Origin of the sequence: Paraburkholderia sp. MM5477-R1 (assembly GCF_050436385.1) — a bacterium.
Classification (GTDB): domain Bacteria; phylum Pseudomonadota; class Gammaproteobacteria; order Burkholderiales; family Burkholderiaceae; genus Paraburkholderia; species Paraburkholderia tuberum.
Window position 1 is genome coordinate 1,267,102 of the sequence record NZ_JBNDMC010000005.1, and the last position, 43,118, is coordinate 1,310,219.

At 63.6% G+C, this 43,118-nt stretch carries 33 protein-coding genes and 2 pseudogenes; 19 read left to right on the forward strand and 16 right to left on the reverse strand.

The annotated features are described in order from the left end of the window. Positions 1–228 precede the first annotated feature (228 nt). The 5 genes from benA (at position 229) to OKW35_RS18170 (ending at position 4,784) form a co-directional block, all read left to right on the forward strand. Complete coding sequence (gene benA, locus OKW35_RS18150) at positions 229–1,596, forward strand: benzoate 1,2-dioxygenase large subunit (protein WP_429552753.1); 1,368 nt, start codon at positions 229–231, stop codon at positions 1,594–1,596. Continuing rightward, positions 1,593–2,084, forward strand: a complete 492-nt coding sequence (gene benB / locus OKW35_RS18155; RefSeq protein ID WP_184061809.1) for a benzoate 1,2-dioxygenase small subunit — start codon at positions 1,593–1,595, stop codon at positions 2,082–2,084. The genes benA and benB overlap by 4 nt, the downstream gene beginning before the upstream one ends. 25 nt (positions 2,085–2,109) lie before the next feature. After that, entirely contained in the window at positions 2,110–3,132 is a 1,023-nt protein-coding gene (gene benC / locus OKW35_RS18160; RefSeq protein WP_429552754.1) for a benzoate 1,2-dioxygenase electron transfer component BenC, read from the forward strand. Continuing rightward, complete coding sequence (locus tag OKW35_RS18165; RefSeq protein ID WP_429552755.1) at positions 3,129–3,920, forward strand: 1,6-dihydroxycyclohexa-2,4-diene-1-carboxylate dehydrogenase; 792 nt, start codon at positions 3,129–3,131, stop codon at positions 3,918–3,920. Before benC ends, OKW35_RS18165 begins: the two co-directional genes overlap by 4 nt. A gap of 132 nt (positions 3,921–4,052) precedes the next feature. Then, on the forward strand, positions 4,053–4,784 hold the full coding sequence (locus OKW35_RS18170) for an IS6 family transposase (RefSeq protein ID WP_429552806.1): 732 nt from the start codon (positions 4,053–4,055) through the stop codon (positions 4,782–4,784). An 88-nt stretch (positions 4,785–4,872) separates the two neighbouring features. Here the strand turns inward: OKW35_RS18170 and OKW35_RS18175 are convergent, their stop codons facing one another. The 4 genes from OKW35_RS18175 to OKW35_RS18190 all read right to left on the reverse strand — a co-directional run bounded on the left by OKW35_RS18175 (position 4,873) and on the right by OKW35_RS18190 (position 11,494). Continuing rightward, the gene (locus tag OKW35_RS18175; RefSeq protein ID WP_429552756.1) at positions 4,873–7,986 is read right to left on the reverse strand and encodes an efflux RND transporter permease subunit; all 3,114 of its coding nucleotides are present in this window, start codon (positions 7,984–7,986) and stop codon (positions 4,873–4,875) included. Next, entirely contained in the window at positions 7,983–9,194 is a 1,212-nt protein-coding gene (locus OKW35_RS18180) for an efflux RND transporter periplasmic adaptor subunit (protein WP_429552757.1), read from the reverse strand. The genes OKW35_RS18175 and OKW35_RS18180 overlap by 4 nt, the downstream gene beginning before the upstream one ends. Next, entirely contained in the window at positions 9,191–10,669 is a 1,479-nt protein-coding gene (locus OKW35_RS18185; protein WP_429552758.1) for an efflux transporter outer membrane subunit, read from the reverse strand. Before OKW35_RS18185 ends, OKW35_RS18180 begins: the two co-directional genes overlap by 4 nt. 147 nt (positions 10,670–10,816) lie before the next feature. Beyond that, positions 10,817–11,494, reverse strand: a complete 678-nt coding sequence (locus OKW35_RS18190; RefSeq protein WP_429552759.1) for a response regulator transcription factor — start codon at positions 11,492–11,494, stop codon at positions 10,817–10,819. A gap of 148 nt (positions 11,495–11,642) precedes the next feature. Here OKW35_RS18190 and OKW35_RS18195 point away from each other — a divergent pair, with 148 nt between their 5' ends. Together OKW35_RS18195 and OKW35_RS18200 are read left to right on the forward strand one after the other, a co-directional pair. Beyond that, the gene (locus OKW35_RS18195) at positions 11,643–12,326 is read left to right on the forward strand and encodes a response regulator transcription factor (RefSeq protein ID WP_429552760.1); all 684 of its coding nucleotides are present in this window, start codon (positions 11,643–11,645) and stop codon (positions 12,324–12,326) included. Next, positions 12,313–13,698 carry a sensor histidine kinase gene (locus tag OKW35_RS18200; RefSeq protein ID WP_429552761.1) on the forward strand — a complete coding sequence of 462 codons (1,386 nt, stop codon included), beginning with the start codon at positions 12,313–12,315 and terminating at the stop codon, positions 13,696–13,698. The genes OKW35_RS18195 and OKW35_RS18200 overlap by 14 nt, the downstream gene beginning before the upstream one ends. Positions 13,699–14,122: 424 nt before the next feature. Here OKW35_RS18200 and OKW35_RS18205 read toward each other — a convergent pair whose 3' ends face one another. Further along, positions 14,123–14,734 (reverse strand): tyrosine-type recombinase/integrase, encoded by a 612-nt coding sequence (locus OKW35_RS18205; protein WP_429552762.1) that lies wholly within the window; start codon positions 14,732–14,734, stop codon positions 14,123–14,125. A gap of 58 nt (positions 14,735–14,792) precedes the next feature. Then, complete coding sequence (locus OKW35_RS18210) at positions 14,793–15,224, reverse strand: site-specific integrase (protein ID WP_429552763.1); 432 nt, start codon at positions 15,222–15,224, stop codon at positions 14,793–14,795. 272 nt (positions 15,225–15,496) lie between these two features. On the opposite strand from OKW35_RS18210, the pseudogene OKW35_RS18215 reads away from it, so the two are divergent. Continuing rightward, positions 15,497–15,690, forward strand: a pseudogene (locus OKW35_RS18215) (helix-turn-helix domain-containing protein); the annotation flags it as partial. An 87-nt stretch (positions 15,691–15,777) separates the two neighbouring features. Here OKW35_RS18215 and OKW35_RS18220 read toward each other — a convergent pair. The 8 genes and pseudogenes from OKW35_RS18220 to OKW35_RS18255 all read right to left on the reverse strand — a co-directional run bounded on the left by OKW35_RS18220 (position 15,778) and on the right by OKW35_RS18255 (position 25,413). Next, positions 15,778–18,477: a CoA-binding protein gene (locus OKW35_RS18220; protein ID WP_429552764.1), complete on the reverse strand. Its 2,700-nt coding sequence runs from the start codon at positions 18,475–18,477 to the stop codon at positions 15,778–15,780. Between the two features lie 10 nt (positions 18,478–18,487). Beyond that, a complete protein-coding gene (locus OKW35_RS18225; RefSeq protein WP_429552765.1) occupies positions 18,488–19,786 on the reverse strand; it encodes an ATP citrate lyase citrate-binding domain-containing protein in 1,299 nt (432 codons plus the stop codon). Between the two features lie 223 nt (positions 19,787–20,009). Further along, positions 20,010–20,315: pseudogene (locus OKW35_RS18230) on the reverse strand (citrate-proton symporter); the annotation flags it as partial. 122 nt (positions 20,316–20,437) lie between these two features. Continuing rightward, positions 20,438–21,535, reverse strand: a complete 1,098-nt coding sequence (locus tag OKW35_RS18235) for a YncE family protein (RefSeq protein ID WP_184061729.1) — start codon at positions 21,533–21,535, stop codon at positions 20,438–20,440. 98 nt (positions 21,536–21,633) lie between these two features. Further along, entirely contained in the window at positions 21,634–22,179 is a 546-nt protein-coding gene (locus tag OKW35_RS18240; RefSeq protein WP_184061728.1) for a hypothetical protein, read from the reverse strand. 181 nt (positions 22,180–22,360) lie between these two features. Continuing rightward, positions 22,361–23,461, reverse strand: a complete 1,101-nt coding sequence (locus OKW35_RS18245; RefSeq protein ID WP_429552766.1) for a PstS family phosphate ABC transporter substrate-binding protein — start codon at positions 23,459–23,461, stop codon at positions 22,361–22,363. Positions 23,462–23,659: 198 nt separating this feature from the next. Next, complete coding sequence (locus tag OKW35_RS18250) at positions 23,660–24,088, reverse strand: hypothetical protein (RefSeq protein WP_429552767.1); 429 nt, start codon at positions 24,086–24,088, stop codon at positions 23,660–23,662. A 128-nt stretch (positions 24,089–24,216) separates the two neighbouring features. Beyond that, the gene (locus OKW35_RS18255) at positions 24,217–25,413 is read right to left on the reverse strand and encodes a PstS family phosphate ABC transporter substrate-binding protein (RefSeq protein WP_311734791.1); all 1,197 of its coding nucleotides are present in this window, start codon (positions 25,411–25,413) and stop codon (positions 24,217–24,219) included. A 518-nt stretch (positions 25,414–25,931) separates the two neighbouring features. Here OKW35_RS18255 and OKW35_RS18260 point away from each other — a divergent pair. From OKW35_RS18260 to OKW35_RS18280, 5 genes are all read left to right on the forward strand, one after another. Next, positions 25,932–27,359: a substrate-binding domain-containing protein gene (locus OKW35_RS18260; RefSeq protein ID WP_429552768.1), complete on the forward strand. Its 1,428-nt coding sequence runs from the start codon at positions 25,932–25,934 to the stop codon at positions 27,357–27,359. A gap of 206 nt (positions 27,360–27,565) precedes the next feature. Next, positions 27,566–28,573 (forward strand): ABC transporter substrate-binding protein, encoded by a 1,008-nt coding sequence (locus tag OKW35_RS18265; RefSeq protein WP_184061724.1) that lies wholly within the window; start codon positions 27,566–27,568, stop codon positions 28,571–28,573. Between the two features lie 77 nt (positions 28,574–28,650). Further along, positions 28,651–29,472, forward strand: coding sequence for an ABC transporter ATP-binding protein (locus OKW35_RS18270; RefSeq protein ID WP_429552769.1), 822 nt, complete (start codon positions 28,651–28,653; stop codon positions 29,470–29,472). A 27-nt stretch (positions 29,473–29,499) separates the two neighbouring features. Beyond that, positions 29,500–30,369 carry an ABC transporter permease gene (locus tag OKW35_RS18275; RefSeq protein ID WP_429552770.1) on the forward strand — a complete coding sequence of 290 codons (870 nt, stop codon included), beginning with the start codon at positions 29,500–29,502 and terminating at the stop codon, positions 30,367–30,369. 132 nt (positions 30,370–30,501) lie between these two features. Further along, entirely contained in the window at positions 30,502–31,302 is an 801-nt protein-coding gene (locus tag OKW35_RS18280) for a hypothetical protein (protein WP_429552771.1), read from the forward strand. Between the two features lie 18 nt (positions 31,303–31,320). Here OKW35_RS18280 and OKW35_RS18285 read toward each other — a convergent pair whose 3' ends face one another. Together OKW35_RS18285 and OKW35_RS18290 are read right to left on the reverse strand one after the other, a co-directional pair. Further along, positions 31,321–32,523, reverse strand: coding sequence for an ATP-binding protein (locus OKW35_RS18285; protein ID WP_429552772.1), 1,203 nt, complete (start codon positions 32,521–32,523; stop codon positions 31,321–31,323). A 212-nt stretch (positions 32,524–32,735) separates the two neighbouring features. Beyond that, positions 32,736–33,401, reverse strand: coding sequence for a response regulator transcription factor (locus tag OKW35_RS18290; RefSeq protein ID WP_184061721.1), 666 nt, complete (start codon positions 33,399–33,401; stop codon positions 32,736–32,738). Between the two features lie 273 nt (positions 33,402–33,674). Here OKW35_RS18290 and OKW35_RS18295 point away from each other — a divergent pair, with 273 nt between their 5' ends. From OKW35_RS18295 to OKW35_RS18320, 6 genes are all read left to right on the forward strand, one after another. Continuing rightward, complete coding sequence (locus tag OKW35_RS18295; RefSeq protein ID WP_184061720.1) at positions 33,675–35,735, forward strand: PepSY domain-containing protein; 2,061 nt, start codon at positions 33,675–33,677, stop codon at positions 35,733–35,735. Positions 35,736–35,833: 98 nt separating this feature from the next. After that, positions 35,834–38,740 carry a TonB-dependent siderophore receptor gene (locus OKW35_RS18300; protein WP_429552773.1) on the forward strand — a complete coding sequence of 969 codons (2,907 nt, stop codon included), beginning with the start codon at positions 35,834–35,836 and terminating at the stop codon, positions 38,738–38,740. Between the two features lie 44 nt (positions 38,741–38,784). Continuing rightward, the gene (locus tag OKW35_RS18305; RefSeq protein ID WP_429552774.1) at positions 38,785–39,579 is read left to right on the forward strand and encodes a hypothetical protein; all 795 of its coding nucleotides are present in this window, start codon (positions 38,785–38,787) and stop codon (positions 39,577–39,579) included. Positions 39,580–39,604: 25 nt separating this feature from the next. Then, complete coding sequence (locus OKW35_RS18310) at positions 39,605–40,633, forward strand: ABC transporter substrate-binding protein (RefSeq protein ID WP_429552775.1); 1,029 nt, start codon at positions 39,605–39,607, stop codon at positions 40,631–40,633. Positions 40,634–41,155: 522 nt separating this feature from the next. After that, the gene (locus tag OKW35_RS18315; RefSeq protein WP_121317629.1) at positions 41,156–41,428 is read left to right on the forward strand and encodes a hypothetical protein; all 273 of its coding nucleotides are present in this window, start codon (positions 41,156–41,158) and stop codon (positions 41,426–41,428) included. A gap of 1,425 nt (positions 41,429–42,853) precedes the next feature. Next, positions 42,854–42,988, forward strand: a complete 135-nt coding sequence (locus tag OKW35_RS18320; protein ID WP_260321229.1) for a hypothetical protein — start codon at positions 42,854–42,856, stop codon at positions 42,986–42,988. The last annotated feature ends 130 nt before the right edge of the window (positions 42,989–43,118 follow it).

Here is a 43,118-nt window from a genome sequence, read left to right on the forward strand (position 1 = left end):
TATCGCAACCCCGATGCAAGGGTTGTCCACCGATTCCCTCAGGCACCAGGTCCCGCCTCCCGTGCCGAAGGTCGAGCGCTTGCGCGCCACGGCCTGACGCCATACGGAGGCGCACCGCCTCCGCTCCCCGACGTGAAAGACCAACCGGCCGCCGGCCTCCCGGCAGGCAGGCCGCTCCCTATACGCGTGCGTCGCACGCATACCAACAGTCCGAATCAGGAGACAGGCATGATTCCGATCTACCCGGATCACACTCCGCAACTGAAGAACATCGACAACTTTCTCGTGGAAGACCGCGAGCGCGGCGATTACCGCCTGCATCGCAGCGCGTTTACCGACGAGCGTCTGTTCGAACTCGAACTGCAGCACATTTTCGAGGGCAATTGGATTTACCTGGCCCACGAAAGCCAGATTCCGAACAACAACGATTACTTCACGACCTACATGGGCCGTCAGCCGGTCGTGATCGCACGCAATCGTCAGGGCGAGCTGAATGCGTTCATCAACTCGTGCACGCATCGCGGCGCGATGCTGTGCCGCCACAAGCGCGGCAACAAGGCGACCTATACGTGCCCGTTTCACGGCTGGACCTTCAACAACAGCGGCAAGCTGCTGAAGGTCAAGGACCCCGCGGAGGCCGGCTATCCCGACTGCTTCAACAAGGAAGGCTCGCACGACCTGAAGAAGCTCGCGCGCTTCGGCAACTATCGCGGCTTCCTGTTCGGCAGCCTCAGCGATGACGTGCCGCCGCTCGAAACGTTCCTCGGCGAGGCCGCGCGCATCATCGACATGATCGTCGACCAGTCGGAAGACGGTCTCGAAGTGCTGCGCGGCTCGTCGACCTATACGTACGAAGGCAACTGGAAGCTGACCGCCGAAAACGGCGCGGACGGTTATCACGTGTCGGCCGTGCACTGGAACTATGCGGCAACGACCAATCATCGCAAGGAAGAGAACGCGCGCGAAGACAAGATCCGCGCGATGGATGCCGGCAGCTGGGGCCGTCAGGGCGGCGGCTTCTACGCGTTCGAGCACGGTCACATGCTGCTGTGGACGCGCTGGGCGAATCCAGAAGACCGTCCGAATTTCAGCCGTCGCGAGGAATTCGCCGCGCGCTGCGGCACCGAGCGCGCGGACTGGATGATCCAGAACTCGCGCAACCTGTGCCTCTACCCGAACGTGTATCTGATGGACCAGTTCGGCTCGCAGATTCGCGTGCTGCGGCCGCTGTCGGTCAACAAGACCGAGGTGACGATCTACTGCATCGCGCCGAAGGGCGAGTCCGACGAAGCGCGCTCGCGCCGCATCCGTCAATACGAGGACTTTTTCAACGTGAGCGGCATGGCCACCCCCGACGACCTCGAGGAATTCCGCGCCTGCCAGCTGGGCTACGCGGGCCGCGCGGTCGAATGGAACGACATGTGCCGCGGTTCGAAGCACTGGATCGACGGCGCGGACGAAGCCGCGCAAAAGATCGGCCTCAACCCGGTGATGAGCGGTGTGAAGACCGAGGACGAGGGCCTCTACACGGTGCAGCACCGCTACTGGATCGACACGATGAAAAAGGCGCTGAATGCGCCGGGGAGCCGTGCATGAGCAACATCGCCATCACCGATATTCAGGCTTTCCTGTTTCGCGAAAGCCGTCTGCTCGACGACGAGCAATGGGACGAGTGGCTCGCCTGCTATCACCCGGACGCGTCGTTCTGGATGCCGTCGTGGGACGACGAGGACAAGCTCGTCACCGATCCGCAGCGCGAGATTTCGCTGATCTACTATCCGAACCGCCAGGGCCTCGAAGACCGCGTGTTCCGCATCAAGACCGAGCGTTCGAGCGCGACGATGCCCGACACGCGCACGAGCCACAACGTGGCCAACGTCGAAGTGGAGAGCGCGGACAACGGCGTGTACACGGTGCGCTTCAACTGGCACACGCTGAGCCATCGCTACAGGACGAACTACAGCTACTTCGGCATGTCGCGCTACGTGATCGACTTCAACGGCGCGCAGCCGCAAATCCTGAGCAAGTACGTCGTGCTGAAGAACGACTACATCAATCAGGTCATCGACATCTACCACATCTAGCCGGTGCGGTTGCAGGAGACAGGTCATGGAACACACTATTGCACTTCAGTTCGAAGACGGCGTCACGCGCTTCATCAGCTGCCGTGAGAACGAAACGCTGTCGGACTCCGCTTACCGGCAGAAGATCAACATTCCGCTCGATTGCCGTGAAGGCGCGTGCGGCACCTGTCGGGGGCTGTGCGAATCGGGTGCGTACGACATGCCCGAGTCGAGCTACGTCGAAGATGCGTTGACCCCCGAGGAAGCGAGCCAGGGCTATATCCTCGCGTGCCAAACGCGGCCGCGCTCGGATCTGGTGATTCGCGTGCAGGCGTCGTCGGCGGCGTGCAAGACCGGGGTGTCGCGTTTCGAAGGCACGCTCGCGGCGGTCGAACGGCTGTCGGATTCGACGATCCATTTCTCGATCGATATCGACGGCGCGAGCGCGCCGAGCTTTCTCGCGGGTCAATACGTGAACGTCGAGATTCCGGGCGCGAGCGGCGAGAGCCGGTCGTACTCGTTCAGCTCGGCGCCGGGCGCGACGCGCGCGGCGTTCGTCGTGCGCAACGTGCCGGACGGCAAGATGAGCGGCTTTCTGAGCAACGATGCCCAGCCTGGTCAGCAGATCGGCTTCACGGGTCCGTATGGCAGCTTCTATCTGCGCGATCCGCAGCGTCCGGTGCTGTTCCTCGCGGGCGGCACCGGCATCGCACCGTTTCTGTCGATGCTCGACGTGCTGAAGGCGAGCGGCAACCTGCAGCCGGTGCGCCTCGTGTACGGCGTGACCAACGACATCGATCTGGTCGCGCTCGAACAGATCGAAGAGGCACAGCGCTCGCTGCCGAATTTCAGCTATCGCACCTGTGTCGTCGATTCCGCGAGCAGCCACGAGCGCAAGGGCTACGTGACGGCGCATGTGGATAGCGAATGGCTGAACGACGGCGACGTCGACGTCTACCTGTGCGGCCCGGTCGCGATGGTCGAAGCGGTGCAGGGCTGGCTGCGCGACAGCAGCGTCGAGCCCGCGAACTTCTACTACGAAAAATTCTCGGCGAGCAACGTAGCATGACTTCGACCTTTACCAATCGCTTCAAGGGCAAGGTGCTCGTCGTGACCGGCGCGGGCCAGGGCATCGGCCGTGGCGTCGCGTTGCGCGCGGCGCGCGAGGGCGCGGCTTTGGTGCTGGTCGACCGTTCGCCGATCGTGCACGAGGTGGCCGAAGAGATCACGTGCGCAGGCGGCGATGCGCGCGCGTTCATCGCCGACCTCGAAACCTATGCGGGCGCGGCCGCGATGACGGCCTTCGCGATCGAGGCGTTCGGCCGCATCGATGCGCTCGTCAACAACGTCGGCGGCACGATCTGGGCGAAGCCGTACGAGGAATATGAAGCAGAGCAGATCGAGGCCGAGGTGCGGCGTTCGCTGTTCCCGACGCTGTGGTGCTGCCACGCGGTGTTGCCCGCGATGCTGAAGCGCGCGAGCGGCGCGATCGTCAATGTGTCGTCGATTGCGACGCGCAGCATTTATCGCGTGCCGTATGCGGCTTCTAAGGGCGGCGTCAACGCGCTGACCGCGAGCCTCGCGTTCGAGCATGCCGAACACGGCATCCGCATCAACGCGGTCGCCACCGGCGGCACCGAAGCGCCGCCGCGCCGCGTGCCGCGCAATACGGCACCGCAAAGCGAGCAGGAAGCGACGTGGTATCAGGGCATCGTCGATCAGACGATCGCGTCGAGCCTGATGCATCGCTACGGCACGATCGACGAACAGGTCGGCGCGATCCTGTTCCTCGCTTCCGATGACGCGTCGTATATCACCGGCACCGTGCTGCCGGTCGGCGGCGGCGATCAGGGCTAGCGAGCGGCTGCGGCTGAACAATGCCGATAGGCCGCGCGGCGATCGTCCTTCATACTGCTGCCGAAGGAGTTTGTGGCGATTCTGGGTTTTGTCGCATTAACGCGGTCAAGTAAAATCCGTGGACCGCAACGCATGATAAGCATCATGGCAAAGACGCAAACGCCGCGCAAGACGCTGCCCGCTGGCATTGGCAAGGTACTGAAGCGGCTGCACTACCCGTTGGACGTGATCCTGCTGTGCGTGCGGTGGTACGTGGCGTACTCACTGAGCCTACGTAACCTCGAGGAAATGATGGCCGAGCGGGGTATCGAGGTGGATCATTCGAGCGTGCACCGGTGGGTTATTAAGCTGCTGCCGGTGCTTGAAAAAGCATTCCGCAAACGCAAACGGCCTGTGGGCAAGAGCTGGCGGGTCGATGAGACCTACGTCAAGGTCAAAGGCCAATGGAAATACTTGTACCGTGCCGTCGACAAGACAGGTAATACGGTGGATTTCCTGCTGCGCGCCCATCGGGACAAGGCCGCGGCGCGCGGCTACTTCGAGAAGGCGATTGAACAGAACGGCGAGCCCGAGACAATCACCGTGGACAGGAGTGGCGCGAATCTGGCTGCGCTTGAAGCGCTCAATGCCGAGCGTTTAACACCGATCAAGGTCCGTCAAAACAAATACCTGAACAACGTCGTCGAGCAGGATCACCGTGCCATCAAACGCATCATCAAACCGATGCTGGGGTTCAAGGATTTCCGCTGTGCGCGCATCATCCTGTCTGGCATAGAAATCGCACACATGATCCGCAAGGGGCAGATGTGTGACGATGGCGTCGCCCCGACTGCAGCCGAACAATTCTACTCGTTGGTAGCGTGAGTAGTACTACCGATATCACGCTTTGCTCAAGCTGTAATCGTTAGCGCGACAGAACCACAAAGAAGCCCCCCGGGCAGGCTGAAGGCCGTCAAGCGACGGTATGCTGCTCGACCACACTGTCCTTCGTACGCCAATCAGCGAGCCAATGCGACAGACGGTCAAACCACAGGTGCACGACCGGCGTCGTGAACAACGTCAGCATTTGCGAAACAATCAGTCCCCCGACAATCGCTATGCCGAGCGGCACGCGCAATTCGGCACCCGCGCCGTGCCCGAGCGCGAGCGGCAGCGCGCCGAATAGCGCGGCGAGCGTCGTCATCATGATTGGACGGAAGCGCAGCACACAGGCCTGGCGGATCGCTTCGCGCGGCGACAGGCCTTGCTCGCGCTCGGCCACCAGCGCGAAGTCGATCATCATGATCGCGTTCTTCTTGACGATACCAATCAGCAGGATGATGCCAATCATGCCCATGATCGACAGAGCCTGACCGCACAGCATCAATGCGAGCAACGCACCCACACCCGCCGAGGGCAGCGTCGAAATGATGGTGAGCGGATGAATCGCGCTTTCGTACAGGATGCCGAGAATCAGATAGACCACCACGAGCGCCGCGGCGATCAGATACGGCTCACTCGCGAGCGACGCCTGGAACGCTTGCGCCGTGCCCTGAAACGAGCCCGTCAGACTATCGGGGGTGCCTGCTGAGACTTCGGCCTGTTGAATCGCCGCCACCGCGTTGCCAAGCGACTGACCCGCCGCCAGATTGAACGAGATCGTCACGGCCGGGAACAGGCCCTGGTGATTCACCGAGATCGGTGACACATTGTTTTCGATCCGGGCGAGCGTGTTGAGCGGCACCAATTCGTTCGTGAGCGGCGAACGCACGTAGAGATGCGCGAGTGCATCCGTCGTCAATTGAAACCGTGGATCGACTTCTTCGACGACGTGGTACTGATTCAACTGCGTGAAAAGCGTCGCAATCTGCCGCTGGCCGAATGCATCGTAGAGCGTGTCGTCGATGGCTTGGGCCGTGATGCCGAAACGCGAAGCCGTGCTGCGGTCGATCACGAGTGTTGCGCTGGTAGCGGCGGCTTGCTGGTCGGACGTGACGTCGGCGAGTTGCGGCAGCTTCGACAGGCGATCGGTCAGCACGCCCGCCCAGTGATTCAGTTCGCTGATGTCGGGGTCCTGCAACGTGTACTGATACTGCGCAGCGCTGATGCGGCCACCCACCTGGATATCCTGGCGAACCTGCATCGACAATGAAATGCCCATCACCTTCGCCAGTTGCGGCTTCAAACGATTGATAACCTGTGCGGCACTGTCCTTGCGCTGCCCAAAGGGCTTCAGGTTGATCATGACGCGCCCCTGGCTCACTGTCGGATTGGCGCCCATCCAGAAGTAGACGTTGTCGACGGCAGGATCGGCTTCGATCAGATGGCCAAGCCGCTGCATCTTCTGCGACATCGAGCGCGGTGAGATATCCGGCGCGGCTTGTGCGACGCCCATGATCAGCCCGGAGTCCTCCTGCGGAAAAAATCCCTTCGGGATTACGACGAACAACGCGCCGGTCGCGACAACCGTCGCCACCGTGACGGCCAGCATCAGCTTCTGGCGGTCCAGTACCCAATCGAGGCCGCGCTCGTAGCGATGCTCCACGGCGGTGAAGACCGCTTCAAGCCCTCCTTCGAGCCTGCGCATCCAGCCGCCGCCATCCGGCTCGGGCAAACGGATCAGCCAGCCACACAGCATCGGCGTGACGGTCAACGATACCAGCGCCGACATCACGATGGCCGCGCTCACCGTCACCGCGAATTCGCGGAACAGCCGGCCGACGATGCCGCCCATCAACAGGATAGGAATGAACACCGCGATCAGCGAGATCGTCATCGAGATGATGGTGAAGCGCACTTCCATCGCGCCGAGCAGCGCGGCCTTCATTCTGGGCACACCTTCTTCGATATGCCGCATCACGTTCTCGATCACCACGATCGCATCGTCCACCACGAAGCCCACCGCAATGGTCAGCCCCATCAGCGACAGATTGTCGAGGCTATAGCCCAGCAGATACATCATGCCGAAGGTGGCGACCAGCGAAAGCGGAATCGTCAGGCTGGGAATGATGGTCGCCCATACGTTGCGCAGGAAGGAGAAGATCACCATGACGACGAGCGCGACCGTCAGCATCAGCGTGAACTGCACGTCGTGCACCGACGCATTGATGGTCTGCGTGCGATCGCCCACCACATGCAGATGCGCCGCCGCGGGCAGCGTCGCTTCGAGTGCGGGCAACTTCGCCTTGATGTTGGCGATCGTCTGCACGACGTTGTAGCCCGGCTGCTTGTGAACATCGAGAATGATCGCGCGTTCGTGCCGGAGCCACGCGGCTTGCTGATTGTCTTCGGCGGCGTTTATCACCGTGCCGAGATCGGAGAGGCGAATCGGCGCGCCGTTCTTGTACGCGACCACCAGATCGCGATACTGCGACGCGGTGGTAATCTGGTCGGTCGCGTTGAAGATCACCGAGCGGTCCGGGCCATTCAGGCTGCCCTTCGGTGCATTGACCGTCTGCAAACCGACGATCGAGCGCACATCTTCGAGTGTCAGGCCGCGTGCGGTGAGCTTGTCCGGATCGAGTTGGATGCGCACCGCGGGACGCTGCTCGCCGTGGAAATCAACCAGACCGACGCCGGGCATCTGCGATATCTGTTGCGCGAGATAGTCTTCGGCGTAGCTATCGAGTTGCGTGAGCGTGAGCGAGGGCGAAGTCAGCGCCAGTGACAGCAACGTGAAGTCGGCGGGGTTGACCTTCTCATAGGTCGGCGGGTTCGGCAGATTCTTCGGCAATGTGCCACCGGCCGCGTTGATCGCGGTCTGCACGTCCTGCGCCGCGCCGTTGATATCGCGCGACAGGTCGAACTGCACGGCGATGCTGGTGGTGCCGAGCGAGCTGGACGACGTCATCTGCGTCACGCCCGCAATCAACGAGAGTTGCCGCTCCAGTGGCGTCGCCACCGAAGTCGCCATGGTCTCCGCGCTCGCGCCGGGCAACTTCGCCACGATCTGGATGGTCGGAAAATCGACCTGCGGCAACGGTGCGACCGGCAGCAGAAAATACGCCACCGCGCCGGCCAGCAGCACCGCGACCGCCAGAAAACTTGTCGCGATGCGCCGTTTGATGAACAATTCCATGAGGCTCATGACGGATTGTCCTTATTAGCCTGGCTGTCTGCCGGGTTGGCATTGGCCGGCGCCTCGGCAACCGCCGCTACAGTGGTCGCCGCCACATGTACGCCCGGGTTCAACCGACTTTGTCCATCGAACACCACCAGGTCCGTGCGCGCGACGCCGCTGCGAATCTCCGTCATACCGTCGACGGTGACGCCGGTTTGCACCGGGCGCATCTGCGCCGTACCGTTCGCGGTGATCACGTACAGTTGCGTGCCGTTCTGCGTGTTCACCACCGCGCGGCTCGGCACCGCAAGCCGCTTTGCATCGGTACGCATCAGCACACGCGCATTCACCAGTTCGCCGGGCCACAGCTTGCGGTCCGTGTTGGTGAACGAAGCCTTGAGTTTGATCTGGCCGGTCGTGGTATCGACCGTGCTGTCGATGAAGACGAGCGTGCCGTCGGCGAGCGGCGTGCTGCCGGAACGCGTGGTCACGTTCACCGCCAGCGGCGCTTTCGCCTGATTCGCGAGCAGTTCGGGCAGCACGTCCTGCGGCACGGAGAACAGCACGGTGATCGGCTCCATCTGCGTGACCGTGACGATGCCGGTGGTGTCGGCCGGATGCACGATCGCGCCGATATCGGCTTCGCGTGCGCCGACGCGTCCGGTGAACGGCGCGCTCAACGTGGTGAAGCTCAATTGCAGCCGGTCGCTTTGCACCAACGCGGCGTCCGCAGCGACCGTCGCGGAGAGCGCTTCGACTTGCGCCTTCGCGGTGTCCACCGCCTGAGTCGTCGCCGCGCCGATGCCGACCAGTTGCGAGTAACGAGCGAGATCGAGCCGCGCGTTATCGAGCGATGCCTGGTCTTTGCGCTGCGCCGCTTCCGCTTGATGCAACTGGGCAGTGAGCGGTCCCTGATCGAGTTGCGCCAGCAACTGGCCGGCTTTCACGTCCTGTCCTTCGGTGAAGGCGACGCGCTGCAACTGGCCGTCGACACGTACTTTGACGTCTACGGTATTGAGCGCGAGCACCGTGCCCACCGCGGCGACGCGAATTGGAAAGTCGCGGCTCACGGGATGACCGGCGTTGACCGGCACGGCAGTCGCCGCCTTGACCGCCGGGTGCCGCGGCCAGAACCACACCGCCAGCATCGCGACAAGGACGGCGAACGCCAGAATGAGCGGCGCGCGGCCGCGTCCGCGGGGCGCCTCGTGGTTCGGAAGGTCTGCAGATTTCATGAGCGGGATGACGGAGAGGTGGAGGCGGTGCTGCTATCGCTATCGTCGGTCACGCCGAAACCGCCGCCGAACGCGCGAAACAGGCTCACGGACGCTTGCAGGCGCGCGAGCCGTGCCTGCACCAGCGTGTCTTCGGACTGATACAGCGTGCGTTGCGTATCGAGCACGGTCAGAAAGTCGACGGTGCCGAGCTTGTACTGGGCTTGCGCGAGCGTGGCGGCTTTGCGGGCGGCGTCGGCGGCGTTCTGGTCAGCGACTTCAGCGAGCTGCTGCTGTTGCGCCGCCGTGAGCGAGTCCTCCACGTCCTGCAGCGCGGTTATGACGGATTGGCGGTAATCCGCGACGCCCTTCGCTTGGGCCGCCTGGCTCGCGTGCAACTGGCCACGCAGCGCGCCGCCATCGAAGATTGGCGCCGCCAGCGAGGTGGCGAGACTGGCGAACGGGCTCGACAGGAAATGCGACAGCGACTTGCTGCTCAGCCCGCCGTCCGCGGTCAGTACGATGTTCGGCAGAAAGGCCGCGCGCGCCGCGCCGACACTCTGATTCGCCGACTGCAACTGCGCTTCCTTCGAACGGATGTCGGGGCGCGTTTCCAGCAGGCTCGCGGGCAGATTCGGGCGCGGTTGGGGAATCGGGATGTCGGCGAGCGCGGCGTCGCTGACGGTGAATTGTTCAGGTGCGGTGCCCGCCAGCACCGCAAGCGCATGGATGTTGGTATCGAGCTGCTGTTGCAGCGCCGGCACGGCCGCCTGGAAGGTGGCGAGCGCGTTGCGCTGCTGCTGTACCTGCAATTCGGTCGCGACGCCCGCCTGCTGTTGCGCGAGCAGCAGCTGCAGAATGTGCGCGGCATCGTCGGAAATGGAACGCGCAATCGCGAGCCGGCGGCGCAGACTCTGCACCTGAAAATACGTGTCGGTGACCGATGCGGTCAGCGTCAGCGCCACCGTATCGCGATCGAACCCGGACGCGCGCGCGAGCAGGTCGGCGGCGCTGGCGTTGGCGGCGTTGAAACCCCAGAAGTCCACCTCGTAACTGGCTTCGGCGAACAGGCTCTGAGTCTTCGTGGTCGAGCCACGTCCTTGATGGCTGCGAGCGAAGGTGGCGCCGAGCGATAGCGACGGATACTGCGGCGCACCGGCTCTCTCGGCGTTGCCGCGCGCCTGTTCGACGCTCGCAATCGCGGACGCCAGCGTGAAGTTGTTGCGCAGGCTGCGATCGACCAGCGCGTCGAGCGCGGGGTCGTGATACTCGCGCCACCAGCCGCTTCTGACGGGCACGGTAGCGGCGAGCGACCCACCGGCCGCCCCATCGAAGGATTGCGGCAGCGGCGCGCCCGGCCGTTGATAGGCAGGCACAAGCGAACACCCGGCCAGCAACGCGAGGCCGAGCGCACATAAGGCGGCGCGCAGGCACGATACGCGCGCAGGTGGACTGACGGCGCGCGAAAGCGGCGCCCAACGGGACAGTCCTGACATTGGAGAACGCTCCGGCAACTAGAAGTGTCGCCAGATTAGCCAGCGGGTCCTGTCGGCGCTTTCGCCCATTAATTAAAAAAATTTAATGCGGCGCAACATGCCGCGTCGGCGCGCCCGAGCCGGGGCTTACAAGGCGTTCCGCGCGTGTCAGGGCGCCGGGTTCAACACGTATCCCGCGCCGACCACCGTATGAATCAGCGCCACGGGAAAATCACGATCGACCTTTGCCCGCAGCCGATGCATGTGCATATCAATGATGTTGCCGCGCGGCTCGAAATCGTAATTCCAGGCCGCCTCGAGCAGCATGCTGCGCGTCACGACCTGCCCCTCGCGGCGCACCAAACATTCGAGCAAAAGGAATTCGCGGTGCTGCAGGCGCAGATCACGACCGCCGCGGTTTGCGGTCCGCGCCCGCGTGTCGAGTACCAGATCCGCACATTCGAGCCGCTCGCTCATCCTGCTTCGATCGGCGCGCCGCGCGAGCGCCTCGATTCTGGCCAGCGCTTCGACGAACGCATACGGCTTCACGAGATAGTCGTCGCAACCTGCGCGAATCGCCTCCACGCGTTCGTTCAGGCCGCCGACCGCCGACAGCATCAGTACCGGCGTCGTATCCCCGCCGGCGCGCAACTGCTGGACGAGAGCCAGGCCGTCGAGCGCCGGCAAGCGCCGATCAGTCACAATCACGTCGTAGATGCGCTCACGCGCATAGGCGAGCCCGGTCGCGCCGTCGGCCACCGTGTCGACAATCAGACCGCTCTCGCTCAGGCCACGCGCCAGGAACTGGCTGGCGCGCATATCGTCTTCGATCAGCAGGATTCGCATGCGCTGGGGCTTACATTAAAATTTTTTCACGTTGGCGCGAAACGCCTGTGCAGCTTCGCGCGGCATACTGCGGAGATCTTAGGTACGAGCGTAGTGTAAATCGGCCGGCTAGCGCAGGTTCGACGCTCGCTCATTTCTGGAAAAAGGCATGTCGAACGTATTGGTCGTCGAGGACGACGAGCAGACTCTCGCAGAGATCGTTGAAGCGCTCACCGATCACGGCTGCAAGGTCGAAACCGCGAGCACCGGCCGCGACGGTTTGATGCTCGCGGTCGCCAACAGTTATGACGCTATCGTGCTCGATCGTATGTTGCCGGGCGGCCTCGAAGGGCTCGGCATGCTGTCGGCGTTGCGCAGCGCCGGCGTGCCCACGCCGGTGCTGATCCTGAGCGCGCTGTCCGCGGTCGACGAACGTGTGCGCGGTTTGCGCGCCGGCGGCGACGACTATCTGACCAAGCCGTTCGAGTTCATCGAACTGACCGCTCGGCTCGATGCGTTGATGCGCCGGCGCGAGGCGGCGCCCGCTGTGCAGGAGTACCAGGTCGGCCCGTTGCGTCTGGACCCCCTCAAACGCGAAGTGACCTGCGCCGGTCGCCCGGTACTGCTGCTGCCGCGCGAGTACCGGCTGCTCGAATACCTGATGCAGCACCAAGGCCAGGTGGTGAGCCGGACCATGCTGTTCGAAGCGGTATGGGACTACCGGCTCGACGAGCGGACCAACGTGATCGACGTGCACATTAGCCGTCTCAGGAAGAAGCTCGACCCGGACGGGACGGCTCCGATGATCGATACCGTGCGCGGTTCGGGGTACATGCTACATGCGCCTGACTGAACTGCACCGCACCACCGGCTTTCGCCTCGCCACGCTGTTCCTGGTGCTGTTCGGCGTGATCGCGATGCTGCTGTTCGGTTACCTGTACCGCGAGATCACCGGCTTCGAACAGGAGCGCATCGACGACTGGCTAATTCGCGAGCACGTACAATTGAAACGCGAAGCGCCGGACGAACTGGTCGCACGATTCGAACATCAGAACCAGTTCGATCCGCGCCGCCAGCGCCCGTTCGGCCTGTTCGAAGCCAGCGGCAAACATCTTGCTGGCGGCTATGCGGGCGATCTGCCGGCCATCCCCGTCTTTGGCAAGCCGTTTTCGATGCGTCTCGCAAATCTGCCGGGCCACCCGCCTGGCCGATGCATCGCCGCGCACGTGCCCGATAACCGCATCGCTTTACAATGCCAGAACACCCTCGAGCTCGACCACTTCGACGACGAACTGCTGCATGCGCTGCTCTCCACTGCGATGATCACGCTCGTTATCGGCCTGATCGGGGCGACTCTGATTGGCGTTTCGGCGATGCGGCGGCTCGATGCGGTGACCGCGTCGATCGAGGAAATCGTCGCCGGCAATCTCAGCAGGCGTTTGCCGGTGCATTCGAAACGCGACGACGTGGATCGCCTTGTCGGCGTCGTGAACGGGATGCTCGACGAAATCGAGCGCCTGATGAACGAGGTCAAAGGCGTCTGCGATGCGATTGCGCACGATCTGCGCACGCCGCTCACGCGGGTGCTCGGCGGACTCGAACGTGCCCAACGGCGCGCCAGAACCGAGGCAGAGTATCGCGCGGCCATTGATGAAACCATCGTGGAAACCAGCGGCCTGCTACGCACTTTCAACGCACTGCTGCGCATTTCGGAAATCGAAAGCGGCGTGCGCCGCGCAGGCTTCACCAGCGTCGATCTGGCCGTCGTCGCCGACGATGTGTTCGAGTTCTACGAGCCAAGTGCTGAAGACAAGCAGATTGCCTTCGAACTGGAGCGCACCGTATCCGGCCCGCTGGAAATCCAGGGCGATCCGAATCTGCTATTCGAGGCGCTGGCGAATCTGGTGGAGAATGCCGTCAAGTTCGCACCGCATGGCGGAGCCGTGCACATGACGCTGTGGCACGACGGACGAGGGGCCGGCGTGACGGTACGCGACAATGGACCGGGCATCGCACCGACTGAGCGCGATGCCGTCCTGCGCCGTTTCTATCGTGGAGAAGCGAGCCGTCATACGCCCGGCAGCGGCCTGGGGCTCAGTCTTGCCACCGCCGTGGCCGGCATGCACGGCTTGATGCTGGCGTTCCACGACACGAACGTCGGTTGCGAGATCAGCCTGTTCAAACCCGCCCAACGTACCCAACGTCATATTGCAGATAGCCGATGATCGATAACCTGCCGGTGCATTGACCTCGCTCCGTAAGGTTCTCGGCGGGCCTAAGCTTCTGCTCCGCGTACTGTTTTTTGTTACATAGAGCCTTGCGCGAAAAAAACGCTCAGATTGGCGCCCCATGCACACGCTCACCCTAACCGTCACACGCCAGAGCGCGCAATCTGGAATTCGGCGGGAGGTGCGCTGCGCGAAAGGATTGCTACCCTTTGTCAGATGCGAGGATGATGGGTGTCATCGCCGCGCAGCCGCTTCATAGCCTGCGTCCGACGTGAAATCAGCATTGGTGAATGTCTCGCCAGTCGAAAGTGGACGACCAGCGAGCTTCATCAAGTGGCTGAAACTGGCCGAGAGGAGCGGTGCCTCCGACGCGAATGCGGCCGCAGAGACAAACAGCCTGGCGTACGGCCGCGGCGTGTTTTTAGATCTCAGTTTGCGCTGAGATCTCGAGCGCATCGTCGACCTCTATGCCGAGGTATCGAACGGTGCTTTCGAGCCTATGTCCCAGCAGAAGTTGGACCGCTCTGAGGTTCTTCGTCCGCTTGTAAATCAAAGTAGCCTTCGTCCGACGCATCGAGTGTGCGCCGTAAGCGGTCGGATCAAGGCCGATCGCGGCGACCCATTGATGCACCTTCCGGGCGTATTGTCGCGTTGAGATATGCGGCGACCGAGAAAGGCGGCTTGGGAAAAGATACTCGTCGGACCTCAGCTTAGCCTTCTCGATCCATGCAGCGACCGCAGCGCGAGCGGGCTCTGTGACCTCAAACTGCACGGGTCGTTTGGTCTTACGCTGCATTATCATCGCGCGCGGCAGTATCTGATTGGCGTGGGTTACGTCGCGGACATGCAGGTTGACGAGATCGCACCCGCGCAGCTTGCTGTCGATCGCAAGATTGAATAGCGCTAGATCACGAACCGCGTGCGCGTTCTGGAGGTGAATCCGGATTGCCCCGACGTCTTTCGGCTTCAGCGGCGGCTTCTGACCAACCAACTTGCCTTTGTTCCAGAGCTGCCGGCTTTGATTGCTTCCCATGAGAGACTCCCATTGAGTTGATGGGAGTTACATTGTCTTCCTCCATTCTTTTTCGCCGTCACCGGTCGGAGCAGTCTCTTTGCCCAAGTCGGCCTTTGCCGTCATTCAGGTACCGGCTCTGGTCAGGCGGCAATACGCCGCTTTCCGGACGTTTGCACCTCGACGGTCGCGTGAACGGTCCACATCGGCCCCTCGCTAGTGCAGCGCTCAGACTAGGTCGATGGCGTAGAACGACACCGTCGCAACGGCAGGATGGAAGGTGCTCGCTCAGAAACTCGGCGAGCACTGATTCGTCGATGCGACAAACGTCCACACGACGGCGATGAATCCATTGCGCAAAATGATCGATGCTGTGTACGTAGGTGGCAAAGCTGTTATTGGCGCAACCGCGGTCCGCCAGGTACTGCACGAACGCATCGACATGAGGCGCCAAGGGCCGCTCGTTGAGCCAGTTGGTGAAGCAGCGTTGAGGAAGTCGGACGTTTTTCATGGCGATCTCCTGAAGTAGGACCACCACTGGACTCCGATGCGAAACTATGTCTAGAAGATCGCTAACCAGCCCGCCGCCAGCCGCGCTGCACCTACATTAGGCGAATTCGCAGCCAACAAACTATATATAGTTGAATTCTATACATAGGCGCCGAATACGGACGTTCGCAATTCGGTTCCGCAGCAATTGTCGGCGCTCTCCAACGTCGGTCCCGATGGGCACTTCGGTCACCACCGTGCACAATAGCCGCTGTACTACGCAGAGGATGGCCTGTGGGCGTCAACTTCGACTGAATGATTTGCAGGCGTTTCGAGCCGTCGTATGGTTGGGTGGCTTCCGGAAGGCCACCGAGGCGGTCAACATCTTGTGGTCGGCTCTGAGCCGCCCCATCGACAAGCTCGAGCAGGCAATCCGCGTGCGGCATTTCGAGCGAACGTCGTCTTCGGAACGATCGATGTCCGCTGGTTATCAATGGACGCGGGCGAAAGCCCTCAACTGCCCTAAAGCACAGCAGCCACGTGGCTGCCTTGCCCCGCGCCGGTAAGACTCGCGCTCAGGCCACGAAGCGGCACTGGGACGCGGGCGTGCGCGTGTCCATGTTGCGTCCGCGGTTGAGATGACCGTCGATTTCCGCCGCGCAGCCGAGCATGCGCGGATAAAGGAAGATCGTGAACGCGGCAGTCTCCAGATCGGACTCGCTGAATTCACCGCGTCGCAGCGGCTGCCACAGCATTTTCAGCAGCAATGCGGCGATCACCGCATCGACATTGACGCAATAGACGTTGCGCGAGACACCTGCGTCGAACAACGCCTGCACCAGCTCGCAATAGTACGCATGGAACACGTTGTATTCACCGCGCTTCTCGCTCAAGTCGGCGATGAACACTTCGCGCGGGTCGTGGTTGATCGGTCTGTCCTTGAACACCGGATGATTCACGCCCGGAAGCTTTGCGATGTCGAGGCTGCCCGCATGCTTCTGCCGCGCCTTGTACTGCGCGTATCGCTCGACGGAGCGCTCGGCGAGCGAGCGCAGGTCCACGCCGTGGCCGGGTTTCGACGGATCGTCCAGCGCGGTTTCCTTGAAAGCATCAATCAGGAACGTGATGCCCTCGTACCCGTTCCCGCCGTGCGTGTAGCCGGTATGCGAAAGAAAACCGACGAGCGCCTTGTTGAGTTGCACGCGCTCGGGGCCTTCCGGACCGTCGGCAGATACCGCGCCCTTCGCGCCCTGCGCCGAGATCGCACCCGGACCGTTGGTGAGCAACAGGCCGACGAGCGTTTTGAAGGCGAAGAGGTCGTCCGGGCCCGGCTTCCGGTTGAGCAGCGCGGCGAAGCCGATTTCGGTGAGACTGCGCTCGTTCAGCAATTCGTCGGTGGAGAAGCCGCAGAAACCGTCCGGGCGATGTCGCGATGCATCAGCCGATGCACCGATCAGCGTCGCGAACAGCATGCTCCACCAGGGCAGGCTTTCGGCGGTCACACGCGAGATGCGCTTGCGCATGAGCGGACCCCACGCCAGCGTCGTCGTAATTGCGGCCAGCACCGCGTCGCCGGTCGGGTGAGCGGGCTGCGACGTCAGCCAGCGGACGAACGCCGATTTCGCGCCGCGCGCGGCGAGTCCCGCGAGCATTGCTTCGGCGAGCGGATCGCGAGAGTCGGCGAAGAACTGTTCACAGCCGCTTGCGTCGATGCGTGCGACGTCGAAGGTTTCATTCAGCGCGTCGGCAAGACCAGCGGCCGCAAAACGATCGATCAGCCACCTGGCCGCGTCCCGCGCCGCGCGCTGACGTTTCGGCCCGACGATCGACGCCGCAGCCGCGAGAATTGCATTCGGGGCGTTGTCGGCTTCGCGTGCTGCCTGCGCCGCCGCGAGTTCCGGCCTGCCGTGCAGATTGACGAATGCGGCGATCGCCACATCGATGAGTTTTTCGTCGTTCTCGGCGCCGAATTCGTGCAGCAGGGCAAGGCCGACGTTCGCTTCGAGAGAGCGCGTCGCCGCCTCCAGCATCGACGCGCCGTGCAGGCTGCTCACTTGCGTCTTCGCGTCCATCTGCGACGCGCCCGATGCGTCCTTGAGCGTCTGGCGCGGAGCGATCACACCGATCTGTCGATTGACCTGATGGACCTGCTCGTTATACGGCGCAACAGCTTCCACGACCGGAATCGCGAGGCCGTCCGGCAGCGCGATGCCCTGATCGGAGCCGAACCACGGCTTGAGTGCGAGACTGCCCTCCGACTCGAAATCGGGCATCGTCGCGTTGGCACGCATCACGGCGCTCAACGCGGCCGGGATGTGCGCGATGTTCGTCACCACGGCACCCTTCGTCGAGCAGCATGGGTCATCCGGCGTGAAGAGGCGCGCGACGCCGAACTTCTGCATGAACCAGCGTTCCTTGGCTTGCGCATCGTCGTTGCCGCCGGCCATCGCGCCGGCGTGGCCGACGGCCCGCGTGAGGCGGCTCTTCCACCGTCCCACGACGCACGCGACGACTGGCTTCGTGAAGACCGCATCGGCCTCGTAGTAGCCACCCGGTTCGCAGTAAAGCACAGCAGCCTTGCTGCGCGCATCGTTGCCGAGCGCGAACGCGAATTCCGGCGCGGCATAGTGGATATAGACGTCCTTGCCGCTCGAGATGACCGTCGACGTGCCCCAGCCACCCATGCGCAGGTATTGCGCAATCGTCGTGCTGAAGCCACCGGAGTTGGAGAAGATCGCGATCGAGCCCTTGCGCAACGAATCGTCAGGATTGTCGCCGCCGAGCGCTCCGCCGATCCTCACGCGATTCCACGAATCGGCGACGCCGAGGCCGTTCGCGCCGAAGATGTCGATGCCCGCCTGCTGGCCCATCGCGCGGATTTCGCGGGCGTCGTGGACCGCGATCTTCTCGGTGATGATGAAAATCTTCCGCAACTCGGGATTCACGCGAATCAGCTCAGCGACGCCGTCGCGGGCCGCGGACGGCGGCAGGTAAACGACGCCGCAGTTGAACCGGTGTCCCGCCTGCAGCCCCTCACGGACGTTGTTGTACACGGGGATATCGCCGGCCGGCGTCGCGAGCACTTGCCCGCCCTTGCCCGGCGCCGTGCCGAATACGACGTTACCGCCCGAGAATGCGTGACTCACGGGCGTCACGTCCGACGATTCACCGCCCAGGATGTTGAGCACGCACACGCGGTCCTCGCGCGTGGCGATCTGTGCGAGTGAGTTGACGCCAACGAAATACTTGAACGTATTGCTGCCTTGCTTGTACATGTCGATCTCCTCAGGCACGAGCCGTTTCGGTTTGCCTCGGTGACGCGGCGATCCTTGCAGCGATCTCGGTGCGGCCGCCGGCGCGCATCCAGGCGTCCGCCTGGCGTGCGTACTGGATCACTTCGCTGATGTCAGAGTCGAAGCCGAACAGCCGGTAGGGCAGGCCCAGCGAGTCGCATGTGTCCCTCAGCGCCGACATGCCGCGCACGAGGTTCGGACCTCCACGGCCCAGCACGACATGGAGCGGCGTCGGGCCGTGCTCGCTGAAGTGCTCGCGCAGGGCGTCGGCCATGGCGCGCAGCGTCTCGTAGATGTCCGTGTTATTTGACTTGCCGCCGATGATGAAGAGCACGTTCGCCTGTTCGAGCCAGTGCCTGAAACAGATGCGCGCCACTTCCTTCATCTTCGCGTAAGGCGGATTGCCGCCGAAATCCGACGAGATGATCGCGGCGTCGCCCAGCATTTCGGTGACGAGCGAGTTGGCGCCGCCGCCGAAGGTCGGGGCGAGGATCGTCCCCTTCTCGTTGATGACATACACGTCGCTCTGGCCCTGATGGGTGCGAAGCTGGTTGATCTCCTGCTCGAAATCGGAGTAATCGGCGGCAAACAGATGAGGCGGCAGGCCAAGACGCGCCCAGCGCGGATCGTCGCGATCGAAGCCGCACTTGAAGTCGCACGCAACCGGCGTAAGGCGACCGTGCCTGTCCTCGCGCATGCGGATCGGGTTCAACTCGAGCGTCGTCATGCCGAAGTCGTGAAAGAGTTCCCAGAGTTTCGGCAACTGCTGCACGAGCGGCGAAATGATCTCCTTCGGCGCGCCGATCTCGCTCAGTGCATTCGCTACGACGAACGCCTTCAGCCCGGTCAGCGCATCGAACGGCACCATCGCCACCTGTTTCGGGTCGACTTCCTCGATGTCCATGCCGCCCATGTGGGAGAGCGTCATGGTCGGTGCGCGAAAGCGGGTGGAATCCGTGATCGAGAAGTAGACTTCGTGCGTGGCCGGCACACCGGCTTCGAACGTGACGCCATTCGCCTTCGCCTTGATGTGGCCGACGGCATGCTCGGCGAAGTAGAGCCGCTCCTTTTCCGCGAGCGCGGTCTTCAGGTCGGTCGCGCGGCCGAGCAAACCTGCCTTGCCCTTCTTGCCGACTCCGCCCTTGAAGACGGGCTTGATGAAGATCTGGCGATGACGGTCGATTAGCGCCTTGACTTCCTCTTCGCTGGCGCTCGGACCCAGGATTTCGCTGGCCGGAAATCCGACGAATTGCAGCAGGCGCGCGCCGTGCAACATACCCGTGATTTGCATGGAAATGTCTCCTGAAGTTTAAGCAATGCACTTCGCCTGCTTACAAAAGAGCACGTTGCGGGCGGACAGCGGTGAACCCAGTCGCGAGATGCCGGTTCCCCGGCACGCGGCGATCCACGAGCAAAGATTGTTGGAACCGAATCATTCGGAGCGGGGCGCATAGGCATTTTGGTCCGGCCGCTCTGCGGGCCAGGCGGACGAGATGCGTGCCTTGCGCGACTCGTCAGGCGACGGTCGCCGATCGCTCCGCTGCATCGCCTCGTCGATAAAGCACAAGCGTCGCGACGAGGCCACATACGGCTGCGAAACTCAACCAATAACCGGGCGCCGCCTTATCGCCGGTCACTTGAATGAGATAGGTCGACACGGCGGGAGTAAATCCGCCAAAGACGGCGGTTGCAAGGCTGAAAGCGAGCGAGAAACCAGCGACGCGCACGTTGACCGGCATGACTTCAGTCAGAGCCGCGACCATCGCGCCGTTATACATCCCGAAAAAGAACGACAACCACAGCAGCGCCGCGAGCATCCGCACAGTGTCCGAGTGCGTTTCTCAGGTCCCTGCCGTGCCAAGAAACAGTCAGCTACGCGGTAATGGTTTCACTCGCGGATGTGGAGCTCGGGGGTTTATATTAGACGAGCTGTGGCAAGCACTTACTTTCCGGCAGGCGTCTTCGCGCCAGTGCCCGGTAACACATCGAAGCGCAGCAGCCTTCCGCCAGCGCCTGATTCGCCAGGCGAGACCGCGACATACAGGCAGTGGCGCGCAGGCACCAGAAGCGCCGTCTTGGCGCCCTTGGCCGTCGGCACGCGTGCGATTTCCTCGTAATGGCCGGGATCCTTCTGCTGGATCACGCCAAGATAGTCGTCGCCGGCCAGGTAGATGCGCTGGTTGACTTCGTCGAAGATCACTTCGTTCGTGCGCTGGGGTGCGTCGAACGTCGCGATCGTGTTGCCGTTCGCGGCATTGAGCACAAGCAGCTTGAACGGCTTGCGCGTGCCGACAAACAGGCGTCGATGCGTCTCGTCGAATGCCATCGGCGCATTCAGCTCCGCGCCATGGATCGGCCAGTTCGCAATCACCTGGCGCGTCGCCTTGTCGACGACGGCGAGCGTGCTCTTGCCCGTCACGTTGACGAAGAGATGGTGGCCGCGCTGCTCGGCCGCCATCGCTTCGGTAAAGTCGGTGTCGAACTTCACGTCGCCGACGTGGCTGCCGGTGCGCGGATCGACCTCCGAGACGATCGTCTGCGTCATCTTCGGCTCGGCGTTTTTACCGCCCGTGACAATGTACATGTGACGGCGCGACGGGTCGTAGCGCATCGAGTCCGCACCGAGGGTGAGCTGGATCGAACCGATGACGCGATAGCTCGTTGCGTCGACGATGCGCGTCATGCCGGCGCCGCTGTCGGTGACGATCAGACGGTTCAGGTCCGGCAGGTACAAGATCGCGTGGGGCTGGTCGAAACCCTTGACGGTGCGCAGATGCTTGCCGCTGCCGAGATCGAATACTTCGAGCGTGGCGCCGTCTTCGCCGGCGAGGAACAGCCGCCCGCCGTCAACATCGGCGGCGAAGTGGTCGAAATCGCCTTTGTAGTCCGGCAGCGCCGTGCTGCCGATCAGTCGCAGAGGTGCGCCCGCCGGGCTGGCTGCATCGACCGGGGGCGCCGTCGCGTAGGCGGTGTGCGGCAGCGTGGCGCACAGGGCCGCGAGCGTCGTCAGAGATACGATCGCGGAAATTCGCAAACGCATGGTCAGACTCCTGAATGGGGATGGCTCGATGAATACAGCCTCGTCCCCGGCGCGCCGGGGACGAGGCATTGCAAGCGCGCGGCGGGCCGTGCGCGCGGCTACTTCGCAGGCTCGAACAACGCGGCGTAGCTCGGGATCTGCTTCTGCAGCGCGTCACGCAGGCCGGTCGAAGCGAGGAAGAAGGCGGTCTCGCCCTTTGCATTGGCGCCGTCGTTCTTGTACGCGAGCACGATCTCGCCGACGTTCTGGCCGCTCGCGTCGCGCAGCGGCAGCATCATCACGAACTTCTTGACCGTGTCGTTGGGACGATGCCAGCGCGGGTCGACGATCGTGATGCCCTTTTTCGAGATGTCGATGTCGTCCGGATCGTCGGCATTGCCGATGCGCTCGAGGTAGGAACCGGCGAACATCGTGTAGGCATCCTGCATACCCGGAGGAACGCCGTGCAAAGTCACGCTGAGCAATTCGGGATGCTGTTGCATGATTTGCTCGGACAGTTTCTGAGCAAAGATCTTCGCGCTCGGCGGCGTCCAGTTCCTGGCGTGCGGTTCGGGCGCGGCGGCGGCGGTGTCAACCGCATACAGCGCGGAAGCCGACAGGAGGCCGAGCGTCGCGGCGAACAGGGTCTTGGTCAGGGTCTTCATGTCTCTCCTCTCTTTGCCCGATGGGCGTTATGGAAGCAGGTGCGAGTCGAGTGTAGGCTCGCCACCTTGAACGAGCGTGAACGCGATCTGAACGCAAATTCAGCCTGAAATGGGGAGGCCGTCGCAACGAAGGTTGCCGTCACGGCGACTGGCGCCGGTTGCGCGTTCGCGCGTCGCATGGTCACTCCGCCTGATCGAGTTTCGCCAGTTCTTCCTTGACGACGGCCGGGGTCAACGGGATATAGACGCCTTCTTTCGCGACCACGTCCTGTCCGTCGCGGCTCAACACCAGTTTCAGGAATTCCTTGATCTTCGGCTGCAGCGGCTCGCCGGGCTTCCTGTTGACGAAGATGTACACATAGCGCGAGAGCGGATACTTGTGCGTGTACACGTTCTGCAGTGTCGGCGCGAGGAACGGTCCGCCTTCGCTGGCTGCCAGCGGCACGACCTTCACGTTCGGCGTGACGTTGGCCAGCAGTGCGTACGTGAGCCCGCCCGGGTGCGTCGCCATGTCCTCGGCGGCCACCGTGAACGCATGCGTGAAGCCCTTGCCCTTGACGAACTGGATGTTGTCCTTGTATTCGCCGCCTTCCAGCAGGTTCAGCTTCAGGAAGTATTCGATGCCGTTGACCGGCTTCAGGCCGTAGAGGTGAATCGGCCGGTCGGCCCATTCGCCGCCGAGCCCCAAGTCGCCCCACGTGGTAATGTCGGCGTGGCCGCGATTGCGTGTCTTCGAATAGATCGCGTCGAGCTGGGCCATCGTCAATCCTTTGATCGGATTGTCCTTGTCGACCAGCACGACCGACGTCGCCGTCTTGCCGAGCGACCCGACGCTGCCTGTCGCGACGCGAATGGCGAGCGGCTTGTAGCCGAACTTGCCGACGAAGGCTTGCTCCTCGGCCGGCAGCAATTCGCGCCCGACCGGCGCCAGGTCCGCCGTGCCGTTGGTCAGTGCCGGGCCGCCGGCACCGGACGCCTTGGCTTCCATGGTGACGCTCAGGCGCGGATAGGCCTTGCGATACATCTTGATCCACCCCAGCGTGATTTCATCCATTACGTCAGCGCCGACGAGACGCAGGTCTTCCTCCGGCACGGACTGGACTTCGCCCGGATGCCAGATCGGTATCGACGGGTCGACCTTGAGGTGATGCTCGACGGCCGCGTACTTCAGGGCGAATGCCGGCGGCGACGTCAGCGCGCCCAGCGCTGCGATGCCAATCACTGCCGCGGCCGATGCCGCCGCAGACCTGCGCAACCCGCCAACCCTCTGCGTCTGTTTCATGTGCGTCTCCTGATTGAAGAAGTACTGGTGAGTTCGCCCTCGGCGGGACGATTCGTTGCGTGCTGCGTATCGGGGTGGGGCGGCCCGGCCGACGCGCGTCGTGCATCGGCGATGCTTTCGCCTTGCCACGATGGTGGGGCATGAAGCTGAACCCGACCTGAAGGTATCCTTAATAGATTTTCAGACAGACGACGCCAGTCAGTGCGTGGGTTGAAACAGCGCCGCGAGCGATGGCGTGCTTCCGGCCAGCTCGTCGCGCACCTGCTCGGCCCGGCGCACGATCATGTTGCGATCGACGCCCGGCACGTAGCGGAATGTCGAGCCGATAACGCCGATCGTCTTGCCGTTGGCGTCGCGCATCGGCAGCTCGACCGACAGATCGCCGGTTTTCGTCACCTCGACGCGCGGCTCGCCGCTGTCGAGCACGGCCAGGTCGTCGGCATCGGCGGACTTGCCGATACGGCCGATGTTCGACGCGATGATGACGTTGTCGCTTCCCGTCGGTGGGGTGACGTGCAGCGCGAGGATCGTCAGCTCGGGATGCGCGGCCAGCGTGGTATCGACGAGTTGCTGCGCGTAGGGCGCGGCGGTCGTGGCGGCGTATGCAGACACGGCCGAGGCGAGCAAAAGCGCCGCCGTGGCGGCGCGGATGGGTCGGTGCATGTGGACACTCCTGGAATCGGCGCCGCCCGGCGGGAATGCGCGGGACCGGCACGCTGCGCCGGGTTGGCGAGGGGGAGACGAGCGGCGCGCGGTCAGTTGGCGAGCATCGCGCGCGAGCTATCCGCTTGCTGCGCGCGCAGCGGCACGTACATCGCGTGATCGATCACGGCTTGCTGGCCCTGCTTGCTTAGCACGTAGCGGAGGAACTCGGCGATGGCCGGATCGAGCGGCTTGCCGGGAGCCTTGTTGGTGTTGAAATAGATCAGCCGGCTCAGCGGATAGGTCGCCAGCGCGACGTTCTCGTACGTCGGCGCGACGTACGGACCGTTGTTCGATGCGGCAAGCGGCAGCATCTTCACGGGCGCGTCGATATAGGCGATGCCCGAGAATCCGATGCCGTAGCGATCGTCGGCCACGTCTTTCGCGAGCGGGAACACGAGCTTGTCGTAATGGATGTCGTCGCGCCACTCGCCGCGTTGACCGTTGGCGCTCAGCACGCGTTGCCGGATGAACTCCTCGAACCCGTTCCACGGCTTGATCGCGTAGACGTGCACCGGCTTGTCCGCCCATTCTCCGGTGAGACCGAGGTCGCCCCAAGTCTTGATCGGCTTGCCGCCGCGCAGGTGCGTGCGCGAGTAGAGCGCGTCGATCTGGTCGTAGCTGAGCTTTTCCAGCGGGTTGTCCTTGTTGACGAAGAAGCCGATCGCGTCCAGGAAGCCGAAATGCCGGTACGAGCCCCCGGAAATCGGTACGCTGAGCGGGCCGTAGCCGAACTTCGCCTTGAAGTCAGTGACGTCGTCCGGCTTGAGCTCGCGCGAGACGAACACGAAGTCGAGCTTCTCCTTGACCAGCTCCTTCGCGCCGAGGCTGCCCGCGTACGGTGGGGAAATGCGGATGTCGACGTTCGGGTAATACTGCCTGAAGCCTTCGATCCAGCGGTTGACGAGCGACGGCAGCACGTCGGAAGCCGCGCCCCTGAACGTGCCGGCGAGCTTGAGGTCGGTGCGGGGCTGGTAGTCGGGCAGGGCCGAGTCGAGGCGCGGCTGCAGGATCTCCGGCTCGGCCAGCGCGCGTCCGACCTTCATCCCATCATCGGCTTGTTCCTTGGTTTGCGGCGCCACCGTCTTGAGCGCGGGCACAACCCACTCGACCATCGGCGTGGATGGGGTGTCGGCGCCCGCGGCGCCCACCGCCCAGACCGACGCCGCGGCAGTGGCAATGATCAGGCGAGCCGAACGGCGGCGCGGCATGCGCCGGTTCGTCCCGCAACGGGGTTGGTTTCGATTCACGAGATGTCTCCTCCTTTGTTCAAAGCGTGCGTGATTCCACTGCCGCTCCATTTTGAGGCAGGCGGCGCGAAAGTTGAAACGCGGTGATCGCGCCGGCCTGCGCGAGATGCGGCGAACGGCGCAGCGCCCATGCCATGCGTCCAACGATAGTGTCGCCGGATGAACGCAATCTGAAGACATTCTGAAAATCCGTTCATGGAACGCCTTGCCGAGCATGAACGAATTTTCAGCATCGATTCAGGTTGGCTTCAGCGTGCCGCCGTACCGTCGGGGCAGCTTCTCCGGGCGCGATTGCGGGGCGGCGTTCCTGACCGGAAGCCGAGCCGCTGCGCGCCATTCTCCACATCCGGCAGGAGACCCCCGTGCCTGTTTTCGATTCTCCATTGCGGCGCGCATCGCCATCGATGCCGCCCCTGTCATGCTCGTCCCGGCCATTGCGCTCGCAGGATGCATGCGCGCCCGCGGCGCGCCCTCGTCGTACCGGAGCCGGCCTCCTGCTTGCGGCCTGTCTGGCACTCATGCCGCCGTGCATTGCGCAGGCGGCCGATACCGTTGCAGGCTTGCCGGCCTATCGATCGCTCCCGAACCTGAGCGGAACGCTCAGCAGCGTCGGGGACGACGCGATGGGGCCGCTGCTCGACGCGTGGCTGGCCGCCTTCGAGCGACGCCAGCCGGGGATCCATCGCGGGCCGCATTGGCGGCACGCCGGCAGTGCGACCGCATTCGGCGCGCTTATGTTCGGCGACGCCGATATCGCACCGCTCGCGCGTGAGCCGTTACAGACGGAGCTGCAGCCGTACGCGCACCAGTTCGCAGGCGACATGATGAAGTCGCCGCTGTTCGTTCGCGTCGCGAGCCTCGACGGGCAGGCGGCCTATCTCGCCGTGAACCGGCGTCCCGGCGCGCCGCTGCCGCCCAAGGTCAAGGCGTTCGTGGCGTTTGCGCTGAGCGACGAGGGTCAGGCGATCGTCGCCGCGCAGAAACGCTTTGCGCCGCTCACCGCCGCGCAGGCCGCGCGTGAACGCGCGAAGCTCGACGGCTTCCTGCCGCCGCTTGACGCCCAACTGGCCGTCTATCGTCCCGTGGCCGGCCTGCACGGCGAGATCGACAGCGTCGGCAGCGACGGGATGAAGTCGCTGATGGACACGTGGATCGACGGCTTCACGCACGTACAGCCCGCCGTGCGCAAGGGCGATCGATGGGAACACCTCGGCACGTTGAACGGGTTTCACGCGCTGCTCGCGGACGACACCGCGATGGCGCCGATGGGCCGCGAACTCTGGCCGGACGAGCGGGCTGCCTGTACGCAGATCCGTCACGCGGCGCCGCTCGAAATCCGCGTCGCGCGCGGCGGTTTCAACACGCCGCAACGGACCACGGCCCAAGCGATCTTCGTGCATCCGGACAATCCGCTCAACGGCGTCACGCTGGCGCAACTGGCGTCGATCCTGCGGCAGAACCCGGGTATCACGCGGTGGGGCCAGCTTGGCCTGACCGGCGAGTGGGCCGACCGTCCGATCACGATCTACATCCCGCCGCACGTCGCGCCGAACGCGATGTCGATGCAGGTCATGGTGCTGGCAGGCGGAGCGTGGAACAGCGCTGTCCACGAGGGATCGATCGACGACACTGCGCGCGCGATCGCTGGGAATCCGGGCGCGATCGGCTTTGGCGGACTCGAGGAAGGCGGCCCCGGACTCAAGACGCTGGCGGTGGCGCGCCGGGACGGCGAGCCGTTCTATGCGCTCGATGCCGAGAATGCGGCGAGCGGCAAGTATCCACTCACACGCTACATGTACATCCGCCTGAACCGTCCGCTGACGCCGCCGGTGAAAGCGTTCCTGCGCTACATCCTGAGCCGCGACGGCCAGGAACCGGTGCGTTACTCAGCATACTTCCCGCTGAGCGCGCAGGACGCGCGCGAAGAGTCGGCGAAGCTCAGGTAGGCGTCGCGCGGATCCGTCCCGGCGCATGCCGCGTGCGGCGCCGGCGGTCCCTGAATAGGCGTTCATTTTCCGTTCAGCCTGACTTTAAGGTTGCCCCGTATAACTCAAACCGTTCCGTGAGCCCACCCGTCCCTGATCCGGGACGCGACGCGAACGCCATGTGGAAAACGGCACGCCATACCTATCGAAACCGGAGGAGACATCCCATGAAACACACTGTCCTGCGCATCGCCGCTGGCGCGCTGATGCTCGGCACCCTGGTTCCGGCCGCGCATACCGCCGAGAAACTCACCCTGATGGTCGGCGGCATGGAAAAGCAGATCTATCTGCCGGCCAAGCTCGCCGAGCGGCTCGGCTATTTCAAGGAGCAGGGCCTCGACGTCGAACTCATCAACGAGGCAGCGGGCGTCGATGCCGAGAACGAACTGGTCGCCGGCACAGTGCAGGGCGTCGTCGGCTTCTACGACCACACGATCGACCTGCAGTCGAAAGGCAAGTACATCGAGTCCGTCGTACAGTTCAGCCACACGCCTGGCGAAGTCGAATTGATCTCGTCGAAGCTCGCCGGCAAGGTAAAGTCGCCCGCCGACTTCCGCGGCTTGACGCTTGGCGTCACCGGGCTTGGCTCGTCGACCAACTTCCTAACCCAATACCTCGGCGTGTCGCACGGCGTGAAGACGTCGGAGATGACGTCGCTGCCCGTCGGTGCCGGCAACACATTCATCGCCGCGCTCAAGCAGGGCAAGATCGACGGCGGCATGACCACCGAACCGACGGTCTCGCGCCTCGTCAACACCGGTGACGCACAGGTCCTGGTCGATCTGCGCTCGCCCGAGAGCACGCAGAAGTGGCTCGGCGGCCTGTACCCGGCGGCCAGTCTGTACATGCAGAACGACTGGGTACACTCGCACAAGGCGACGGTGCAGAAACTCGCGAACGCGTTCGTCAAGACGCTGCGCTACATCAATACGCACAGCGCGGAGGAGATTACCGCCCAGATGCCCGCCGACTACTACGCTGGGGACCGCGCGTCATACATGAAGGCGCTGGCCAACGGCAAGGTGTCGTTCATCGCCGACGGCCGCATGCCGGAATCGGGGCCGCCCACCGTGCTCAAGGTGCTCGGGTCGTTTGATAGAACTGTGATGGGGCACAAAATCGACCTGTCGAAGACCTTCACCACCGAGTTCGTCAACGCCGCGCAGGTCAAGTAGCCGCGCCCGCGTGACGGCCCGGCAGCGAGCCGTCGCGGGCGTTTCGTCGAATCCAATCTCCTAAAGGTGGCAATCCAATGACAGCCTCCCAGGCAACCATGCCGTATCCCGCCGCTGCGTCGAACGACGTTCCTGCGATTGAACTCGATCGTGTCAGCCGCCGCTTCGTCAGCCCGGAGGGTAAAGCGATCATGGCGCTGCAGAACTTCAGCATGTGCGTTGCGAAGGGCGAGTTCTGCGCCGTCGTCGGCCCGACCGGCTGCGGCAAGTCCACTACGCTCAGTCTGATCACTGGCCTTGCCGCGCCGAGCGCCGGCGCGGTCAGGATCTGGGGCAAGCCGGTCACCGGCATCGATCCTCGCATCGGTTTCGTGTTCCAGTCCGACGCGGTGTTCCCATGGAAGAGCGTGCTCGATAACATCGCGGCCGGTCCGCTGTACCGCGGCGAGAACAAGGCGCAGGCGTACGAGCGCGCGATGGAATGGATTCGCCGCGTCGGTCTGGTTCGTTTCGAACGCCACTATCCGCACCAACTCTCCGGCGGCATGCGCAAGCGCGTGGCGCTGGCTCAGACCTTCATCAATGAACCTGAGATTCTGCTGATGGACGAGCCGTTCTCGGCGCTCGACGTCCAGACACGCATGCTGATGCAGGACGAGTTGCTGCATCTGTGGAGCGTGAATGGCGCATCGGTGGTGTTCGTCACGCACGACATTGAGGAGGCCATCGCGCTCGCGGACAAGGTATTCGTGCTGACGTCCGGACCGGCGACCGTCAAGACGTCGTACGAAATCGACCTGCCGCGCCCGCGTGATGTCGCGGAAGCGCGCTATTCCCCCCGCTTTATCGAACTGTCGCGGCAGATCTGGAACGATCTTCGCGACGAGGTCCACATCTGAGCGCCTGGCGGCGCGCTAAGGAAAAACATGAATACCCCGATGGCAGGAGCCGTATCGAACGAGATCGAGTTGCGGAAGGTGGAAGTCCGCGCCCAGGCAAGCATACGTCGGCGCCAGACGCTGGTGTATGTGCTGCGGCTCGCGGTGCTGGTCGTCACGCTGGGCGGATGGGAACTCGCCGGGCGCGTGGGCTGGATCGATCCTTTCTTCTTCTCGACGCCTTCGCTGATCGCCGTGCAGATCTGGCAGTGGCTCACCGAGGGAACCTCGCAAGGCCCGCTCTGGGTGCAAGTGCTGGTGACGCTGGAGGAAACCGGGCTCGGCTTCCTGATCGGCAGCGTGGCAGGCGTGTTCGCCGGGATCTTACTGGGCCGCAACAAGCTGCTCGCCGAGGTTTTCAGCCTCTACATCAAGATCGCGAACTCGATCCCGCGCGTGGTGCTCGGCTCGGTGTTCATCATCGCGCTGGGGCTCGGCATGGCGTCCAAGGTCGCACTGGCCTTCGTCATGGTGTTCTTCGTGGTGTTCTCGAACGCGTTCCAGGGCGTGCGCGAGGCGGACCGCAACCTGATCGCGAACGCGCACATCCTGGGCGCCTCGAAGCATGCCGTGACGCTGACGGTCGTGCTGCCGGCCGCGATGAGCTGGATCCTGGCGAGCCTGCACGTGAGCTTCGGGTTCGCGCTGGTGGGTGCCGTGGTCGGTGAATTTCTCGGCTCGAAGCAAGGGATCGGGCTGCTGATCTCGACCGCGCAGGGCGCGTTCAACGCGGCCGGCGTGTTCGCCGCGATGATCGTGCTCGCCGTCGTCGCGCTGGGTGCGGAGTTCGTGCTCACGCAGCTCGAGAACAAGCTCCTGAAATGGCGACCGCCGCAGTTCTCCGACGCGGGCCACTGATCCCCGCGCGCCGGCCGGCCACGCGTCGCCGCGCATCTGCCCGCCCCGACCGTCCTGACCCATCCCGCTCGTGCCTCATGCCGGGCGCTCACACGCAGCGCCGGCCACCCTTCGATCAGGAGAATCGGCCTCATGATGTCCACCCGTCATCCGGAGTCGGCCGCGTACCGCGCCCCGCATCATGCGCGATTCGTCAAGGCGGCGCTCGCCTTCGGCGCATGCCTGGTTTGCCATGGTGCGCTTGCCGGCCCGCCGTTCGTGACCGACGATCCGGAACCCGTCGAACGGGGGCATTTCGAAATCGATGCCGCCGCGTCGGGCACCGTGCGCGCCGGCAGTCACAGCGGCACGCTGCCGGGCCTCGAGATCAACTACGGATTGGTGGAGAACCTGCAGATCAACGCGACGGTCGGCATGGCGTTCATGCACGAAACCGGAGATCGCACCCATTACGGATTCGGTGATACCGAACTGGGCGCGAAGTACCGCTTCATCACCGAGGACGAGGCGGGCTGGCGTCCGCAGGTCGCGTTCGCGCCGAGCGTCACACTGCCGTCCGGCAACGACCACCTGGGCCTCGGTGACGGCCACGCGCACGTGCTGCTACCGCTGTGGACGCAGAAGACGATCGGTAACTGGACGACGTTCGGCGGTGGTGGATACGTCGTCAACCGCCATGCGGGACGGAAGGGTTACTGGACCGGCGGTTGGGCCGTCCTGCGCAAGTTCGGCGAACGACTTCAGCTTGGCGGCGAGGTCTTCTACACCGGGGCGGCGACCAAGGACGATCCGTCCGCGATTGGCTTCAACCTCGGCGGCACCTACGGGCTGACGGAGCACGACCGCATCCTGTTCTCCGCCGGGCGCGGCCTCACTCACGTGAGCGACACTAATCGCTTCTCCTATTACGTCGGTTATCAGCTCGACCTGTGACGCGCGCCCGCTGTATGCTCAGGCGGCGTCGGTGGAATGGAGCGGCGCGTTGAAGGGGATATTGCCGGCGGTGTCGGACGGCGTGACGGCGGGAATCTCGAAGACCATCGACAACCCGCGGCCGTCCGGCCCGGCCTCCGCGAAGATGTGGCCGCCGTGCAGCTCGACGATACTGCGGCAGATGGCGAGGCCCAGGCCGCTGCCCTTGTCTTCGTCGCCCGGACGACGGATGCGCACGAAGCGTTCGAAGATGCGCTCGCGCTGTTCGGCGGCTACGCCGGGACCCTCGTCCTCCACGCGGACCTGCCAGCATTGGTTCACCAGCGTGGAACGCAAGGTGACGCGGCTTCCCGGAGGCGAGGCCGCCAGTGCGTTGCTGAGCAGGTTCAGGAGCACCTGGCGGATCCATTTCGACTCGATTGCGGCCTGTCCGCTGCCGTGATGGGTCAGGAAGAAGCGCTGCTCGCGGTGTTCGGCGAGTACGTGGGCGTCCTGCGCGAAGTTCTGCAGGAACAGTTCCGGGTCCTGCGGCCTCAGATCGAGCGAAATCGCGTGTGCGTCGGCACGCGACAGGAACAGCAGGTCCTCGATGATGCGGTTGAGGTGCGCGAGTTCCTTGATCTGAATTTGCACCGCCTGTTCCTGCGCTGGCGTCAACTGACCGTCGACGACCAGTTTCTCGGCTTGCAGGCGCACGAGCGTCAGGGGCGTCTTGAGTTCGTGGGAGGCCTCAGCTGTAAACCGCCGGATCTGGTCGAACGACGCTTCGAGACGGTCGAACATCTGGTTGAGCAGGCGGGCCAGGTCCGAAATCTCGTCGCGCGCGCCTGACAACGGAATGCGCTCGCTCAGATTGTCCGAGCGGATGTGGTCGGCCGTGTCCTGGATCAGCCGCAGGGGCCGCAGCGCCATTCGGCTGAAGCCGTAGCCGATCACGCTGCTGATCGCGATCATGACGATCAGCAATCCGTAGAAAGCATGTTCATAGGCGGTCATTACCACGCGTACGTGTTCTTTCGTCGTTGCCACCACGACCGTGTACGGTCCGAGCGCGAACTTGCCGGCGCGCAGTTCACCCAGTCCTTCAACATTCGCATTGAACGCCTGGTGGCGAGGCGACGGAGCGATATCGCGACCGTGAAGGCCCGGGGAGCGAAACACCACCGTCCCAGCCGTCCCGTAAATCTCGGTGAAGAACAGTTCGAGCTTGTCGGACATCATCGCCTGAACACGCTTGCGCAACTCCGCCTCCGACAGCTTCGTACCGAGCGCGGTCTGGCTGGCGCGAATCTGTTCGAACTCAGATTGGTTGAGCAGATCCAGCGCGTGGATCGCGTGATGTTCGATGAAGTATCGTCCGGCAAGAAACAGCGACGCGAACGTGACAGTCGAAGCGAGTACGTAGCAGATGGCGAGCCGCGCGCCGATGGATTTCATAGCAGCTGGTAACCGACGCCGCGCACCGTCTTGAACAGCGGCTTGCCGAGCGGCGCCTCGAACTTGCCGCGCAGCCGGCTCATGTAAACGTCGAGCAGGTTGGTGTCGACGTCGTAATGGGATTCCCAGATCTTCTCCGCTATCAGCGTCCGGGTCAGGATGCGGCCGGGATTCTGCAGGAAGACCTCCAGTAACGCGAATTCGCGGCTGGTGAGATCGATCGGCTTGCCGTTCAGATGGACGGTGTGGCTCAGCAGGTCAAGCTTGATGCCCGCATGCTGAAGCACGGTTTCCTTGACGGACGATTGGCGGCGAAGCAGCGAGCGCATGCGCGCGAGCAGTTCTTCCAGGCTGAACGGCTTAGGCAGGTAGTCATCGGCGCCGACATCGAGGCCCTTGACGCGATCCTCGACGGCGTCGCGCGCGCTGAGGATCAACACCGGCTCATTGAATCCGGCCGCGCGCCATTCGCGAAGCAGCTCCAGGCCATCACCGTCGGGCAAGCCGAGATCGAGCACGATGACGTCATAGCTCGACTCGCATAGCGCTTCGCGCGCCTCGGCGCAACTTTCAACCCACGTCACCGTATACGCGCGTTCGCTTAGCGCCTGCTTGAGGTACAGGCCGAGCTTGCGCTGGTCTTCGAGGATAAGGATCTTCATGATAAAAGCGCGAACGCGAGGGAATTTCAGGCTAGCGCAAGCGGATGTCCGTGACAAGCGAAGCATGGCCCTGCGGGGGTTTTCCCGATTTTTCTGAACGCAAATTCAGGAAGCGTTCGCGTCTGTTTCAGGTTGGAAGCGCGCATGTGGGTCGTGGGGCGATAAGTCACGCGCAATGAGTTGGGACTTACCCCGACTTTGCGCTGAATTCAGACTTCATTCAGGTTCGCCGACAAAGATGATGGACATCAACAGTCGTCGCCTAGGCAACCCATGAAACCCGCATTCCGTCCGCTCGTCTTGCAGATCCATCGCTGGTGCGGCCTGACCGTCGGGGTCGTGATTATCCTGATGGCGATCACGGGTGCATCCATCGCATTCCGGCCCAGCCTAGAGCCGGTGCTGAATCGCGATCTGCTGACGGTGCCGACCTGCGCGGCGCGCGTACCGCTTGACACATTGACCGCGAATGCGGCCGCATCCCGGCCGTCGGCGACGCTCGACTACATTCGGCTGGTCGCCGGCAAGCACCATGCGCCGCGCATGCCGTCCGCGATGGTGCGCTTCACCGATCAGGTGTTCGTCTACCTCAATCCCTGCACTGGAGACGTGTTGGGCGAACGCTCGCGCTACGGTGGCCTGCTCGGCACGCTCGAGCAGATTCATCAGTTCCGCTTCATGAAGCACGGTAACGTGATTACCGGCACGAGTGCGCTCCTGTTCGGCATGCTGATGATCGGTGGCGGCATCGCGCTCTGGTGGCCACGCTCACGTCACGGCTGGCGAGTCGCGTTCACGACCGGACCCGGGGCGCGTGGACAGGCATTCACGTATCGGCTGCATCGGACGATCGGTCTCTATGCCAGCGCGATCCTGCTGCTGACGGTGCTGACCGGGCTGCCGTGGGCGTTCGACTGGTACGCGCACGGCATCTATGCGATCACCGGTTCACCGCAGCCCGCCAGTCCGCCGAAATCGGCCGTGCCCGAGAACGGCGCAAGGCGGCAAACGCTCGAAAGCTCCTGGCGCACCGCACAGGCACTGTCGCCCGACCCGCAGGATGCGCTGCTGCACATCCCCGAGAAATCGCGTGACCCGGTAGAGATGTACCTGATCGATCGCGCGGCGCCGCATCCGAATGCACGCACGATGTTGTTCATCGACGCATACACGGGCAAGGTGCTGCGGTTCGTTCCGTATTCGCGGAGCAGCGTCGGGCACAAGCTGTATTTCTGGGCGTTGTCGTGGCACACCGGCGCGATTGGCGGTGTATTCGGGCAACTGTTGCTGCTGTTCGGCGCGCTGTGCGTTCCGGTACTCGCTTACACCGGCGTCCGGAACGTCCTGCGGCGCACGTGGCGTCCGGTGGCGAGCGACGCACGCCTGACCATGCGCGTCGCGAAGAAAACAGTCGAGGCCGACGGTGTGTGTGCGTTCGAATTGACGGATCCGGCGGGACGCAAACTGCCGCGGTTCGCGGCCGGCGCGCATATCGACGTGCATCTTGGCGACGGTCTCGTGCGCCAGTACTCGCTGTGCGGCGATCCGCGCGAGCGGCGGCGCTACCTGATCGCCGTGCTGCGCGTTGCGGATTCGCGCGGCGGATCGGCGGCCATGCACGAGCGGGTTCACGAAGGCGATCTGCTCGACATTGGTGTGCCGGTCAATCACTTCGCGCTGGACGAGACCGCGCCGCGTTCGCTGCTGCTTGCGGGAGGGATCGGCATCACGCCGATCCTCGGCATGGCGGAACGGCTCGCGCGGCGCCACGCCGATTTCGAGCTGCACTATTGCGCACGCTCGCAGTCGCGCGCGGCGTTCGTGCAGCGGCTCGTGCGGGCGCCGTTCGCCGGCCGGGCCAGGTTCCACTTCAGCGACGAACGCGCGGAGCAACGCTTCGACATCGAGCGCGTGCTCGACAGTCAGTCGCCTCGCACGCATCTGTACATATGCGGACCCGCGGGGTTCATCGATGCGGTGCTGTGCGCCGCACGGAATCGAGGCTGGCCCGAGCGGCAGCTGCACTGCGAGCGCTTCGCGTCGATTGCGCAGAAGCCCTCGGTGACGCATGCGTTCGACGTGCAGCTCGTCAGCACGGGCAAGGTGTACCGGATTCCCGAGCACAAGTCCGTCGTCGCGTCGCTGGCCGAACACGGCGTCAGGATCCCGACCTCGTGCGAGCAGGGTGTTTGCGGCACCTGCATCACGCGGGTGATCGCCGGCGAAGTCGACCATCTCGACTGCGTGCTGACAGCCGCGCAACGGGAGCGGCACGGACATTTCACACCCTGCTGTTCGCGCGCGAAAGGGGATCTGCTGGTGCTGGACATCTGACCGGGGGCAAACGCGGGCATCGTGCGATCGGGCGCGATGCCCGCCGCGGCCGGACCGGATCGAAGACTGATAATGCAAACAAGCTGGAGGAGACCGCGGTGATCGGAAGAACGATGGTGGCATTGGCCGTCATGGCGATGTTTTCCCCGGCGCTCTACGCGCAGGCCGACAGCGGCACGCGCGAGAATGCACTCGCGCCGCGGCCCGGACATGCGAAGCTCTATGCGCAGCAGCTGGTGGACCGCACGGTTGCGCTGCACCCGGAGCTCGTCGAGCTGGATCTTCATATGCGCCCCCCCGGAGGAGCGGAAAGCGTCATCGTCGCAGCCAAGTCCGCGAACCGGATCGGCAGGAAGTCGGACCCCGACGATCTCGACGTGGTCAAGACCGGTACGCCGTTCGTGGAAGTGAACAAGCGAGGCGACCAGAACGTCGAGGTGCATCTGCCGCTGCTCGATGTCACGCGCAAAGTGATCGGCGAAGTCGAAGTGACGTTCCCGTATCCGCCGGGGTCGGGGCTCGACAAGGAGGCGTTGATCCGGGCGGGCGCACTCATCCGCGACGAGCTGAGCCGGCAGATCCGCTACGGGAACGAACTCTTCGATCCGGTGCTCCCGACCAAAGGCATTCCGGAGAATCCGTACGCGCAGACGCTCGTCGACGAGGTGATCCGCAAGCGCCGCGACGTGATGGCGCTCGTGATGCACGTGGCGCGCCCGGGCGGGGGCGGCGACTATCCGATCATCGCGTCGAACATCGGGCGCATCGGCAAGCCTGCCGATGCGGACGACCGGCGTGTCATCGAGACCGGCAAGCCGCATGTCGAGGTCGGCCGCGAAGGAGATCGCCTCGAAGTGGAACTGCCGCTGCAGGACGCCGGCGGCGCTACGATCGGCGCGCTCGGCGTGGTGATGCCGTACCGCGTCGGCGACGACCAGGAGGTGCTCGTGAAGAAGGCCGAGAAGATCCGGGATGAATTGCGAGGGCGGATCCGCGATGCCGCGGAGTTGTACGAACCGAGGCAGCTCGTGCCGGCGACGTCGGTGATTACGGCGCGACTCGACGCGCAGGCGCTCGGCAACACGCAATCGCTGCCGATGACCAAGGAGGTGATGGGCGCCGGCGCGCTGCAGACCGCGACGGAAGGCGTGACCGACGCGGTCAAGAACCAGGCCGGCGTCGCGCCGACCAACTCGTCGGGCAGCCCTGCCGACGCGGCCAGCATTCGCGGCATCAAGGTCAACCTGTTCGCGAACTACCGGCTCAACGGCGGCCTGCCGACCGCGAACGTGATGTCGGTGCCGGCGGAGGACAAGGAGCGCGTGGAGACGCTGAAGGGCGCGAACGCGCTGATGTTCGGCGTTGCAAGCCCCGCGGGCATCCTCAACATGGTGACGAAGCGCGCGCCGATGGACAGGGACGTCGCCTCGGTGGCGCTGCTCGGCAACTCGTTCGGGCAGTTCGGCGTCGCGGCCGACCTCAGCCATCGATTCGGCAGCGAAAAGCAGTTCGGCCTCCGCGTGAACGCATCCGGTACGCACCTCGAAAATGGTGTGCACGGTGCGAATGGGCACGGCTGGTTCGGCAGCGTTGGCGCCGACTGGCAGGTCACCAACCGCCTGCATTTCCAGTTCGATGTCGAGACCTATCGGAAGGACGTCGTCGAGCAGGGCAGCATCAGCCTGCCGACTGCGGTCAACGGACACATCACGTTGCCGCGCGTGCCCGATCCGAGGAATCTGCTGTCGGGCCCGTGGGCGGTTTTCTCCGCGAAGACGACGAACTTCCAGGGGCGGGTCGACTACGACATTGCGCCCGGCTGGAAGGCGCTCGTCGAAATCGGTCAGTCGGATTCGGATCGCTCGCGCTCGACGACCCGGATCGGCGGATACAACGTGTTCACCGGGGCAGGCGGCATCCCGACCGTCAGTGAGGTGACGCAGGTCTACTTCAACAAGTACAAGCGGGCAGAACTGCTCGGTCAATTCGCCACGGGTCCGCTCTCGCACGACATCACGTTCGGCGTGTCGCGCAGCGAGCGCATCGCCGAGACACCCAGACAAAACACGATCGTGTTGCCGGAGCGGGTCAACATCTTCGATCCCATCCCGTTGCCCACTCCGGTGCCGACCCATCCCGACACGTCGCTGCCAAAGCAGGTCAACGCGGATACCGGCCTCTATACCTACGACATGATCGGCGTCGGGTCGAAGTGGAAGTTGCTGCTCGGCTTCCGCGAGAGCCGGTCGTCGTCGAACGACGGCGTGGTGTCGTCAGCGACCTGGGTCGGGTCTCCGGCATTCGGGATTCTCTACGACCTGCTGCCGACCACCACACTGTTCGCCAGCTACATGAAAGGCATCGAGGATGGCGGCGTCGCCCCCGCAAACGCGAAGAACGCCTACCAGGTCCTTGCGCCCGCGGTGTCGACGCAGTACGAGTTCGGCGTGCGCGATCACTACTTCAGGTGGTTGCAGTTCAGTGCGTCCGTGTTCGACATCACGCGCGCGAACGCGGTGACCAATCCGGCTACGCAGATTTTCGCCAACGACGGCACGATCGAATACCGGGGCGCGGAAGCCGTGCTCACGCAGGACATCTCGCGCCAGTGGTCGCTGTCCGAAGCCGTCCAGTACCTGCACGCGGTCCAGAACCCGGAATTCGACATGACGATCAAGGGCCGTACGCCGGAGAATACGCCGAAGTGGATCGGCAACATCGCACTGACGCACCGTCCGCTCTGGCTCCCCGGCCTGTCGCTCACGGTGCGTGCATCGTTCATCACGAAGCGCCCGGTGAACCCGCAGAACCAGGGCTACATCCCCGGTTACACCATCTACTCGCTCGGCGCCAGCTACGCGACCCGGATCGCCGGCAAGCACGTCGACATCAGGGTGGCCGTCGACAACCTGTTCAACAAGCGTTATTGGAACTCGGTGCAGACCGGCACGCTTGGCACAGGAATGGACCGCAGCGTGCGGATGGTGGCCAAGATCGATTTCTGAAAAAACGTGGAGCCCTTTCCATGCCCAACCTTCACCGAATCATCATGAATCTTCTCTCCATTCGGGCCATCGGCCGTATCTTCGCCATCGCGGTCGTACTGGCGGGCATGCTGCCCCCCAGCGCGGCGCGGGCGACAGAGCCGTCGGATAACGACGCGCTGTCGCTGATCATCACCTACCAGACCGCGCCCGCGAACCGGCCCGCGTTGCGCCACGAGCTGGCGCAGTCGACCGCGCGCGAGCTCGCGCGCTGGAAGCAGAACGGGCGAATCAGGCAATACAGCCTGCTGTTCAATCGCTATGCCGATTCGGACAACTGGGACGCGATGGCCTTGCTGACGTTCGCGACGCCCGACGACCTGTACCGCTGGCGTACGCTCGAGCAGGCGCAGCCCGCGGCGCTGTCCGGGAAGGCGCTCGCGGTGACGACTTCAATCCATACGACGCCGGTTGATACCAAACGCGCGGAGGCGCTCGACGCGAAGGCGGTGAATCCGGTCTACGTGGTCATCCCGTACAAGACACTGGTCTCAGCCGGCGACTACGAGAAGTACGCGGACGCCTATGTGATTCCGCAATTCAAGGGATGGATGGACGAGGGCGTCCTGTCGAGCTATTCGCTTTATACGAGCCAGTTTCCGGCCGGCCGCCAGTGGACCGCGATGGTACTCCTGCAATACAGGGACGAGGCGGCCCTCAGCGCGCGCGAGGCGGTGGTGGACAAAGTCCGCGAGCGCCTGACGCACAACCCTGAATGGAAAGCGATCAGCGACAGCAAGAAGAACGTGCGCACCGAAGAACAGGTGGTGATCGCCGATCCCATCGCCGTAAGTCAATGAGCTCTCTGCTCGCAAGGAAGATCCGATGAAAAAAATCGCACTTACGCTCGTTGCCGCTTGCCTGGTCGGTGGGCAGGCAAGCGCCGCCGAACCGGCCACGCCCGCTGCCGATGCGGCGCCGCAACGCATCGTCCTGCTCGTCGACGAGATTAAGGCCATCCGCAATTTCCCTGTGGTGCTGGCGGAGCGTCTCGGCTATCTGAACGACGGCAAGATGGCCGTGACTGTCATGAACATCCGCGACGACGTGTCGACGGCCGACATGCTGAATGACGGACGGGTCGACGCGGTGGTCGCCTACTACCATCACAACGTGGTTAACCAGGCGCGCGGCATCGATACGCAGGCCGTTGTCACGCTCGGCGTGACGCCGGGCGCGAAGGTGCTCGTCGCGAACCAGGCAAGGGAGAAATACCAGAGCGTGACTGACCTCAAGGGCGCGCGTTTCATTGCGGGCGGCGCCGGGTCGTCGAAGAGCACGGTCGCGAACGCGCTCATGCTGGCGGGCGGTCACGGCATCGGCGATTACACGCGGCTCGGGACGGACGGCAAGGAGAAGAACATCGACGCGCTGCGTGACGGAAGCGCCGATTTCGTCGTAGCGCCGACGCCCGACGGGGATCTCTACGAGTCGAAAGGCGTGGCCACGGTGTTCGCGGACCTGACGTCGGTCGACGGCACGCGCCGGAGTCTGGGCACGCTGTTTCCTTCGAGCACGGTCTACATGTCGGGCGCACGCGTTCGGGCGCATCCGGAGATTGCGCGGCACCTGGCCGGCGCGTTCGTGCGCACGCTGCAGTACATCAATTCCCATTCCCCCGAGCAGCTCCTGGCTGTCATTCCGCCGGAGATCAGCGGCAAGGACCGCGTGGCTTATCTGAAGGTGTTGAAGGAGGAGATCCCGATGTTCGCGAACGACGGACGCATGCCGGACGACGGCGCGACGAAGGAGTGGCAGGTGCTCGCCGCGGCGAATCCGGCTTACGGGTCGGTGAAGGTCGATCGGACCTACACCAATGCGTTCGTCGATGAAGCGCTGCGTACGCTGCACTGAGCAGAAGCGTTTTATTCGCGCGGGGCCGTGCGGCTGCGTTCCGCCCGCGCGGCGCATACAGCGCGATGCTGCAGCCGGTCGCGACGTCGTTGAAGCGTAGCGCCGACCCGTGCATCGTCGCGACGGCGGCGGCGAGGCTGAGCCCAAGGCTGCTGCCGGCTGTATGCCTGCTCGTCTTCGCGCGATAGAACCGCCGCCGCACCGCCTGCCGCTCCTCGGGCGGGAGCCAGGGGCCGGCCTCTCGCTGCAAAAAGCAATGCGATGCGCGACGGTCTCGCGAGCACCTGGAACGGGTCGCTCGGATAGGTTGGAGGCACAGTACGGCTGCGCATTAAAGGCAACCCTAAGAATTCCTTAAATTTTTTAATGCAGATTTCAGATTGTGTTTATCCGGCGTCGCTATTGTTGGATCGTGGTCAGCAGTTCGGATCTTTGCCGTGCAAGCGCTCCCGCACCATCAGGAGCGTTCGCTGCCACCGGGTCAAGGCACGGTATATCCATTGCAGCCGAAGGAGAGCAGTCATGCGCGCCGCCGATAACTCCCTGCACTCGCTGGTCGATAAGTGGCTTGGCCTGGGACTGGCGAACCCCGTCCGCGTCATGCGCTTCGGGCACACGCCGGCGAACCGGCGGCGCTATGCACTGGTGCAGACGCGGCGCCCGACCGGCATGCTGTCGATGTTTTTCTTCCGCCATGACAATGGTGGGTGGTGCGTATTCCCGCCCACCGAAGCGAGTCCCGCGATGCGCTTCGCCGCGCTGTGCATGCCGCAGAGCTGCGATTGCAATGGATGATGGCGAGTCTCACTGCTACGGCTGATCTGCGAAAAGTGTGCCGATCCAGGTGAGGATCGCAGTGACTGCGAGTCACGCCGGAACGACGCTAGTTCATGATTTGCGCCGCCGGTCTCACAATCGAGCTATACGGTGCTTCGGTTGGCAGTAAAAAAACAGGAAGGAGACCGCTGGTGAACGAGATCGGATCGAGTGTCATGATTAGCATGTCCCGGGGCGGACTGCTACCGCGCCACATCTCGATATAGGTAGCCTGTCCTGCGTTCCGTGATACTGGTCACAGCTGGCACGTAGTTGCCGACGAAGGCGGGACACGCACCCGTGGATTACGAATAGCATCTCGCAACGTTTCGGACTCTACCGCAAGTACGCATCCGCTTGCAGTGAGAACCGACATTCGCATCTGCCGAGGGGCGAATGTCGGGAAAGCAACATGCAGCCGACTCACAGATTTCCATATCTGAATGTCGGGTACGGCCGACGACGCGACTGACATGATCCGCGCGCGAAGGTCCGTTGTCTGGGCGGAGCCGGCATCCGAACGTCCGCGTGAAACCGTGGGCCATCGCCCGTCGTTGGCCGAACCTTGTCGATCGTCCAGCAATCGAACGGCACTTCCCATGAGCGGCAACAGGCGGACCCGCTGCCACCGTTCGGACCAACGCCGACGCCCCGTCCGCTTAAAGAAGTAAAGCAGCGCCAAATTTGGGCGGCCTCTCCGATGATGCTGGGCGGACGATTACCAGGGTTCGGTCCGATCTGTCAAGATGGGGTCGCCCGATCGAACCGTTTGTGGCGAAAATGCACACCGCATTTTTTGCGCTGAATACTCCCGCAAACGATTGCGTATACTCTGTGCACCTCTTTCTCCGAGGCGCGCTCTATGCGGCAGGAATGGCTTGAATCTCTCCAGCGACTTAGCTGGAACGCTCCGATAACTTTGGCACTAGCGTCGGCAGCAGTCGGCTCTGTCGTGACACTAGCGTGGATTTCGGCGCGAGATGCCCGGGAGCGCAGGCGTCAGCGACGCGACACTGCATTGGAGCTGGCGTTATCGCTGGAAAGCTACGCTCGAAGCTGTCGGACAATGATGCATAAGGCTGTTTGGGCGGCAGCGGAGCCGGCGGCCCTATCAGCAGCGAAGCCAGCAAGGGCGTGTCCATCCCTGCTTTTGCCTATCCGGACAGGCTGCAGTGGCACGTCCTGAGCCGCCGAGTTATCTCCGAGTTGCGTGAATACCCGGCTACTGTGCACGCTGCCCGAGAGTACTTGGAGGCATTTCGGGAGTTCGGCGAGCCGATAGACCTTTGCGGTCAGGTCCAATATGAGTGTGCGAAGGCCGCGATGTCAGCACTCGCGCTGGCTAGAACTACGCGTAGGCGGCACAGTGCCGCGACGTGGAAACCGGGTGCCAAAGATTCAGCCATGGAGCGCGAACTGTCCGACTTCATCGCGACCGCTGAAGAAAAGCGCAAGGCGTCGCTCGAGCGTCGAACGGAATCCACACTTGGTCGGGGAGCTGACGCACAGCCGTTCAAACAACAACCGCTAAGCGCCTGAAACTTAGACCGGACAAAGGGATATCAATCTATCAGGCGCCTCGCGACCCTCAACACCCTGTGGTACTCACGAGAGGTTAGCGGCTGCTTCCAAGGTGTCAATGCTTTCGGCATGACGACAAGTCGTCGGC

Excerpts from the sequence above, each read along its gene's own strand:
- OKW35_RS18275 (WP_429552770.1), top strand. The coding sequence starts at position 29,500 with ATGAATACCCCGATGGCAGGAGCCGTATCGAACGAGATCGAGTTGCGG.
- OKW35_RS18285 (WP_429552772.1), bottom strand. The coding sequence starts at position 32,523 with ATGATGTCCGACAAGCTCGAACTGTTCTTCACCGAGATTTACGGGACG.
- benC (WP_429552754.1), top strand. The coding sequence starts at position 2,110 with ATGGAACACACTATTGCACTTCAGTTCGAAGACGGCGTCACGCGCTTC.
- OKW35_RS18170 (WP_429552806.1), top strand. The coding sequence starts at position 4,053 with ATGATAAGCATCATGGCAAAGACGCAAACGCCGCGCAAGACGCTGCCC.
- OKW35_RS18315 (WP_121317629.1), top strand. The coding sequence starts at position 41,156 with ATGCGCGCCGCCGATAACTCCCTGCACTCGCTGGTCGATAAGTGGCTT.
- OKW35_RS18280 (WP_429552771.1), top strand. The coding sequence starts at position 30,502 with ATGATGTCCACCCGTCATCCGGAGTCGGCCGCGTACCGCGCCCCGCAT.
- OKW35_RS18175 (WP_429552756.1), bottom strand. The coding sequence starts at position 7,986 with ATGAGCCTCATGGAATTGTTCATCAAACGGCGCATCGCGACAAGTTTT.
- benA (WP_429552753.1), top strand. The coding sequence starts at position 229 with ATGATTCCGATCTACCCGGATCACACTCCGCAACTGAAGAACATCGAC.
- OKW35_RS18290 (WP_184061721.1), bottom strand. The coding sequence starts at position 33,401 with ATGAAGATCCTTATCCTCGAAGACCAGCGCAAGCTCGGCCTGTACCTC.
- OKW35_RS18260 (WP_429552768.1), top strand. The coding sequence starts at position 25,932 with ATGCCGCCGTGCATTGCGCAGGCGGCCGATACCGTTGCAGGCTTGCCG.
- OKW35_RS18270 (WP_429552769.1), top strand. The coding sequence starts at position 28,651 with ATGACAGCCTCCCAGGCAACCATGCCGTATCCCGCCGCTGCGTCGAAC.
- OKW35_RS18210 (WP_429552763.1), bottom strand. The coding sequence starts at position 15,224 with ATGAAAAACGTCCGACTTCCTCAACGCTGCTTCACCAACTGGCTCAAC.
- OKW35_RS18310 (WP_429552775.1), top strand. The coding sequence starts at position 39,605 with ATGAAAAAAATCGCACTTACGCTCGTTGCCGCTTGCCTGGTCGGTGGG.
- OKW35_RS18195 (WP_429552760.1), top strand. The coding sequence starts at position 11,643 with ATGTCGAACGTATTGGTCGTCGAGGACGACGAGCAGACTCTCGCAGAG.
- OKW35_RS18190 (WP_429552759.1), bottom strand. The coding sequence starts at position 11,494 with ATGCGAATCCTGCTGATCGAAGACGATATGCGCGCCAGCCAGTTCCTG.
- OKW35_RS18305 (WP_429552774.1), top strand. The coding sequence starts at position 38,785 with ATGAATCTTCTCTCCATTCGGGCCATCGGCCGTATCTTCGCCATCGCG.
- OKW35_RS18205 (WP_429552762.1), bottom strand. The coding sequence starts at position 14,734 with ATGGGAAGCAATCAAAGCCGGCAGCTCTGGAACAAAGGCAAGTTGGTT.
- benB (WP_184061809.1), top strand. The coding sequence starts at position 1,593 with ATGAGCAACATCGCCATCACCGATATTCAGGCTTTCCTGTTTCGCGAA.
- OKW35_RS18185 (WP_429552758.1), bottom strand. The coding sequence starts at position 10,669 with ATGTCAGGACTGTCCCGTTGGGCGCCGCTTTCGCGCGCCGTCAGTCCA.
- OKW35_RS18265 (WP_184061724.1), top strand. The coding sequence starts at position 27,566 with ATGAAACACACTGTCCTGCGCATCGCCGCTGGCGCGCTGATGCTCGGC.
- OKW35_RS18295 (WP_184061720.1), top strand. The coding sequence starts at position 33,675 with ATGAAACCCGCATTCCGTCCGCTCGTCTTGCAGATCCATCGCTGGTGC.
- OKW35_RS18180 (WP_429552757.1), bottom strand. The coding sequence starts at position 9,194 with ATGAAATCTGCAGACCTTCCGAACCACGAGGCGCCCCGCGGACGCGGC.
- OKW35_RS18240 (WP_184061728.1), bottom strand. The coding sequence starts at position 22,179 with ATGAAGACCCTGACCAAGACCCTGTTCGCCGCGACGCTCGGCCTCCTG.
- OKW35_RS18165 (WP_429552755.1), top strand. The coding sequence starts at position 3,129 with ATGACTTCGACCTTTACCAATCGCTTCAAGGGCAAGGTGCTCGTCGTG.
- OKW35_RS18200 (WP_429552761.1), top strand. The coding sequence starts at position 12,313 with ATGCGCCTGACTGAACTGCACCGCACCACCGGCTTTCGCCTCGCCACG.
- OKW35_RS18235 (WP_184061729.1), bottom strand. The coding sequence starts at position 21,535 with ATGCGTTTGCGAATTTCCGCGATCGTATCTCTGACGACGCTCGCGGCC.
- OKW35_RS18245 (WP_429552766.1), bottom strand. The coding sequence starts at position 23,461 with ATGAAACAGACGCAGAGGGTTGGCGGGTTGCGCAGGTCTGCGGCGGCA.
- OKW35_RS18225 (WP_429552765.1), bottom strand. The coding sequence starts at position 19,786 with ATGCAAATCACGGGTATGTTGCACGGCGCGCGCCTGCTGCAATTCGTC.
- OKW35_RS18320 (WP_260321229.1), top strand. The coding sequence starts at position 42,854 with ATGGAGCGCGAACTGTCCGACTTCATCGCGACCGCTGAAGAAAAGCGC.
- OKW35_RS18220 (WP_429552764.1), bottom strand. The coding sequence starts at position 18,477 with ATGTACAAGCAAGGCAGCAATACGTTCAAGTATTTCGTTGGCGTCAAC.